The following is a 55648-nucleotide window of genomic DNA, read 5'->3' as shown; positions in this document are numbered from 1 at the left end:
CCCGCCACACCCCGCTGGTGGACGCGGGCCTGCTGGCCGCGCTGGCGGCCGCCTGCCGCGACCAGCTGCGGGTGAGCTTCGGCTACATCGACGGCCGCGGCCAGGCCAGCACGCGCGAGGTCGAGCCGCAGGGGCTGGCGCACACGGGCTGGCGCTGGTATCTGGTGGCCTGGGATCCGGCGCGCGATGACTGGCGCACGTTCCGCCTCGACCGCATCGCCGGCCAGGTGACGCCGGGCGCGCATTTCCGCCCGCGGCCGCCGCCCGATGGCGGCGACCTGCGCGGCTACGTGGCGCGATCGGTGGGCCAGGCGCCCAACGCCGAGGACGCCCGCGTCATCCTGCACGCGCCGCGGGCGGCGATGGCGGCGCGCATTCCGCCGTGGGCCGGCGAACTCGATGCGCTCGATGACGGCCGTTGCCTGCTGCGTTGCGCCGGCCAGTCGCCGGACATGCTGGCCTACTGGCTGATGACGCTGGACGTGGAGTTCGACGTGCTGGCGCCCGCGGCGCTGGCGCAGCGCCTGCGGCAGGCGGGCGAACGCGTCGACCGCATGCTGCAACGCCGCGCCGCGCGCGACGAGGGCCTCTGACCCCTGCGTCTGAACCCTATTCCCCGGCCCCTCGGGCCGATGCCGAGGAATGGCACCCGAACCGGTTGTTTATCCGCTGATTGCCCCGATGCGCGCGGGCCGCAGTTCGAGTATCTTGTGACTCCCTCGCACATTCCGGAGCCCCTGCCGCCATGAGTCTCGAACCGACCTCCTCCCCGTCCCAGCCCGCCCCCGCCGTCGCCACGCCGTCCGCCGACGTCTTCCTGCAATTCCTGGTGAACCTGGTGAACAACGGCGGCCAGCTCAAGAGCATCGGCGTGACGCTGCAGATGGGCGGCATGCTGGTGTCCGGCGAGATCGTGTCGGGCGCCGAGTACTTCGACCGCTTCGCCGAAACCTTCGCCGACTCGCTGTCGGACGCGGACGGCCAGGCGCGGCAATCGGTGCGCACCTCGCTGGCGGAACTGGGCGACGTGTTCCGGCTGCCGCAACCGGCCGAACCCCTGCCCAACTACATCCACCTGGCCGACGCCCTGTTCTTCACCGCCGACGGCACCCCGATCGCCGGCCAGCCGACGCTGTGGCGCGGCCGCAGCAGCGCCGTGGACGGCTTCATCCTGGGCCGCCTGCAGGCCGCCTGAGCCGGGCGACCGCGCCAGGGCCTGCCGAACACGACAGGACGCCTCGCACGCGTACCCCTCCGTGCGGGGAGCGCTTCCTAGGGCGAGACGCAGGCGTTGAAACTGCGCCAGGCGGCGCCATCGGCCGCCAGCCAGACCGCCAGGCATTGTGCGCTGAGCGGCGCGGACAGCGTGGCGCCGCGAAACAGCAACCCGGGATGCGAACGCAGCCAGACGAAATCGTGGATGTCCGCGATGTCGTCAGCCACCACTTGCAGGTGGGTGTCGGCGAGACATGCCATCAAGGCGTTGAAGCGGCGTTGCAGCCCACGGTCGGCGCCGAGTCCGCGCGGGATTTTCAACACCAGGCCGGTCGCGCAAAGCTCGCCACAGGCCACCGGCTGGCCGCCGCAAGTAGCAGGCAGCAGCTGCGCGCGCAGGCCGGGACGGAATTCGGCGTAGCTGGCCACGGCCTGCGCCTGCGGCATCAGGCGCAGGATCAACGGCAACTGGAAGGTGAGACGCCGGGCCGCCAGGTGCGTCCTGTCACGGCGGGCGGCGGCGCCGAAGCAAAGCTGTTCGCGCGACAGGCCCAGGTCGAGATCGGTGCACAGGCGCTGCGCCAGGTCGGCGTCGCCCGGGGCGGTCAGCGCATGATCGAAAGACAGGTCGATGGGCGCGTCAGGCCGGGAAGCGAAAGCCGCCGCGGCCCGCAAGCGGGCACGCTGGGGCGCCAGATCGACGGCGCGCCAGGGCATGAAACTGTCGGCGACCGCGTACTCGTGCACCCGGCCTTGCGCGGTGAAGACCGGCTGGAACCGCAGGAACAGGGATTCTTCGGGCGGGAAGCAGGCGTGAGTGGCGTCACGCATGGCGGGACCGGACCACGGGCGCCGGCCAGAGGCGGCGCGTGGGGGAGAACATCATGGAACCTCATCGGGGCGCGGCCAGGCCGCAATGCCGGCCGTGTCGGACGGAAGACCAGCAGGGATGTGGACGATGGTGCCAAAGGCGGGGCAGCGATTGAACAGGAATATTCTCAATCGGCCGCGTGATCGCGCCTGGATGGATCCGAGCGGGCGCTGGCTGCCCAGGTGCGGCCGGCGCGCCCGTCCTGCTTGCATTTTTGAGATTCCTCCCACCGCCTGCGGCCGTCATGAACCCTAAAATTCTGTCCCCTCGTCCGGCTTCGGCGCCGCCGGCTCCGCCCGCGGCCGCCGATGCGGAATAATTCGTCGGTCCCTCCCGCCAACCCGACCGCGCCCCGCATGCAAAGACTCCGCATCGTCATCGCCGACGATCACCCCCTGGTCCTGATGGCCATGACCGAACTGCTGAAGCAGTACCTGGGCTTCGAGGTCGTCGCCGCGCTGGACTCGCCGACGGCGCTGGTCGAGCAGCTCGAGCGCGAGCTGCCGCAGGTGGTCATCACCGACTACGCCATGCCCGGCGACGACCTCTACGGCGACGGCATCCGCCTGGTCAAGTACCTGATCCGCCACTATCCCGGGGTCCGCGTGGTGGTGCTGACCATGGTGTCCAATCCCATGATCGTGTCGGCGCTGTACGACGCCGGCGTCGATGCGGTGGTCTTCAAGCACGACAGCCCGAACGAGATCGTCAGCGCCCTGCAGGCGCTGCAACGCGGCCGCAAATACTATCCGCCCGGCCTGACGCGGCGGCCGTCGCCAGCGGGGCGCGGCGCGCTCATCGGCGACCGCATCAACAGCCTTTCGCCCAAGGAGTTCGAGGTGCTGCGGCATTTCGTGCGCGGCGAGTCGATGATGCAGGTGGCCGGCAGCCTCAAGCGCAGCGTCAAGACCGTCAGCGGCCAGAAGATCTCGGCCATGCGCAAGCTGGACGTACGCACCGACCAGGAACTGGTGGCGTTCTGCGTCGAGCACGGCATGTTCCAATGAGGGTTCGATGAACCCGATAGAGAAGATGGGCATGACGCGGCAATCCCCGGAAACCGTCATCGGCCAGGCGCTGGACCGCCAGGCGATGCAGGCGCTGATTGAACGGGCCGACGGCCAGCCGCTGGCCTTCGACGACTGCGACTTCCAGGAAGCCGACTTCTCGCGCCTGGATCTGCGCGGCGCCCGCTTCACCGCCTGCGCCATCGCCGGCGCCTCGTTCCAGGGCGCGACGCTGGCCGACAGCGTCTGGCGGCGCTGCCGTGGCGGACAGGCCGTGTTCGCCTCGGCCGACGCCAGCGAGGCGCTATTCGAGCATTGCGACCTGAACAATGCCAACTGGCGCCGCGCGCGCCTGGCGAGCGCCCGCTTCCAGGGCTGCAAGCTGACCGGCGCCGACTTCGACGGCATCGCCTGCCTGGGCTGGACGCTGGAAGACTGCCTGCTGGTGGGCGCGCTGGTGCGCGGCATCTCGTTCCGCAAGTGTGCATTGCAGCAACTGGACTTCTCCGACGCCGACCTGACCGGCTGCGATCTGCGCGACACGGTGTTCCATGGCGGCAGCCTGCGCAACGCCACGCTCAAGAACGTGCGGTTCGAGGGCGCCGACCTGCGCGAGGCCGACCTGGGCGGCATCGACCTGTCCGCCGCCGCGCGGCTGGCCGGCGCGGCCATCTCCAAGACCCAGGCGGCGGCGCTGCTGGCCGAACTGCGCATCACCGTCATCTGACGGCGGCCGCGCCGTCCGCGCGGACGCCCGCAAGGCGCCCGGTCCCGCTACACTCCTGGCGACAGGCCGGTCATCGGCACCGGTCCGCGACCAGGGAACCGCCATGCTCGAAACAGACAGCATTCAAGCGCGCAGGTCCAACGGACAGAAGGCCCGGGAACGCGTCAAGCGTTCGGCCCACGCCGCCCTCGGCAATGTCGACCGGGACCCGATCCGGTTGCTGCGGATCAACAGCGCCGGGCGGGTGCAGGCCCTGATCCCGCTGCGCTACGGCCGCATGGCGGCCTCGCCCTTCACCTTCTTTCGCGGCGCCGCCATCCTGCAGGCGCACGACCTGGCCGGCACCCCGCATACCGGCATCTCCATCCCCATCTGCGGCGACGCCCACCTGCTCAACTTCGGCGGCTTCGCCACGCCCGAACGGCAGCTGCTGTTCGACCTGAACGACTTCGACGAAACCGCCACCGGCCCGTGGGAATGGGACGTCAAGCGGCTGACGGCGAGTCTGGCGGTGGCGGCGGCGCACATGGGCTATGGCCGCGGCGACAGCGCCGACATCGTCATGGCGGCCGCCAGCGAATACCAGCTGCGCATGAACGAGTACGCGCAGAACAGCACGCTCGACGTCTGGTACCAAGGCATCACCTTCGAGCGCATGCTGCAGGACGCCGAGACGCCCGAGGGCCGCCGGTTGATCGGCCGCGCCATGGAGAAGGCCGCCGGCCGCACCAACGAGAGCATGCTGCACAAGATGGCGTACCTGGACGGCGGCCACTGGCGCATCCGCGACGCGCCGCCGGCCATGTTCCACCCCGGCGGCCCGGTGACGCTGCTGGGCAAGGCCGAGCACTGGCCGGACACGCCGACCTGGAAGAAAAAGATGGCCAAGTGCTACGCCGGTTATCTCGACAGCCTGGCGCCGGACCGGCGCGAACTGCTCAAGCACTTCGCGGTGCAGGACGTGGTCTTCAAGGTGGTGGGCGTGGGCAGCGTGGGCACGGTCTGCCTGGTGATGCTGATGGTCGACAGCTGGGGCAATCCGCTGTTCCTGCAGGTCAAGGAAGCGCGCCAATCCGTGATCGCCCGCTATGCCCGCGACAAGGCGCCCGCGCATGACGGCTATCGCGTGGTGGCGGGCCAGCGGCTGCTGCAGGCGGCCAGCGACATCTTCCTGGGGTGGTCGACGGGGCCGCGCGGCAGGCACTATTACTTCCGCCAGTTGCGCGACATGAAAGTGTCGGCCGACGTCGAGAGCTTCAACCAGAAGATCCTGACCGGTTACGCCCGCATGTGCGGCCGCGCGCTGGCGCGGGCCCATGCCAAGGCCAGCGGGCACTCGGTGGAGCTGGCCGCGTACATGGGACGCGCGGGCCAATTCCCCGAGGCGCTGCTGGCGTATGCGCAGGGCTACGCGCGGCAGAACGAGAAGGACTACCGCCGCTTCCTCGAGGCCTGCCGCGCGGGCAAGCTGCCCATGCGCACCGACGAGGACATGGCGGCGGACTTCCGCGTCTGACCGCGCCCGGCCGTCAGGCGCCGGCCACGCCCATGGCCGGATCGCTCACCGTGTGCGCGCCGGTCTCGACGCGGCCGGCGAAGCGGCGGTAGAACGCCGGATCGCTGGAGCAGGTGACGGCGAAGTCATACCACTGCCCGCTGGCCGCCAGCCCCCAGTTGCGAGTGGCCTTGCCGCCGCCCGCCACGTCCAGCGTCACCGCCGCGTCCTGGCGGTACGCCTGCGGCGCGACCGTAAAGGTGCAGGCCTTGGCGCCGGTGTTGAGCAGCTCGGCGTAGACCTCGCCGTTGGCGATGTCGTAGCAGACCCGGATCTCGGGCAGCGCGCCGCTGTCGGCGATGCGGTTGGTGTCGCCCTTGAAATGGCGGTGGTAGCCGTTGGGGCCGAGCACCCACAGGTCGTACATGCCGAGGTTGTCCTGCAGCGCGTTCCAGGTGTCGGACAGGGTCTTGCCGGCCTCGACCGCATAGCGGCGCGGCAACCGGTCCAGGTGATAGCGGTCGTAGACATGGAACACCGCGCCCTGCGTGCCGGTGTTGGCGAACACCAGCTCCACCGTGCCGGCCGCGGCGCAGCGCGCGCTGGTGTGCAGTTCGTAGGGCAGCGCGCGCGACGGCCGCGTGCCGCTGGCCTGCAGCGGCAGCTGCATATCGGTGGGCAGCGGCATCTGCGGCAGGGCCTCCTGCGCGGTGCGCAACTGGTCGGCCGCGGCGCGCGTGGCGCGTCCGGCCAGCGTCGGCAGCGACTCGGTGTTGGGCGTCTTGAAGTTGAAGGTGCTGGTCAGGTCGCCGCAGACCGCGCGGCGGAACGGGCTGATGTTGGGCTCGGCCACGCCGAATCGCGCTTCTAGGAAACGCAGCACCGAGGTGTGGTCGAACACCTGCGAGTTAACCCAGCCGCCGCGGCTCCAGGGCGAGATCACGTACATCGGCACGCGCGGGCCGGGGCCGTAGACGCGGCCGTCCTTGGTCGCCGGCTGGGTCGTGCTGCCGGCGGGCGAGGCGTGCGTGAAGTACTCGGGCGTCAGGTCGGCATCGGCCAGCGTGGTCTTGCCGGCCGGGCTGCCGCCGGCGTCGCGCGACGGCGCGGACGGCGACGGCACGTGGTCGAAATAGCCATCGTTCTCGTCGAAATTCACCAGCAGCACCGTCTTGCTCCAGACCTCGGGCACGGCGGTCAGCGCGTCCAGCACTTCCTGCAGGAACCAGGCGCCCTGCACCGGGCTCGACGGGCCGGGGTGTTCGCAGTAGATCGACGGCGCGTTCATCCAGGACACCTGCGGCAGCTTGCCGTCGCGGATGTCGCGCTTGAAGGCGTCCAGGTAGTTCTCGGGCGCGGCGCCCGGCAGCGTGTTGGCCACGCCCTTGTAGAGCGGATTGGCGGCATTGTCGGTGGCCGGGTCGTAGGCCTTGTACGGCAGCGCCTGGCCGGTGTTGGCGTAGGGCACGCCCGGCTCGCCGCCGCTGGACACCGGAAAGCCGGAGTTCACGTTGGCCTGGCGGAACGCGCGGAACGCGCCCAGCATGTTGTCGCCCCATTCATCGGGCATGTTCTGGTACGAGATCCAGCTGACGCCGGCCTGCTCCAGCCGCTCGGCGTAGGTGGTCCAGGTGTAGCCCTTGTTGACGTTGGCCGGCAGGCCGTCGATCCAGTCCCACTCGTTGTTGACGAAAGCGGTGTTGGTGGGCACGGCGCCGTTGGTGCCGGTCAGGTGGAACGAGCGGTTGGCGTCGGTGCCGGTATGCATCGAACAGTGATAGGCGTCGCACAGCGTGAACGCGTTGGCGAGCGCGAACTGGAACGGGATCTCGCGTTCCTTGAAGTAGCCCATCGAGATGTCGTTCTTGTGCGTCGGCCATTGCGCCATGCGGCCGCCGTCCCAGGCTTTCTGGCTGTCGTCCCAGCTGTGCGGGGTGCCGGAGACGCGCTGCGCGTTGTTGGTGGTGCCGTCGATGTGGAACGGCGTCAGCACGGCGCCGTTGGCGCGTTGCTGCTGCCAGACCTTGCGGCCGTTGGCGAGCGGAATCGGGAAGCGGTCGCCGAAGCCGCGCACGCCCTTGAGCGTGCCGAAGTAATGGTCGAACGAGCGGTTCTCCTGCATCAGGATGATGACGTGCTCGACGTCCTTGATGGTGCCGGTGGCGTTGTTGGCGGGGATGGCGAGCGCGCGGCGGATGCTGGGCGGAAAGGCGGCGAGCGCGGCGGCGGCGAAGCCCGCGCCCGTGGCGGTCTGGAGGAAATTGCGGCGGGAGGTCATCAGCTCTACTCGGGATCGTGGAGGTCGGCGCTACCGCCGCTTACGGGGCGCAACGCAGCTGCGGCGCGGTCGGTTGGGTGACCGGCGGCTGCGCGGGATCGTCGGAGGAATCGTCACCGCCACAGGCGGCGAGCGTGGCGGCCGCGAGCAGGACCGCGGCAAGGGTTCTTGCAAGACTCGTGGAGGGCATGGGGAGGTTCTTTGGAAAGAGGAGGACCGACCTTGCCGCGACCAGCCGGCAAGACCCCAGCGAGTCTAGGAATGCGACGTGACAGCGCCGTGAAAGGTGGCGTGCAGAAACGGGCCGCGGCGCGTGCGCGCGGCCTCAGTGTGTGTCCAGATGCGTCAGCGCGCGGGCCGGCTGAAGCGCTGCTCCACCACCACGCCGCCCCATTGCGTGCCCTCGGCTTCCTCGGTCAGCACGAAGCCTTCGGACTCGTACAGATGGCGCGCGGCGTCCAATCCCTTGAAGGTCCACAGATACGTTTCGTCAATATCGAGCGTGTCGACGAAGCGCATCGCGCGCGTCAGCAGCGCGCGGCCGACGCCGAGTCCGCGCAGCGATTCATCGACGATGAACCAGCGCAGATGCGCGGTGCGTTTTTCCAGGTCGCTGTCGATGGCGATGGAGGCCAGCGTGCGGTTGCCGTCGGCATAGCGCCACAGGTTCTTGCCCGGCGCCGGCAGCGACTCGGCGAAGGCCGCCAGGCCCGTCGCCACCAGGCGCTCGAACACCACGCCAAAGCCGGCGGCCTGCGCGTAGTAACGCGCATGCAATGCGGCCACGTCGCCGATACAGCCCGGCGCATAGCCTTCCTGGATCTGCAGCTCGATGGCGTCGCTGGCCTGGGCGGCGCGGGTGTTCGGATTCTCGCGCGCCAAGGCGTCGGCATAGAGCGACAGGTAGCGCACCAGGATCTCCTGGTCGGGCGGCGCCAGTTGCCGCAGGGCGCGCGAGACCTGCTCGGTGGCGAACTGGTCGATGCGGTTGCGCAGGTCCAGGCCCGCCGGCGTCAGCGACAGGCGCGAGGCGCGCGCGTCGCCGCTGTCGGTCTCGCGCGCCACCAGGCCGGCCGCTTCCAGCTTGGCCACCTGGCGGCTGGTGTTGGATTTGTCCAGCCGCAACACCAGCGCCAGGTCGCGCGCCTGGATGCCGGGCTGCAGGCCGATCTCGATGATGGCGTGCACCGCCGACGGCGCCAGCTCGCTGCCGGCCAGCGAAGGCCGCATGAAGCCGAGCTCGCGCACCAGCTTGCGCGAGAATTCCCGCAGGTCGCGGATGGTCTGTTCGCGGGATCGGGTGGGAAAGTCGATAAGATCCATGGTGGCGCGTCCTGAAGTTGCGGGTCGCAACCAATTTACTTGCGAATCGCAACCAACACAAGCCCCCCTGCTGCCTCATGAAAATCCAATTGCTGTCCGATCTGCACCTGGAATCCGACCCCACTTTCGTCGCGGACCCGACGCCGGGCGCGGACCTGCTGGTGCTGGCGGGCGACATCGGCTCGTACCAGCCGCGCTCGCGGCTGGCCACGGACGACTTCGGCCTGGGCCGCTATGCCCCGCGCCACGGCTGGCCGACGCCGGTGGTCTACGTGCCGGGCAACCATGAATACGACAACCTCGACTTCGACGAGACCCACGAGCGGCTGCGGACGTTGTGCGAGGCGCTGGGGATCCAGTGGCTCGAGCGCGAGACCCTGGTGATCGACGGCGTGCGGCTGGTGGGCACCACGCTGTGGACCGACTTCGACGCGCTGGCCGCGCCGGGCGACACGCTGACGCAGGCGCTGGCCAAGCGCGGCAAGGCGTTCCGGGCCGCCGATTTCTACCTGGAAAAGGCGCAGATGCGGCGCCACGGCGCGCCCTTCATGGCCGAGCAGATGCGCGAGCAGGGCCAGGCCTGTCAGGCCTGGCTGGAAGCGGCGCTGCGCGCGCCGTTCGACGGCCCCACGGTCGCCATCACCCACTTCGCGCCGAGCCTGGCCAGCGCCGATCCGCGCTACGGCGTGACGCCGGGCACCGCCGGTTTCTGCAACGCGCTGGACCACCTGCTGCCGCTGGCCGACATGTGGCTGCACGGCCACCTGCACTGCCCGCTGGACTACGTGAAGGACGGCTGCCGCGTGGTCGCCAATCCGCTGGGCTACGCCCGCAAGGGCGAGCAGGAGGGCTACCTGCCCGACGCGTTGTGGGACGTGCCGCGCGCGTAGGCCGGCATCGCGGCGGCGTTCAGCGCGCCGCGGTATCGAGTTCGGCCAGCACCTGCCGGGCGACCTCGTCGAGCGAACGCCGGCAGTCCATGGCCACCCGCTGCAATTGGTCGTGCGCGGCCTGCTCGCTCAGGCCGTGGCGGCTGACCAGCAGCCACTTGGCGCGCTCGACCCGCCGCCGTTCCTCCAGCGCGCCGCGCGCCAGCGCCAGCGCGTCGTCCGACTGGCGCAGGCGCTGCGCCTGATCGCGCATCAGGTCGAGGATGGACCGCTCCATGGCCTCGCCCACGCCGTCCTGCGGCGGCACGTCGAGAATGCGGCCCTGCAGCTGGAACAGCATCGCCGGCGCGTCGTCGCCGGCGCGGTCGGCGAAACGGCTCAGCAGCAGCCGGTGGTTGTCGAGCTCGGCGCGGGTCTCGACGATGCGGCGATGGCATTGCAGCGTCAGGGCCTCGGCCAGCAGGCTTTCGACCGCGCGCATGGCATCGATGCGCTCGGTGCACAGGCCGAACCACAGCTCGGCCAGACCGGCGTCGACGCGTTCGGCCTCGGAGGTCCGCAGCGCCATGTCGCGCAGCCGCAGCACCGGGCCGGCGCTCTGCTCCAGCCGCTCCCACGCGGCCAGCGCATCCGCGCCGGCGTACTGCGCGAAGCTGTCGAAGCAGCGCTTCTGCAGATCCGCCAGCTCCAGCACGCGGGCCTTCTGCGCTTCGGTGAAATAGCCGGCGGTGTAGCCCATGACGCCATAGGCGCGTTCCTGTCCGCACAGCTCCTTGCCCTGCATGAAATTGAGCAGCGCCACCAGCAGCCGCGTGACGCCCGCGTCGAGCGACGAGTCGGCGGCTTCGAACACCAGCGCGAACAGGCTGGCGATGAGCCGCGTGAAGACCGCGCCGGCCTCTTCCGCCGCCACGCGGCGGTCACGGATGGCGCGGCGCGTGCGCGGCAGCTCGTCCAGGCGGTACAGCGCGTAGGCGATGCAGTTGAGCAGCCGCGCCTTGCCGGCGCTGCGGGTGGCATCCGGTTCCAGCCGGTCGAGGAAGCGGCGCACTTCCTCCTCGACCGCGCAGGCGTCGGAGCTCAGGCCGGCCAGGGTCTGGCGCAGCGCGTCCTGGCCGCCGCACAGATACAGGTTGGACGAACCGCGCTCCTTCTGCAGCACGTGCACCAGCTTGCTGACCAGGGTGGCCAGCTCACAGGTGCTGGCCAACGCTTCGAGTCCGTGCAGCTCGCTGCGGCGGGCCGCCAGGAGGAAACGCAGGGTCGAGGGCATGGCGTGCTGCGACATGGCGACGATCCTCAGGCCGCGGCGGGCGGCTGGACTTCCACCGCGTCGCCGTTGAAGCGCACCGGCCAGGCCCGCAGCGATTGCTCGGGATACTCGACACAGACGCCATCGCGCAGCCGGAAGTGCTGCTTGTACAGCGGCGAGGCCACCACCAGCTCGCCGGCCAGGTGGCCGACGATGCCGCGGCCGATCACGTTGGCGCCCGACTTCGGGTCGCGGTTGTCGATGGCGTAGAGCGTTTCGCCGGCCACCGCCGGCAAGTAGAACAGGGCCACCTGGCGGCCATCGACCAGCGCCACCACGCCGGAATCGGCGACCAGGTCGCGGCGGGTGCAGACAGGCTGCCACGCCTCGGCGCCGGGCCGGGCATTGAATGGCGCCTCCTGGCGCAGGGCGATCACGACATTCGAGCGCATCAGGCAAGCTCCTCGGCGATGGGAATCACGCGCGCGGCGGGCGCGGGCCGCGGCTGGCCGCGCTCCTGCACGAAGCGGATGTCCGGATCCGCGGCGGCGCTGTTGACGAAGGTGCGGAAACGCTTGAGCTTTTCCGGGTCGGACAGGGCGTTGGCCCATTCGCATTCATAGCGGTCCACCACCAGCTGCATCTGCGCCTCCAGTTCGGCGCCCAGCCCCAGGCTGTCGTCGATGACCACGGCCTTCAGGTAGTCCAGGCCGCCTTCCAGCGATTCGCGCCAGACCGAGGTGCGTTGCAGCTTGTCGGCGGTGCGGATGTAGAACATCAGCAGGCGGTCGATGTAGCGGATCAGCGTGGCATCGTCCAGGTCCTGGGCGAACAGTTCGGCGTGGCGCGGGCGCATGCCGCCGTTGCCGCACACGTACAGGTTCCAGCCGTTCTCGGTGGCGATGACGCCGATGTCCTTGCTCTGCGCCTCGGCGCATTCGCGGGTGCAGCCCGAGACCGCGAACTTGAGCTTGTGCGGCGCGCGCAGGCCCTTGTAGCGGTCTTCGATGCGCAGCGCCATGGCGACGCTGTCCTGCACGCCGTAGCGGCACCAGGTGCTGCCGACGCAGGACTTCACGGTGCGGGTGGACTTGCCGTAGGCGTGGCCGGTCTCGAAGCCGGCGGCGATCAGCTCGGCCCAGATGTCGGGCAACTCGTGCAGTTGCGCGCCGAACAGGTCGATGCGCTGGCCGCCGGTGATCTTGGTGTAGAGCTGGTACTTCTTGGCCACGGCGCCGATCGCGATCAGGCCGTCGGGCGTGACCTCGCCGCCCGGGATGCGCGGCACCACCGAATAGGTGCCGTTCTTCTGCATGTTGGCCATGAAGGTGTCGTTGGTGTCCTGCAGCGGCACCCGATTCGGATCCTGGATCGGGCGGTTCCAGCACGACGCCAGGATCGACGCCACCGTCGGCTTGCAGAGATCGCAGCCGACATGGCCGCGGCCGTGGCGCGCCAGCAGTTCTTCGAACGATTCGATGCCCTGCACCCGGACGATCGAATAGAGCTCCTGGCGGGTGTAGGGAAAGTGCTCGCACAGGCTCTTGTCCACCGCGACGCCGCGGCTCGCCAGTTCGTGTTCCACCACCTGCTTGAGCAGGGCCGCGCAGCCGCCGCAGCCGGTGGCGGCCTTGGTGCAGGCCTTGACGCCGCCGACGTCGGTGCAGCCGCCGTCGAGCGCGTCGCAGATGGCGGCCTTGCTGACGTTGTGGCACGAACAGATGGTGGCGGTGGCCGGCAGCGCGCCGGCGCCCAGCGCGGGCGCGGCCTGGCCGGCGGGCAGGATCAGGCTGGCCGGGTCGGCCGGCGGCGCGATGCCGTTCTGCGCGTATTGCAGCAGCGTGTCGTAGTAGCTGTTGTCGCCCACCAGCACCGCGCCCAGGACGCGCTTGCCGTCGGCCGACACCACCAGGCGGCGGTACGAGGCGCCCGCCTCGTCGATGTAGCGGTAGCTGCGCGCGCCGGGCGTGGCGCCATGGGCATCGCCGATCGAACCGACGTCCACGCCCAGCAGCTTGAGCTTGGTCGACATGTCGGCGCCGGCGAACGGCGCGCTGTCGTCGCCACAGAGCTCGGCGGCGGCCACGCGCGCCATCTGGTAGCCGGGCGCCACCAGGCCGAAGATGGCGCCGTCGAACGCGGCGCATTCGCCGATCGCGTAGATCGACGCATCGCTGCTGCGGCAATGGCCGTCGACGGCCACGCCGCCGCGCTCGGCCACCGTCAGTCCGGCCTGGCGCGCCAGGCCGTCGCGCGGCCGGATGCCGGCCGAGAACACGATCAGGTCGGTTTCCAGCGGCGCGCCCTCGGCAAAACGCATGCGGTAGCGGTACTGCGTGCCATCCTTGATTTCCTGCGTGGCGCGCGACAGGTGCACGCCCACGCCCAGCGCCTCGATGCGCGCCCTGAGCGCGCCGCCGCCGGCCTCGTCCAGCTGCACCGGCATCAGGCGCGGCGCGAACTCGACCACGTGCGCCTCCAGCCCGAGCGACTTGAGCGCATTGGCCGCCTCCAGGCCCAGCAGGCCGCCGCCCACCACCACGCCGCGCCGGGCGCCGTCGGCCGCCGCGCGGATCTGGTCCAGGTCATCGAGCGTGCGGTACACCAGGCGCGAGGCCCCTTCGGCGCCGGCGATCGGCGGCACGAAGGGATAGGAGCCGGTGGCCAGCACCAGCTTGTCGTAGCCATGGCTGCCGGCGGCCGTCACCACCTGTCGCGCGTGGCGGTCGATGCGCAGCACCGGCTCGCCCAGCCGCAGCGACAGGCCTGGCCGCTCATAGAACGCGGCGTCGCTCATGGCCATCGATTCGGCATCGCGGCCGCCGATGTATTCGGACAGGTGCACGCGATCGTAGGCGCGCCGGGTCTCTTCGCCGAACACCAGGATGCGGTAGCGCGCCAGCGCGCCGCGCTCGATCAGTTGCTCGACGCAGTGATGGCCGACCATGCCGTTGCCGATGACGATCAGGGTCTGCATGGGAGTCGTGGAGGTCGCTGTGCTCATGGGGCTATCCAGGCTGGGCCGTTCGGTTTTCAAAAGACAAACGGCGCCCGGGACTGGTGGGTCCGGGCGCCGTTGCCTGCAAAGCTTGCGTTGTCTGGCCGGACACGGGCCCGGTATGGCTATCAAAGCAATAAGCGTGCCATCGCGATGCCGCCCGCGCGGCGGCCCGCCACCCATGCCGCCGCGCACCCAAACGGGTCGGCGGCGCACCACGGCGGTGCAGCCACGCACCACCGCGCGCGCCGCCGGTCCGCGTGCGGCGCGGTCCACCGGCGGCGGCCGATTGGCATGGAACTTGCATCGACAGGGTATCGACCCGGCCACGCCGGGAACCAACCAGGGCAATGGCGCCCTGCCCGCCCGGCCGCTGGCCGCGCAGGCAGGGCGCTTTCTTTTTTGGGAACCGAGCATGAGCGGCAGCCAGCGCACCGTGGACACCGTCTGCCCCTACTGCGGCGTGGGCTGCGGCATGACCCTGCACGTGGAACGGGAGCAGGTGGTGAAGATCACCGGCAACCGCGAGCATCCCAGCAACTTCGGCCGTCTCTGCACCAAGGGGTCGTCGGCCCACCTTGCCCTGCGCCAGTCGGGTCGGCTGGAGCACGCCTACGTGCGCGACCGGCGCGGCCAGGACCTGGCGCCGCGGCCGATGGCGAACACCCTGCGCGACACCGCCGGGCGGCTGCGCGCCATCATCGACGCGCACGGCCCCGACGCGGTATCGCTGTACGTGTCGGGACAGATGTCGATCGAGGCCCAGTACCTGGCCAACAAGCTGGCCAAGGGCTTCATCGGCACCAACAACATCGAATCGAATTCGCGCCTGTGCATGGCCAGCGCCGGCAGCGGCTACAAGCTGTCGCTGGGCGCCGACGGCCCGCCCGGCTCGTACCAGGACATCGACCGCGCCGACCTGTTCCTGGTGATCGGCGCCAACATGGCCGACTGCCATCCGATCCTGTACCTGCGCATGATGGACCGGGTCAAGGCCGGCGCCCGCCTGATCGTGGTCGATCCGCGCCGCACCACCACCGCCGAGAAGGCGCATCTGCACCTGGCGATCAAGCCGGGCACCGACCTGGCGCTGCTCAACGGCCTGCTGCATCTGCTGCATGGGGCCGGCAAGACCGACGCGGCCTTCATCGCCGCGCACACCGACGGCTGGGAGGCCATGCCGGACTTGCTGCGCGACTACGCGCCCGAGCGGGTCGAGGCGCTGACCGGCATTGCCGCCGCGCAACTGCGCCAGGCCGCCGACTGGATCGGCGCGGCGCCGGAATGGATGAGCTGCTGGACCATGGGGCTGAACCAGAGCACCCACGGCACCTGGAACACCAACGCGCTGTGCAACCTGCACCTGGCCACCGGCCGCATCTGCCGGCCGGGCAGCGGGCCGTTCTCGCTGACCGGCCAGCCCAACGCGATGGGCGGACGCGAGATGGGCTACATGGGCCCCGGCCTGCCGGGCCAGCGCAGCGTGCTGTCGGCCGCCGACCGCGCCTTTGTCGAAGCGCGCTGGGGCGTGCCCGCCGGCACGCTGCATACGCGGCTGGGGCAAGGCACCATCGACCTGTTCCAGCGCATGGCGGCGGGCGAGGTCAAGGCCTGCTGGATCATCTGCACCAACCCGGTGGCCAGCGTCGCCAACCGCGCCAATGTGGTGGCCGGGCTGCGCGCGGCGGAACTGGTGATCGCGCAGGACGCCTACCTGGACACCGAGACCAACCGCTACGCCGACATCCTGCTGCCCGGCGCGCTATGGGCCGAGGCCGACGGCGTGATGATCAATTCCGAACGCACCCTGACGCTGATGCCGCGGGCCGTGCCGCCGCCCGGCGACGCGCTGCCCGACTGGCGCATCATCGCCGGCGTGGCCTGCGAGATGGGCTACGGCCACGCGTTCCAGTACGCCAGCGCGGCCGAGGTGTTCGAGGAGATCGCCGGTTTTTCCAACCCCGCCACCGGCTACGACCTGCGCGGCGCCAGCCATGCGCGATTGCGCGAGACGCCGCTGCAATGGCCCTGTGCGCGCGCCGACGGCCCCGAGCGCAATCCGATCCGCTATCTCAACGACGGCGTCAGCCAGCCGTGGCGCGAAGAGGACGATGGCGCGCGGCCGCGCCTGGCATTCGCCACCGCCAACGGCCGCGCGCAGTTCCACGCGCGGCCGCACGCCGATCCGGCCGAGCTGCCCGACGCCGACTATCCCATGGTGCTCAACACCGGGCGGCTGCAGCACCAATGGCACACGCTGACCAAGACCGGCAAGGTGCCGATGCTGAACAAACTCAACCCCGCGCCGTTCGTGGAGATCCACCCCGATGACGCGACAGCGCTCGGCATCGCTGCCGGCGACAACGTTGAGATCCGTTCGCGCCGCGGCCGCGCGGTGCTGCCCGCCGTCGTCACCGACCGGGTGCGGCCCGGCAACTGCTTCGCCCCCATGCACTGGAACGACGTGTATGGCGACGATCTGTGCATCAACGCCGTCACCAGCGACGCCATCGATCCGGTGTCGCAGCAGCCCGAGCTGAAGTTCTGCGCGGTGGCGCTGTGCCGCGTCGCGGCGCCTGCCGGCAGGGCGACGCGCGCCGTAGCGCCGGCCACGTTGGCCATGACGGAAATGGCGGCCGACAATGTTGCCGGCCTGGCCGCGGCACACGCGGCCCCGGCGTTGACAGCGGTCGGGAACCTGGAGACCGGCCCGGCCCTGCAGCCCGTCGCCGTGTCGGCCAGCGGCGCCGCCCCCGCCGAGGCCATGGCCGCGCTACTCGGCCTGACGAGCGGCGCGGAACCGCCCGCGCTGGATGCGCGCCAGCGCCACTACCTGTCGGGTTTTCTCAACGGCTTGCGGCAGGCCGGCGGCGCTCCCGGCATTCCGGAGCTGCCCGTCCACGCGCCTTTCGACGAAGCCACCCGCCTGTGGCTCAACGGCCTGCTGCATGGCCTGTACAGCCGCGCGCCGCGGCCGTTGGCGCCAGCGACCACGCCTGCCACCGACGCGGCGGAGGCCACCGTCCGCATCATCGGCCCGCGCCCGCGCGTGACGCTGCTGTGGGCCTCGCAGACCGGTAATGCCGAATCGCTGGTGGAACGCAGCGCCACCGCGCTGGCCGCGGCCGGTTTCGAGCTGCGCACCGCCTGCATGGCGGACTGCACGCTCGACGCCCTGGCGCGCGCCCAGTACCTGTTGCTGATCACCAGCACCTTCGGCGACGGCGACGCGCCGGACAACGGCCAGGACCTGTGGCGCGCGCTGTCGGCCGCCGACGCGCCGCGGCTGGCGTCGCTGCGCTATGCGGTGCTGGCGCTGGGCGACAGCAACTATGACGCCTTCTGCGGCCACGGCCGCCGGCTCGACCAGCGGCTGGCGCAGCTGGGCGCGCGGCCCTTGCTGGCGCGGGTCGATTGCGACACCGACTACGAGGCGCCGGCCGACGCCTGGCTGGAAAGCGCCATCGCCGGCATCCATGCGGCCAACGCCGAACAGCATGGCCATCCGGCCGGCGGCCTGATGCCTGACGACATCGCGGCGGCGCTGACTGCCGACGCCCCGTCCGGCAGGGCGGCCCCCGCCGCGCCGCCCGAACCTGCCGCCCCGCCCATCGGCGCGCGCCCGGCGCCGCCCTCCCGGACGCGCCCGGCGCCCGCGCGCCTGATCGGCAACCAGCGGCTGAACGCCAGCGGCGACAAGGACACGCGCGCGCTGGCGCTGGACATCGCCGGCACCGGGTTGGACTACCAGGCCGGCGACGCGCTGGGCGTCTGGCCGGTGAACTGCCCCGAGCTGGTGGAGGAACTGCTGGCGCAGGCCGGCCTGTCAGGCGACGCGGTGGCCAGCGTGCCGGGCGTCGGCGACATGCCGCTGGCCCGGGCGCTGTCCACGCATTACGAAATCGCGCGCCCCGCGCCGGCCACGCTGGCGCTGATCGCGGAACACACCCGCGATCCCGGCCTGCGGCAATTGCTGGCCGAGGAACGCCGCGCGGACCTGCGGCAATGGCTGTGGGGCAAGCAGCTGGCCGACGTGCTGCACGCGTTTCCGGCGGTGCTGCCGGCGCAGGCGTGGCTGGGCGCGCTCAAGCGCCTGCAACCGCGTCTGTACTCCATCGCCTCCAGCCCCAAGGCGCATCCCGGCCAGGTCCACCTGACGGTGTCCGCGGTGCGCTACGACAATGGCCGGCGCCAGCGCAAGGGCGTCTCGTCGACCTTCCTGGCCGACCGCGCGAGCGACGCCGACGTGCCGGTCTTCGTGCAGGAGGCCAGCCACTTCCGGCCGCCACGGCAGGGCGACACGCCGATGATCATGGTCGGCCCCGGCACCGGCGTGGCGCCGTTCCGCGCCTTCCTGCAAGAGCGGCGGGCGCGCGGCGATGGCGGCCGCAACTGGCTGTTCTTCGGCGAGCGGCACGCGGCCAGCGATTTCTACTATCGCGACGAACTGCAGGCGCTGCGCGACGACGGCCTGCTGACGCGGCTGGACCTGGCGTTCTCGCGCGACCAGGCCGCCAAGATCTACGTGCAGGACCGCATGCGCGAGCACGGCGCGCGGCTCTGGGCGTGGCTGCAGGAGGGCGCCCATTTCTATGTCTGCGGCGATGCAGGACAGATGGCCCGCGACGTAGACGCCATGCTCAGGCAGGTGGTGCGGGAACACGGCGGCATGGATGCCGACGCGGCGGCGGCCTACGTGGCGCGCATGACCGCGGACAAGCGCTATGTGCGCGATGTGTATTGAAGCGAAGCGGCGCGGCGCGCGGCCGCAATGATCGGCCGGCGCGTCGGCCGGCTCGCGCAGGCATCACCCGCGCCGGCATGACCGACGGTTGCGTGCTAGCGGGCGCCGCCGTGGGGATCGTGCGGATCGTCGGCCGCCAGCCCGGCGCCCACGCCCATCATGCCCATGCCCGCGGCGGCGCCGCCGCCCCCTGCACCCCCACCCCCGCCCTTGCCGCCGCCGCCCGCCTCGCCACGGGCATTGCCGCCCTTCGCGCCGCCAGCCGCGGGCCGGGTCGGGCCCTGGCGCGGAATCGCCAGGCCGACCGGCACGGGTTCCAGGTTCAGCACGCGGCGGATGAAGTCGCGCAGCGACACCACCAGCTCGGCGGTCTCGATGCGGCGTCCGGCCACCAGGTCGGCGGCCGCCTGGGCCGCGAGCCGCACCTGGTCCTCGGTGCCCAGCAGGATGATGTCGGACAGCGCCGCCTCGACCGCGTCGCGCACGCGCCGGCGGCGCTCGCCGCCGGGGCCGTCCAGCGCCGCCGGCCGCAGCGGGTCGGCGGCATCGGGGTCGATCTCATCGTCGTGCGCGCCGCTGGCGACGGCCGCTTGCGGCGCGCCATGGCGCAGGTCGCGCAGATGGCTGGGGTCCACCACCAGGTTGCCGGTGAAGGACCCGCCCAGCGTCTTGTAGGCCGCGATCAGGGTGCGCAGGCGCTCGTTGATCTGGCGGTTCTCGCGTTCGCGCCGCTGCTGGATGGTCTGCATCACCAGCAGGCGGATCCCCACCCCGATCAGGGTGATGACCGCCAGGCCCAGCAGCGTGGACAGTACGGTTTGCCAGGAGCTGAAATCGAGATTGCGCATATAGGGTCCTCGTCGCTCCCGGCAAGCGGGATCAAGGCGCCGGATTCGGGTGGCGCACGTGGATCTGGTCGATGGCCTGCAGCACGTCGGACGACAGTTCGACGTCGACGCTATCGATATTTTCCTTCAATTGCTGCAGGTTGGTGGCGCCGATCAGGTTGCTGGTGACGAACGGGCGCTGGTTGACCCAGGCCAGCGCCAGGTGCGTCGGCGAGATGCCGTGCTGGCGCGCCAGTTCGACGTACTCGCGGGTGGCGGCCTCGGCCTGCGGGTTGCTGTAGCGGGTGAAGCGCGTATACAGCGTCAGGCGGGCATTGGCGGGACGGGCGCCGTCCAGGTACTTGCCGCAAAGCATGCCCATGGCCAGCGGCGAATAGGCCAGCAGGCCCACGCCTTCGTGGTGGCTGAATTCCGACAGGCCGATCTCGTAGACGCGATTGAGCAGGCTGTAGGCGTTCTGGATCGTAGCGATGCGCGCCAGGCCGAGATTGTCGGAGGCCTTCAGGAACTGCGACACGCCCCACGGCGTTTCGTTGGAGACGCCGACGTGGCGCACCTTGCCGGCGCGCACGAAGTCCTGCAGCACCGACAGGGTTTCCTCGATCGGCACGGTGTGGTCGTCCTTGACCCACGGATACGACAGCTGGCCGAAGGTGGCGGTGGTGCGGTCGGGCCAGTGCAGCTGGTACAGGTCCAGGTAATCCGTCTGCAGGCGCTTGAGGCTGGCGTCCAGCGCCTCGGTCAGGTTCTTGCGATCGAGGAAGGTCTTGCCGTCGCGGATGTGGCCGGGACGCTTGGGATCGCGCACCGGGCCGGCCACCTTGCTGGCCAGCACGATGTCCTGGCGCCGCTTGCTGCGCGCCAGCCAGGTGCCGATGTAGGTTTCGGTCAGGCCCTGGGTTTCCGGCTTGGGCGGCACCGGGTACATTTCGGCCACGTCGACCAGGTTGACGCCGCGCTCGAGCGCGTAGTCCAGCTGCTGGTGGGCCTCGGCCTCGGTATTCTGCTCGCCCCAGGTCATGGTGCCCAGGCCGATCAGGCTGACGTCCAGGTCGGTACGGCCGAGTTTGCGGTATTTCAAGTTCTGCTCCGTGCGGAATCTCTGAAGGGAACGGTTACCTTACCGCAACTCTGTTGGCGTTTTGCTGACGGCGCCCCGCCGTTGGCCCACCCCGTGGACGCCGGCGCGGCCCCGACCCGGCGCCGCGCCGTCCCGCGTCAGGCGATGGCCTGGCGCACCCAGCCCAGCACGTCATCGTGCCGCGGCGCCCAGCCCAGTTCGCGGCGCGCCTTGCCCGCCCGCACCCGGCTGTTGGAGCCGAGCGCGTAGGCGCCCAGGTCCTTGCCCCAATAAGCCACCGCCTGCGCCGGATCCCAGGCCTGGGCCGGTCCCAGCCCCAGGGCCTGGCCGATGGCGCCGACCAGGTCGACGAAGGCGGTCTCGCCGTTCTCGACGAAATAGAAGCTGCCGGCCGGCGCCTTCTCCAGCGCCAGGTGATACAGCGCCGCGACATCGGCGATGTGCACGTTGGACCAGCGGTTCAGGCCCCGGCCGACGTGGCGCGCGATGCCGCTTTCGCGGGCCTGCGCCACCAGCGGCGGGATCTGCACGCTTGCGGCGCGCGGCCCCTCGGTCGAACCGTAGATCAGGGTGTGGCACAGCACCACGCTGCGCACGCCCGGCGCGCTGGCGTGGATCAGGTCATTGATGGCGATGCGCGCCACCTTGCCCGGCACCGGCGCCACCGGCGTGGTTTCGTCGAACACCGCGTCGGACGGCTCGCCCAGCGCGTCGTCGGCGACCAGGCTGCTGCCGCTGGTATGGATGAACGCCTTGCCGCTGCCCGCCAGCGCGCCCAGCAGGGCCTCGACGGCGCCGCGATGGTCGCTGTCGGCGGCGTTGATGACCGCGTCGGCGGCGCGCGCCTCGGCCGCCAGCTGCGCCGCGTCATCCAGCGTGCCCAGCACCGGTTCGATGCCGAAGCCGCGCAGTTCGGCGGCGCGGTCGGGATTGCGGATCAGGCCGCGGACCTGGTGGCCGGCCCTGGCCATCGAGGCGGCGACGGCGCCGCCGATGAACCCGCTGGCGCCGGTGATGAATAGCTTCATGGAATGGCTCCTTGTGAAATCTGGTTGGCGCGCGCGGCGCCGATGGCGTGCCTCAGTCCCAGGCGGCGGCCAGGCCTTCCGGGCTGACTTCGCGGCCGTTGCGTTCCAGCGCGGCGATCTGCGCCATGTCGGCGTCGGTCAGGCGCAGGTCGCGGGCCAGCAGGTTGCTCGCCAGGTTCTCGCGCCTGGTCGACGACGGGATCACGGCGAAGCCGCGTTGCAGCGCCCAGGCCAGAGCGACCTGCGCCGGCGTGGCGTTGTGGCGCTGCGCGATCTGGCCGATCACCGGATCCTTCAGCACCTTGCCGTAGGCCAGCGTCATGTACGACGTGACGGGGATGCCCTGCTGGTTCAGGAAGTCCACCAGCGCCGCATTCTGCAGGTAGGGGCTGAGCTCGATCTGGTTGGTGGCGATGGCGTCCTTGCCGACGGCGGCGATGGCCTCGCGGGTCTCGGCAATGGGGAAGTTGGAGATGCCGATCTGGCGCGTCAGGCCCTGCTCGCGGGCATCCATCAGGCCGGCCATCATCTCGGCGATGGCGACGCCGTTGCCGGGCGCGGGCCAGTGGATCAGGGTCAGGTCGACGTAGTCGGTGCGCAGCTTGGCCAGGCTGTCCTTCAGGCTGGGCACGAGCTTGGCGCGGCCATAGTTCGGCACCCAGATCTTGGTGGTCAGGAACAGGTCGGCGCGGGCGATGCCGCTGGCCTCGACAGCCTGGCCGACCTCGGCCTCGTTCTCATAGATCTGGGCGGTATCGACGGCGCGGTAGCCGACGTCCAGCGCGTTGCGCACGGAATCGATGACGACCTGGCCCTGCAGGCGGAAAGTGCCGACGCCAAAAGACGGGATGCTCATGTAAAACTCCTGGGTAGGTGTTGGAATGCACCCAGTGTGCCCGCACGATCCTTGCGGAATAAGCCCTGTATCGGCGAAAGACTTTTGATATAACGTCAAATATGAAAACGACACTCGACGAAATGCAGGTCTTTATCGCCATCGTCGACAGCGGCTCGATCACCGCCGCCGCCGATGCGCTGCAGCAGACCATTTCCGCCACCAGCCGCACCATGACGCGGCTGGAGGAAAAGCTGCAGACCACGCTGATGCGCCGCACCACCCGGCGGCTGGAACTGACCGAGGAAGGCCGCGCCTACCTGGAGCAGGCCCGCAAGATCATCGCCGCGGTCGAAGAGACCGAGGAGCAGATGCACGCGCGCCGCAACCAGCCGGCCGGGCGGCTGCGGGTCGACGCCGCCTCGCCCTTCATGCTGCACGTGATCGTGCCGCTGGTGCCTGGCTACCGCAAGCGCTATCCCAAGGTCGAGCTGGAACTGAACAGCAACGAGGGCAACATCGACCTGCTGGAACGCCGCACCGACCTGGCGCTGCGCATCGGCAGCCTGAAGGATTCGTCGCTGCATGCCGTGCCGATCGGCCGCAGCCGCGTGCGGGTGCTGGCCAGCCCCGGCTACCTGGCGGCGCACGGCACGCCCAAGCGCGTGGCCGACCTGGCGGACCACAGCCTGCTGGGCTTCTCGCAACTGGAATCGCTCAACGAGTGGCCGCTGGAGGATGCCGACGGCCAGCCGCTGCACATCCAGCCGGCGATCCGCTCGTTCAGCGGCGAGACGCTGCGGCAACTGGCGCTGAACGACGCCGGCATCGTCTGCCTGTCGGACTTCATGACGCGCGCCGACCGCCAGTCCGGCGCGCTGCGCCAGCTGTTTCCGCGCCAGACGCTGGACGTGCGCCAGCCGGTCAACGCGGTCTATTACCGCAACACCGCGATCTCCTCGCGCATCAAGTCGTTCATCGATTACCTGGTCGAGTCGCTGGGGCCGCGCGGCTTCGACGAATGAGCGCCGCCCGCGCCGGGCCCGCGGCGGCGGCTCCGGCATAATGGCTGCCTGAACCGCAATCTCACGCATCACCCATGAAAAGCAGCTCCCCAGGCGGACTCGTCTATTCCACCGACGGCGGCCGGATGTGCCCGCAATGCCGCCGCCCGCTCGCCGATTGCCAGTGCAAGGCGGCGGCCCGGCCCGTGCCGGCCCCCGGCGGCGTGCGCGTTTCGCGCGAAACCAAGGGCCGCGGCGGCAAGGCCGTAACCGTGGTCAAGGGCCTGCCGCTGGACGACGACGCCCTGGCCGCGCTGGGCAAGCAACTGCGCACCGCCTGCGGCTCGGGCGGCACCGTCAAGGACGGCGTCATCGAGGTGCAGGGCGACCATTGCGACCGCATCCTGGCCGCGCTCGACAAACTCGGCCATCGCGCCAAGCGCGCCGGAGGTTGACCCTCATGATCCTGGACCCCGCCATCGTCGACAGCTGGCACGCCCACGTCTATTTCAATGCCGACAGCCGCGACGCGGCCTGGGCGCTGCGCGAACAGGCCATCGCCGCGTTCGGCGACAGCATCCAGATGGGCCGCTTCCACGAGCGCCCGGTCGGCCCGCATCCGCAATGGAGCTACCAGCTCGCCTTCGCGCCGGCCACGCTGCCGCGCGTGCTCACCTGGCTGGCGCTCAACCATGGCGCGCTGGATGTGTTCCTGCATCCCAACACCGGCGAATCGCTGCGCGACCACCGCGACTGCGCGGTGTGGATCGGCCACAGCCACACGCTGAACCTGGCCGCGCTCGGCGGCTGATCCCCGCGCGCTTGCCGTGCTCGGCGCGCATCCGCGACCCGCCGGACGCGCCCCCTTCCGCCTGACGACGCCCGACATGAACCTGCACTACCGCCCAGCCCATCCCGACGACGCCGCCGCCTGCATCGACCTGCGCGGCCGCACCCGCGAGAACGCCTTCTCGGCCGAAGACCTGCGCGCGCTCGGCATCACGCCTGAAAGCTGGCGCGACGGCATCCGCGACGGCTCGCTGCCCGGCGTGGTGGCACTGGCGGACGGCGCGCTGGCCGGCTACTGCTTCGGCGATCGCGACAGCGGCGAGATCCTGGTGCTGGCCCTGCTGCCGGCCTGCGAGGGCCGCGGCATCGGCCGCGCATTGCTCGACCAGGTCATGCAGACGCTGCGCGGGCTGGGCCACGAACGCCTGTTCCTGAGCTGCGCGGCCGATCCGGGCGTGCGCTCGCACGGCTTCTACCGGCGGCTGGGGTGGACGCCCACCGGCGAGATCGACGCAGCCGGCGACGAAGTGCTGGCCTATCGATTCCGCTAGGGCCTACGCGAAGCGCGCCATCAGGAAATCAATGAACGCCCGCGTGCGCGCCGACAGGTCGCGCTTGCTGGGGTAGTACACGAACAGGTCGGCCGAGGGCAGGATGAACTCGGGCAGCACCACCCGCAGCCGCCCGCTCTCCAGGTACTTGGCCAGGTCCCACTCCGAACGCACCAGGATGCCGTGGCCATCGAGCGCCCAGTTCAGCACGATGTCGCCATCGTTGCTGGAGAGCGCGCCATGCACCTTCACGGTCTCGGCGCGGCCGTCGCGGGTGAAGCGCCAGACGCCATAGGCGTCCTCGTTCTGCCGGTGGATGATGCATTGGTGGCTGGCCAGATCGCGCAGGCTGGCGGGCGTGCCGTGCCGCGCCAGGTAGCGCGGCGCCGCGCACAGGAAGCGCCGGTTCGACAGCACGCGCCGGGCGACCAGGCGCTGATCGGGCAAGGCGCCGAAGCGGATGCCCAGGTCCACGCCGCTTTCCACCAGGTCGATGGGCCGGTCGGTGACGTCCAGCTGCACCTCGACCTGCGGATGCTGCGCGGCGAACTCGGACACGATGGGCGCGATCGCGGTGCGGCCGAAGCCGAGCGTCGCGTTGATGCGCAGCAGGCCCTTGGGCACCGAACCGCTGGACGACACCACCTCTTCCATTTCGCGCACGTCGGCCAGGATGCGCGTGGCGTAGTGCAGGTAGGTTTCGCCTTCGGGCGTGAGGCTGATGCTGCGGGTGGTGCGGTTCACCAGCCGCACGCCCAGCCGCGCCTCCAGCTGCGCCAGGCGCTTGGTGGCCGCCGGCGGCGTCAGGTCGAGCAGGCGCGCCACCGTCGACAGGTTGCGGTGGCGCGCCAGCAGCACGAAGAACTCCAGGGAAGATGCCAGATCGTGGTTCACGGCGGGAAACGCCTCATGCGGACGAGGCCGGCGACGGCAGGCGAGCGCCGGAATCTTTAACTTCAAGTTAATAAAGTAGTGCCTGATAGCGAATCATAATGCCGCATCAAGCCAATAATCTACGGTTTTCCCATCCCCGCCCCCGGCCAGGAGACACCATGAAAATCGTCGAAATCCGCGAGAAGACCGTCCCGATCAGTTCCCCCATCCGCAACGCCTACATCGACTTCAGCAAGATGACGCTGAGCCTGGTGGCCGTGGTGACCGACGTGGTGCGCGACGGCCGGCGCGTGATCGGCTACGGCTTCAACTCCAACGGCCGCTATGGCCAGGGCACGCTGATGCGCGAACGCTTCATCCCGCGCGTGCTGGAGGCCGACCCCGCCAGCCTGCTCGACGACAGCGGCGACAACCTCGATCCGCACCGGGTCTGGGACGCCATGTACATCAACGAAAAGCCGGGCGGCCATGGCGAACGCTCGGTCGCCATTGGCACCATCGACATGGCGGTGTGGGACGCGGTCGCCAAGATCGCCGGCAAGCCGCTGTTCCAGCTGCTGGCCGAGCGCTACGGCAATGGCCGCCCCGACCGCCGCGTGTTCGTCTATGCGGCGGGCGGCTACTACTATCCGGGCCAGGACCTGGGCAAGCTTAAGGACGAGATGCGCGGCTACGTCGACCGCGGCTACACCGTGGTCAAGAAGAAGATCGGCGGCGCCTCGCTGGACGAAGACCTGCGCCGCATCGACGCCATCCTGGGCGTGCTGGGCGATGGCAAGAAACTGGCGGTGGACGCCAACGGCCGCTTCGACCTGGACACCGCGATCCGCTACGCCAAGGCGCTGTCGCAGTACGACCTGTTCTGGTACGAGGAAGCCGGCGACCCGCTCGACTTCGAACTGCAGGCCACGCTGCGCAACTACTACGACAAGCCGATGGCCACCGGCGAGAACCTGTTCTCGATGCAGGACGCGCGCAACCTGATCCGCTACGGCGGCATGCGGCCGGACCGCGACTGGCTGCAATTCGACTGCGCCCTGAGCTACGGCCTGGTGGAATACCTGCGCACGCTCGACATGCTGCGCCAGCACGGCTGGTCGGCCAGCCGCTGCATTCCGCACGGCGGCCACCAGATGTCGCTGAACATCGCCGCCGGCCTGGGCCTGGGCGGCAATGAATCCTATCCGGACCTGTTCCAGCCCTATGGCGGCTTCCCCGACGGCGTGCGGGTCGACAACGGCTACGTCACGCTGCCCGAACTGCCCGGCATCGGCTTCGAGGGCAAGGCGGACCTGATCGCCGAGATGCGCAAGCTGGCGGAGTAAGGCGGCCGCCAGACGCCGGGACGCCGCGCGTCCCGGCGCGCGGATCAGGCGACGCCCGCGACGCCCGCGTCGCCCTCGTCCAGCGGCGTGCGCAGATAGCGCCCCGGCGTCATGCCGAAGGCGCGCTTGAACATGGCGATGAAATTGCCGGGCGTGGCGTAGCCCAGCGCGTCGGCCACCTGCGCCACCGGCTGGCCCGCGCTCAGGCGTTCCAGCGCATGGATCAGGCGCAGTTGCTGGCGCCACTGCGCGAACCCCAGGCCGGTCTCGTCGCGGAACAGGCGCTGCGCGGTGCGCGGCGCCAGGCCGGCGTGCGCGGCCAGCACGTCCAGCGGCCGGCTGTCGGCCGGGTCGTCGGCCAACGCCTGCGCCAGCCGGGCCAGGCGCCGGTCGCGCGGCCACGGCAGGTGCAGGCGTTCGCGCGGCGCCGCCTCGATCTCGTCCAGCAACACCGCCGCGAAGCGCGCGCGCGCCGGATCCAGCGCCAGCTTGTCCGGCCAATCGGCCGCGCGCAGGACCATGGCGCGCAACACCCCGTCCACCCCCAGCACGCAGGGCGCCGCCGGCAACGCCGCGGCGGCCCGCGGATGCACCAGCGCGACCCAGCCGCTGGCGGCGCCCGCCACGCTGACCCGGTGCCGCAGCCCCGGCGGGATCCAGCCCGCGCGCTGCGGCGGCAACAGCCATGCGCCCGCCTCGGTGCGCACCCGCATCGCGCCGCTGTCCACCCCGAACAACTGCCCGCGGGCATGGGCGTGCCAATCGTATTCGCGCGAGCCCAGCCGGAACTCGCTGCCCGGCGCGTCGGCGCCATGGAACACGTACACGGCCGAGCCGTCGAGCAATTCGCTGTAGTCGGGCGCGGGGGCAGCGGTCTGGCGGGTTCGCATGATTTGTTGGCGCGCCGGCATTACCGGCGCGGACGCGCTTGCGCGCAAGCTGTGGGGGTGCCGGCGACGCCGGCTTGCTTCGAGGACATTATGCAGAATCTCCACGTTTCCATCATCGGCGCCGGCCTGGGCGGACTGTGCCTGGCGCAGGGGCTGGCGCGCGCCGGCATCGAGGTCGACGTCTACGAGCGCGACGCGCGCACCGACAGCCGGGTGCAGGGCTACCGCCTGCGCATCGACGCCACCGGCCAGGCGGCGCTGGCGCACTGCCTGCCGCCCGACCTGTACGCCCTGTTCCAACACAGCTGCTCGACCCACGACCAGCCCGGCGGCATGTTCGACGCGCAACTGCGGCCGCTGCCGCAGCGCGCCTCGGCCACTTGGCGTCTGGACGGCGCCGACACCCCGCCCGACCGCTCCGCCCACCGTCAGACGCTGCGCGAGATCCTGCTGTCGGGCCTGGGGCCGCGGGTGCATTTCGGCCATGGCTGCGCCGGCCTGGACGCGGCGGGGCTGCGCCTGGATGGCCTGCCCGCGCGGCCCGGCACGCTGGTCGTGGCCGCCGACGGCGTGCATTCCGCGCTGCGGCGCCAGCATCTGCCGCAGGCCGCGCCGCAGGACACGGGCACCGTCACGATCTTCGGCGTGGCGCCGCTGGGCAGCCTGGCAGGCGATGCGCTGCCCGCGGATCTGCGGGCCGGCGCGGGCGTGGTGTTCGGACCCGGCTATGCGCTGGTGCTGGACGCCATGCGGCTGCCGGCGCTGCCGCCGCTTGCGCAGCGGATCGCCCCCGCCAGCCGTCTCAGCGATATCCCCAACTACCAGTACTGGGCCGTGATCGGCGAACGCGCCGCGGTGCTGGGCGAGGACTCGCCCCTGCCCGACGCCGACGCGGCCCCGCGGGATGCGGATGCCGGCCGTCGCTGGCAGCGCGCCGCCGAGCGGCTGCTCGCCCCGGTGCATCCCGCGCTGGCCGCCATGGCGGCCGCCAGCGATCCGGCCGGCATCGCCCTGAAGACCGTCTACAGCGCGCCCGCCCTGCCCCGCTGGACGCAAGCGGGCCTGACCTTCCTGGGCGATGCCGTCCACGCAATGAGCCCGGCGGGCGGATTGGGCGCGAACACCGCCCTGGCCGATGCGCAATCGCTGGCGGCGTTGCTGGCGCAGACGCGACAAGGCCTGCCGCTGGAGCAGGCCTTGCAACGCTATGAGGAGAGTCTGCGGCAACGCGGAGCGCTGGCCGTCGGCCAATCGACGCAGGCCGCCGCGCGCATCATGGGGCGGGACGGCTGACGCCCAGGGCGCGGATGCGTGGGCGATAATCAGCGGCTTGAAGCCGCCTCCCGACTCTCGACCCGACATCCCTCAGCCACCATGCGCATGCGTTCAACGTCCGGCCGTCGCCTCATTGCTGCTCTTGTCCTGAGCGCATCGCCCCTGGCGCATGCGCAGGACTGCCAGGCGGACGACTATTCGCCGATATGCACGGACATGCGGGCGCAGGCCGCCTACGAGCAGGCCGACAGCGACCTCAACGGCGTGTATCAACGGCTTCTGAAAACCCTGTCGCAACCCCGGAACGAGGTGCTTGACTATCCCGCGCTGAAAACCCGGTTCGTCGAGGCCCAGCGGCGGTGGGTGCGCTTTCGCGACAGCGAGTGTGCCGCGTGGTACCTGATCAATCAGGCCGGGACCGGGCGCAATGCGGACCAGATGGCATGCCTTCTGCGCAGGACGCAACAGCGGACCCAGCAATTGCAGGAGTGGCAGGCCAATCTGCCCTAGCGCGCGCATGACGCTCGCGCCGGGCATCCGACCCGGCCCTGTCGGCGCCGCGGGCGGCGTCGACAGGGCCAGGCGTTCAACGCACGATCACGGCTCGGCGGGTTGCTGCTCCAGCGCCGGCGCTTTGCGCGCCTTGCGCAGGAACGACACCAGCTGCCACACGACGGCCGCGCCGATCAGCGCCAGCAGCGTGCCGCTGATCGGCCGCGTCAGGAACACGCCGAACTCGCCGCGGCTGAGCAGCATGGCGCGGCGGAAGTTCTCTTCCAGCATCGGGCCGAGGATGAAGCCCAGCATCAGCGGCGCCGCTTCCATGCCCAGGCGCAGGAACAGGTAGCCGATCAGGCCGAAGATCGCCGTGATGTAGATGTCGTCCAGGTTGTTGTTGATGCTGAACGTGCCGATGCAGCAGAAGAACAGGATCGCCGGGAACAGCACCGTGTACGGGATCTTGAACACCGACAGCCAGTAGCGCACCAGCGGCACGTTCAGGATCAGCAGGAAGCAGTTGCCCACCCACATGCTGGCCACCAGGCCCCAGAACAGGTCGGGGTGGGTGCCGATCATGTTGGGACCGGGCTGGATGCCCTTGACGATGAACGCGGCCAGCATCAGCGCCATGACGGCGTTTTCGGGGATGCCGATGGCCATCAGCGGGATGAAGCTGGTGCGCGCGGCCGCCTCGTCGGCCGCCGCCTGGCCCGCCACGCCTTCGATGGCGCCGTTGCCGATCTCGTGGCGGTACTTGCTGAAGCGCTTGTCGGCCGCATAGGCGGCGAACTGCGCGATCGTCGGGCCGCCGCCCGGCAGGATGCCCAGCACCGAACCCACCACGCTGCCGCGCAGCGCGCTGGGGATGATGCGCTTGAACTCGGGCCACGTCGGGATCAGCTTGATCTTGCCGTTGAACGGCGTCAGCGTGTTGCGGTTGTCCAGGTTCTTGACGATCTCGGCGATGCCGAAGCAGCCCAGCGCGATGCTGATGAGGCCCACGCCGTCCTGCAGGAAGGCCAGGTCCATCGTATAGCGCGCCACGCCGCTGTTGACGTCGGTGCCGATCACGCCCAGCAGGATGCCGATCATGGCCATCGCCAGGCCATTGAGCAGGCTGCCGCTGCTGACGAAGCTGACGCAGAAGAAGCCCAGCAGCATCAGCGCGCAGTAGTCGGCCGGGCCGAACAGCAGGCCGACTTCGCCCAGCGCCGGCGCCATCGTCGACAGCACCACGATCGCCACGGTGCCGCCGATGAAGCTCGACACGCCCGCGGTGAACAAGGCCAGGCCGGTCTTGCCCTTCAGGTTCATCTGATACCCGTCGATGCAGGCGACGATACTGCTCGCATGCGGGATCTTCATCGTGATCGCGCTGACGCTATCGCCGTACTGCGCGCCGTAGTAGATGCCGGCGAGCATGATCAGCGCGCCCCCGGTGGGAATGGAATACGTCAGCGGCAACAGCAGGCTGATGGTCGACAGCGGGCCCAGGCCCGGCAGCAGGCCGACCAGCGTGCCGACCACGCAACCGATCGCGCAGTACATCAGGTTCTGCAGGGTCAGCGCGTGCTCGAAACCGAACGCGAGATTGTTCAACATTTCCATCATGATGGCTCTCCCCTCAGAACAGCGGCAGGTTCAGGCCGAGCAGGTTGCGGAAGGCGAATGCCACCGCGATCAGGCCCAGCGAGATCTTGATATTGCGCACCACCGAGTACGAGGTGCCCGCCAGCGTCGAGCAGAACACCAGGAAGACGATGCCCACGATCATGTTGATGAAGCCCGACACCACCGCGAAGCCGCACAGGCTCAGCATGATGATGGCGATGTTCTTGATGCTGTAGCTCAGCGGCACCGGCGGCACAAAGCGCGAACGCACCACCGAGATCACCCCGATCACGCCCAGCAGCGAACTGACCATCAGCGGGAACAGGCCCGGCCCCGAGCGGCTGAACGACCCCAGTTGATACTTCAACGCCGCCAGCCCGAACAGCAGGGCGAAGGCGATCATGAAGAGCCCCGCGACAAAGTTTCTATTGCCAAAGTACATAAGACGCGCCCTCCCAGGCATTGCGTTTTTTCGCTTGTTATTGCCACCCGGCTTCTCAAACCGGTCTGGTTTCCCCGCCTGTCTTCCCGCTGAAAATTTCGGTGCTGCGGACGAGGTCGGCAGATAGTAGAGAGCGACACTTCCAATCTGCTTTCGCTTTTTGCGCCGGAACGCGTGAATGCGTTATCGCTTTCCCGTAGGTCCGGCGACATGAAGCTGACTGCATACTGAATTGATGTCAAAATGACAACGGCCCGCGGCCTCACCCCCCATTCAGCGAGACGAAAGCCGCGTGCGCGGGCCGTTCCGGCAAGACGGATCGGGTCGGTGGAAAGACAGGAAAAACGTCCGCGAACGGGACCGGGAAAGATCGGCGCGATGCAACCGCATCGCGCCACGACAAGCGCCATCTCCGGCGACATCCATGCATCACCCGCGTCGCATTGCGCGACGCTGGCGCGGCCGTCACCACACGGGATGACGGACCGCCATGCGCGTCGGCGCGCGGCGCGTCATGCGCCTCACGCGCCGCCGCGCCAACCGCGCCGGATCAGGCCGGCAGCGCCGCCATGCGGGGCGCGGCGCCGTGCGCATCGCCGCGCAGCTTGAACAGGGCCACGGTGCCGGCCAGCGCGCCGGCCTGGTCGCTCAGCATCGCCGAGGCCGCCGCCGACTGTTCCACCAGCGCCGCGTTCTGTTGCGTGGCCTGGTCCATCTCCGACACGCTGCGGTCGATCTGACTGATGCCCACGCTCTGTTCGGCCATGGCGCCGTGGATCTCGCTGACAAGACGCTGAACACGCGACACGCCTTCAACGATCTCGTGCATGGTCGAGCCGGCCGCCTGGACCCGCTCGGTGCCGCTGCGCACGTTCTGCACCGATGCCTGGATCAGCGTGCGGATCTCCTGCGCCGAGGCCGCGCTGCGCTGCGCCAGCGTGCGCACCTCGCCCGCCACCACGGCGAAGCCGCGGCCCTGTTCGCCGGCCCGCGCGGCCTCGACCGCCGCGTTCAGCGCCAGGATGTTGGTCTGGAAGGCGATGCCGTCGATGACGCTGATGATCTCGGTGATGCGCTCGGACGACTGCGCGATCGCGCCCATGGTGCTGACCGCGTCGGTCACCACCTGGCCGCCGCGCTCGGCCGCCTGGCTGGCTTCGGTCGCCAGGCGCGTGGCGTGCTCGGCGGCCTCCTCGGTCTGGCGCACGCTGGAGGTCAGCTCGGTCAGCGCCGACGAGGTCTCCTGCAGCGAGCCGGCCGACACTTCGGTGCGTTGCGACAGGTCGCGGTTGCCCATCTCGATCTCGCGCGTGGCCGAGGTCATCGAGTGCACGCCGTTGCGCACGTCCAGCATGACGTGGCTGATCTTGTCGACGAAGGCGTTGAACGACGACGAGATCTGCGCCACTTCGTCATGCCCCACCACCGCCAGCCGGTGCGTCATGTCGCCGTCGCCCGAGCCGATGGTGTCCATGGCGTCGCGCACCGCCGACAGGCGCTTGAAGGCGCGCGAGGTCACCACGCTGGCCAGCAGCACGGCCACCAGCGTCAGCACCACCATCGAGATCAGCGTGGCGTTGAACACCTGCGACAGGCCGGCGGTGGCCTCGGCCTCGTCCAGCGCGATCACCAGGAACCAGTCGGTGCCGGCGATCGGACGCGCCTTGAGCAGCTTGGGCGCGCCGCCCAGGCTCAGCACCAGCGGCGCGGCGCCGTCGTGCGCCATGCCGGCCAGCACCGCCGGCGTCAAGCCGGCGGCCACGTCGGTGGACGGCTTGAGCGCCAGCTTGTCGTCGACGTGCGAGATCACCTGGCCGTCGGTGGCCAGCACGAACGCGGTGCTGGAAGGCGTGGGCCGGATCGCCTTGATGACGTCCTTGATGCCGTCCAGCGCCACCGCGCCGCTGACGGCGCCGGTGGTCTGGCCGGCGCGCACGATCGGCGCGGTGAAGGCCACGTAGGGCTTGCCGGTGCCGGAATCGCCATACGGCTTGGTCACGGTCAGCTTGCCGGCGGACACCGCGCTCTTGTACCAGGGACGCGCGGTGGGATCGTAGTCGGCCGGCGTCTGGGCGGTCGAGAAGTAGCTCTTGTCGGACCAGCCGATGCTGGTGATGGGAAAGCCGTTGGTCTCGCCCATGAGCTTGGTCAGGCCGCGCGGATCGCCCTTTTCCACCACCGCGGCGGTGGCCGATACCGCCAGGGCCTTGTCGGCCGACCAGCGTTCGATGGCGCTGGCGTTGCCGGCGGCGATGGCGTCCAGGTCCGCGGAGATGGTTGCCATCATGTTGTCGCGCACGATGTGATAAATCGCAATGCCCGAGAGCACTAGCGCGCCGATGACGGTGAAGCAGGTGATCAACAGGATCCTGTTGCGCAACGAGGTGATTTTCATGCTTGTCTTCTTACTGCAACTGCCCATGCCGGGGGGCACGGGTATCCAGGTACGCGACGACGCAAGCGTCCGCGCCATCCTGGCTTACGGCAATGCAACATAGGACTTTAGGAAGGCAGGGCAGGCATAATGTCGACAAGGCCGCTCCCTGGGCCGAGGACCCGGGGCCGGCGTCGATGCGTCAGTGTTTTTTTGGGAGCTTTCGTTGGACCCGATACTCGCCGAACTGTCGGCGTCACTGCAGGCGGCCAAATCGGTCGAACAGTTGACGCGCCCCCTTCTGGATATGCTCGGAGCCGTCACCGGCCTGGAATCCACCTATCTCACCTCGATCGATCCGGACGAGGACCAGCAGCACGTGCGCTACGCGCGCAACGTCGGCGCGCTGCAGATTCCGGAAGGCCTGTCGGTGCCGTGGTCGGACACGCTGTGCAAGCGCGCGCTGGAAGAAGGCCGCATGTCCACCAGCGACGTCGGCGCCTGCTGGCCCGATTCCGACGCGGCGCGCCAGCTCGGCATCCAGACCTACGTCAGCACCCCGATCCGCACCGACGACGGCCTGCTGCTGGGCACGCTGTGCGGCGCCAGCGCCCGCCGCCAGGACATCGCGCCGCAGGCCGAGGCCATCATGCGCCTGTTCTCCAGCGTGATCGCCAGCTTCCTGGAACGCGAACAGCTGGTGGCCGAACTGCGCACCGCCAACACCAAGCTGATGGCCTACGCGCTGACCGATCCGCTGACCGGCCTGCCCAACCGCCGCGCGCTGTACGAGGAACTGGACCGCCTGCGCGGCCGCGCGCTGCGCGAAGGCGGCAGCGTGCTGGTGGGCGTGGTCGACCTGGACGGCTTCAAGGGCATCAACGACACCTACGGCCACCAGCTGGGCGACGCCTTCCTGCAGGAAGTCTCGCGGCGCCTGGCGATGGCGCTGCGCGCCTCCGACATGGTCGGGCGGCTGGGCGGCGATGAATTCGTGCTGATCGGCCCCGGCCCCGCGCTGGCGCGCGGCGACGCGGCGCCAGGCCACGAGGCCGAGCGCGGCGATGCCGAGGAAGCGGCGCGCTCGCTCGAAGACCGCGCCGCCGCCGCCACCGTCGGCCGCTACCAGCTCGGCGAGACCGCCCTGCCCTACGAGGGCGCCAGCGTCGGCGTGGTGGCGCTCGATCCGCGCGGCCTGGCGGCCGAGGAAGCGGTGCGCCTGGCCGATGCCCGCATGTACGAGATCAAGCGCGCCCGCAAGGCGGCCCGCGTCATCCACTGAGTCCCCCGCCCGCGCAGGGCGGCGGCCCGGCCCCTGATCCGGGCCGGGCCGGGCTTGCACAACACATAAGCAACTGCTAATGTGTTGCCATGATCGAAAACGACATCTTCAAGGCCCTGGCCGACCCGACCCGCCGCGCGCTGTTCGACAAGCTCGCGGCGGGCGCCATGAACGCCAGCGCGCTGCGCGAGGGCCTGGACATCAGCCAGCCCGCGGTCTCGCAGCACCTGGCGGTGCTGCGCCAGGCGCGGCTGGTGCGCGAGGAACGCCAGGGTCGTTTCGTCAATTACGAAGTCGACCCGGACGGCCTGGCGCTGCTCGCCGGCTGGCTGTCGAAGTACCGCGCCTGGTGGCCGGCGCGGGTCGACGCCCTGAAGACGCTGCTCAAGGACATGGACCAATGACCCACACGGACGCCGCCTCGCGGGACACGACCCTGGTGCTCGACTACGAACTGGATGCGCCGCCCGAGAAGGTCTGGCGCGCCCTCAGCATCCCCGCCCTGCGCGAGCAGTGGCTGCCGGACGGCGCGCTGGCCGATCCCGAGCCGCTGGCCGCGACGCCCGGCGTCGAAATCCGCTACCGCATGCGCGACACGCTGCCGCCCTGCCTGGAAAGCGTGGTCACGTTCCAGCTCAATCCCACCGCCGACGGCGGCACCCGCCTGACCATCATCCACGCCCCCGACGACGCGCGGCTGGCGCGGCCCGCGCCGCAAGCCGCGAACGATGCCTGGCCGGCCTTCAAGCTCGCCGCCTGACGCCGCCTTTCCCTTTGATGCAAGACAGGAGTTCGCGCATGAGCGAAACGATGCAGCTCGTCCCGATGGTGGTGGAACAGTCCGGCCGCGGGGAACGTTCGTTCGATATCTATTCGCGCCTGCTGCGCGAACGCATCATCTTCCTGAGCGGCGAGGTCAATGACGCCATGTCGGCCCTGGTGTGCGCGCAGCTGCTGTTCCTGGAAGCCGAGAATCCCGGCAAGCCGATCCATCTGTACATCAATTCGCCCGGCGGCGTCATCACCAGCGGGCTGGCCATGTACGACACCATGCAGTTCATCAAGTCGCCGGTGCACACCCTGTGCATGGGCACCGCGCGCTCGATGGGATCGTTCCTGCTGATGGCCGGCGAGCCCGGCCATCGCGCCGCGCTGGCCAACGCCAGCCTGCACGTGCACCAGCCGCTGGGCGGCTTCCAGGGGCAGGCCTCGGACATGCTGATCCACGCCGAGGAAATGCAGCGCACCAAGCAGCGCATCATCCGCCTCTATGCCGAGCACTGCGGACGCAGCTACGAAGACGTCGAGCGCAGCCTCGATCGCGACCGCTACATGAGCGCCGAAGAGGCGGTGGACTGGGGCCTGATCGACCACGTCATGGATGCGCGCTCGGCCGGCTTCTGACGCGCCCCCCCGGCGCGCGTCGTCACCCGGCCGACGCGGCGCGCCCGCTACGCCTCGGCCAGCCTGCGCTGGTGGCGCGCCCGCAGCACGCCGTTGGCGGCGGCGCCCAGCGCCAGCAGCACCGCGGTTCCCAGGAACACCGCCGGCATGCCGAAATGGCCGCCGATGAAGCCGCCCAGCAACGGGCCGGCCACCTGGCCGACGTACTGCGCCGAGATCGACATGCCCAGCACATTGCCGCCGATGCCATCGGGCACGTTGTGGCGGATGACGCTGGTGACGCACGGCAACAGCCCGCCCAGCGCCAGGCCCATCAGGAAACGCAGCGCCACCAGTTGCCAGCCGGCGGTGACGAAGGCCTGCGGGATCAACAACAGCGCGGCCACGGCCAGCGCGCCGACGATCACGGTCCAGTGGCCGACGCGGTCGGCCAGCCGGCCCAGCCGCGAGGCCGACAGGATCGCGCCCAGCGCCGCCGCCGACATGACCACGCCCGACACCAGCGTGACGCGCGCCGGATCCTCCACCAGCTGGCCCACGTAGACCGTGATGATCGGCTCGATCGACATGGTGGCGAACATCAGCAGCATGCCGGTCGCCAGCATCGCGGCCACCGGCCGCTTGTCGGGGATCTGCGCCCAGCCGCCGCGGCGCTTGCCGTCCTGCGTAGCCGACTTGGGCGGGCGCGGCATTTCCTTGATGAGGAACACGGTGGCCAGGAACGCCAGGAAGATCACGCCGCCCGCCAGCAGGAAGGTGGCGCGGATGCCGATCAGCGGCGGCAGCGCGCCGCCGATCAGCGGGCCCACCAGGTTGCCCGCCATGATGCCGGCCGACAGCACGCCCAGCGCCCAGCCGGAACGCGCCTTGGGCGCCTGCATCGCCACCAGGATGGTCGAGCCCGACGCGTAGCCGCCGGCCAGGCCCACCAGCAGCCGCAGCAGCACCAGCTGCCACACGCTCTGCACCATGCCGGTCAGCGACATACAGATCGCCATGCCGAACGAGGCGCGCACCAGCATCAGCTTGCGGCCGTAGCGGTCGCCCAGCCGGCCCCACAGCGGCGCGACCAGCGCCGCGGCGAAGAAGGTGGCGCCGTAGGCCACGCCCGACCACTGCACGATGGCCGCATGGCCCTGCACGCCCAGCTCTTCCACGTACAGCGGCAGGAACGGCAGCAGCAGCGTCATCGCCACGATGGTGCTGAACGAGCCGGCGAAACAGACGGCCAGGTTGCGGCGCCAATGGATGTTCTCGGCCGGCGCGGCGCTGTCGGCGCGTTCCGGGGAAGTGGACGAAGTCATGGGGGAAGGCCTTGGCGCTGTCGGGCGTGGAGTCGTGGAACCGGGATTGTTGCCAGCCTCGTCCCCCGCAGCAAGGCCAGCCGCGATACCGGTATTGCCGCTACCCCCCATACGCGCGGCTACTGCGCGGCGCCGCGCAGCCAGGCCGTGGGCGTGGCGCCGCGATGCGCCTTGAAGGCCTTGATGAAATGGCTGAGGCTGGAAAAGCCGATGCGGTAGGCGGTCTCGGTGACCGAGCAGCCGCGGCGCAACAGGCGCGCGGCGGCGTCCATCCGGGTCTGCAGCAGGCAGCCATGCACCGATTGCCCGTAGAGCGACATGAAGCCGGCCTGCAGCCGCTTTTCGCTCAGGCCCACGGCCTGCGCCAGTTGCCGCACGCCGCCGCAATCGGCGTAGTCGCGCTGGATGCGGCGGTGCGCTTCGGCCAGCCGCCTGCGGTCGGCCGGCGGCGGCAGGTCGGCGGCGCCGCGGCCGGCCAGGTGCGACAGCGTCAGCGCCAGGGCCTCCTGGGCCTTGCCCTGCAGATACAGCGCGGCGATCTCGCCGCGATCCTGGTTCCAGGCCAGGATCTCGCTGGCCACGCGCGCCAGGCCCGGCCACAGCGGCAGCAGCGCCAGCTGCGCATCGCGCGCCGGCACGCTGCCATCGGCCGCGAAGGCGCTGGACGGCACCTGCTGCAGGGTGCGCCGCCACAAGGCGCGCACGGCCTCGCTGGAAAACCGGATGTCGACCGCGCGGATGTTGCGCCGGCCCTTGAAATCGTCCCAGCCAGGCACCGGTTCGGCGGTGCCGTGCACGATGACGCTGCCCGGCTGGATGCTCAGGGCCGCGCCGCCGTCGAAGCCCAGGCCGAACTGCCCTTCGAGCACGATCGCCACGCCGACGCAGGACTCGGCCGCGCCGCTGGCCGCCCAGTCGGACTCGGGCCGGCCGTCGAGGCAGCCGATCGAGATGCCGCCCGGCAGCTCGTGCTGGGTGCGGATCTCGAGCCAGTCCGGCGGCAGCAGGCGCAGCAGGTCCTGCGCGGTGAGCGGCGCGCCGCGGTCCGGGGCAAGGCGGGGCTGAGAGGCCATTTTGTTCCTATTCCGCAATTTCCGGCGCGGATTCGCTAGCGCGACCGCCGCCAGGCCTGGATGATAACAATTTTCATCCGCATCAAGCCCTACATGCCCGCCTCTTCAGACCCGCTCCGCGCGCGCAGCGAAACCACCGCGCTGTTCGTCTTCAACACCCTGTGCCTGACGGCAATCATGGCTTTCATGCCGGTGATCGGCCCGGTCGTGCGCGGCCTGCGCCTGGCCGAATGGCATGGCGGCCTGGTGGTCACCGTGGCCGGCGTGCTGTGGATGCTGATGGCGCGCTACTGGGGCCGCCGCAGCGACCGCATCGGCCGCCGCCGCGTGCTGCTGCGCGCCGCCGCCGGCTATATCGTCAGCTATCTGTTGCTGGCCGTGGGCCTGGACCTGATGCTGCGCGAGCCGCCGCCGGTGTGGCTGGCGCTGCTGGCGCTGATGGCGCTGCGCGCGCTGATCGGCGCCTTCTACGCCGCCATGCCCACCGTCAGCGCCGCCCGCATCGCCGACGTCACCGCGCCGGCACAGCGCGGCGCGATGATGGCCAAGCTGGGCGCGGCCAACGGCCTGGGCATGGTGCTGGGGCCCGCCATCGGCGGTCTGCTGGTCAAGGACAGCCTGACCCTGCCGCTCTACCTCGCCGCCGCGCTGCCGCTGCTGGGCACGCTGTGGCTGGCCGCGAAGCTGCCGTCCGACGCCGCGCACGAGCCGCGCGCCACGCCGCCGCTGAAGCTGAGCGACCCGCGGCTGCGCCTGCCGCTGGTCGCCATGCTGCTGGCCATGGGCGCCGTCATCACGGCGCAGATGATCGTCGGCTTCTACGCCATGGATGCGCTGCGCCAGGCGCCCGGCCCCGCGGCGCGGACGGCGGCGTGGGCCATGACCACCGTCGGCGTCATGCTGATCCTGGTGCAGGTGGGGCTGGCCAAGGCCCGCCGCATGAACGCGGCGCGCTGCCTGGCGGGCGGCGCGCTCTTGTCCGGCATCGGCTTCCTGCTGGTGCCGGTGCTGGGCGGCGCCGCCGGCCTGGTGGCGTGCTACGCCATCATGGCCGCGGGCATGGGGCTGGTGTTCCCGTCGATCCAGACCCTGGCCGCCAACGCCGTCAGCGCCGACGAGCAAGGCATCGCCGCCGGCTCGGTGATCGCGGTGCAGGGCATGGCGATGGTGGTGGCGCCGCTGGTGTGCACGCTACTGTACGGCGTGCGTCCGTGGATGCCTTATGTGGTGGCCGCCGGCCTGTTGCTGCTGGTGGCGCTGGCCGCGACGCTCAAGCCGCGCCGGCCCCTGGCAGCCCCGTCGGCGCCGTGAGCGGCGCGGACTGCGCGGCCGCGCGGGTCCAGCGATCGACGACGTTCTCGCCCGCCACCCGCAACAGGCGCAAGCCGGCGGGCCGTAACGCGACGCGATAGCCGGCGGCGGCGCCAGCGCCGCTCACCAGCCCGGTTTTCTCCAGCGGCCGCAGGCGCCGCAGCAGCGCCGAACGCGACGCGCCCAGGGCGGCGGCCAGCGTCGCCAGCGACACCGGTTCGCCGCGCGCATCGGCCAGCCGATGCAGCAGCGCGAAGTCGTCCAGGTCGATGCCGTGATGCGTGGCCAGCACGTCATCGAGCTGGAACCGCAGGCCGACATAGCCGCCATGCCACGCCAGGCAGGCGTCGATGGCGTCCGGCGTCATGGCGTGGCTCCCGCCGGTTCGTAACCCGCCTCGCCCTGGCAGGGGATGTCCTGGCGCCACAACGCCACCAGGTCCTCCAGCTCGCGCGCGGCGTCGAAGGCCGGGTCGGCGCGCGGCTTGACCCGGTCCAGCACGTCGAAGGTGAAGCTGGCCTCGCCATGCTCGCGCCAATCGCGGCGCAGCAGCGCGTTGCGATGCGTGCCCTGGCGCAATTCGAAGCGGTGCCGGTTGAGCGCGCCGTCGGCATTGGCGCTGCCGGCCACCAGCGCGCGGCCGCTGATCCGGTTGCGGATCGCGTAGACGCCGGCCAGGGTCTTGGTCTCGAGGTACTGCCGTTTGAGGGTCTGTCGGTCTGTCATGTCCAGGGCTCGTCCACAAGGAACGCGCGCCGGGATTCCGACGCGTCAATGCGGATTATTTTATCCGGGTAAATATTGCCAGTCAATAATACCCGGATAAAACAAACGCCCTGTCGCGCTATTCCGTGATGCGGATGTTGGCCTGGTCGATGATGACCTGGTAGCGCTTCATCTCGGCGTCGATGAACTTGGCGAAGGCCGCCGAATTCTTGACCGACGGTTCGAAGCCCAGGCCATTGAGCTGCTCGACGATCTTGGGATTGGCCATCACCTTGGCCGAGGCCGCTTCCAGCTTGCGCAGCACCGGCTCGGGCAGCTTGGCCGGGCCCCACACGCCATACCAGGAATAGAACTCGAAGTTCTTCTGGCCCTGCTCCTTCATGGTCGCCAGGTCGGGCAGCAGCGGACTGCGCGCGGCGCCGGTCACGGCCAGCGCCTTGAGCTTGCCGGCGCGCACCATCGGCAGCGACGACAGCATCGGGTCGATCAGGCCCTGAACCTGGCCGCCGACCAGGTCGGACAGCGCCGGGCCGCCGCCGCGATAGAGCACGATGGGGATCTGGTCCAGGCCGTTGTCATGCAGGAACGAGGCCGCGGCCAGATGCCCGGCCGAGCCGAAGCCCGAAGTGGCGAAGGAGTACTTCTGCGGCTCGGCCTTGAGCAGCTTGACCAGGTCGCCCACATTGTCGGCCGGCACCTTGGGATAGACGCTGAAGATCAGCGCGCCCTGCGCCAGCTCGCTGATCGGCGTGAAGTCCTTGACCGAGTCGAACTTGATGGTCTTCTTGTACAGCAGCGGATTGATGGCGTGGATCGACGCGTTCAGGTACAGCGTGTAGCCGTCCGGCGCGGCCCGCGCGACGTAGGCCGCGCCGATCATGCCCGACGCGCCGGCGCGATTTTCCACCACGATCGACTGGCCCAGCTCCTTGCCCAGCTGTTCGGCATACAGGCGCGCCACGCCGTCGACCGAGCCGCCCGGCGGGTGCGGCACCACCAGCGTGATCGGACGCTGCGGATAGGCCGCGTCGGCGGCCAGCGCGGCGGCGCCGCAGGTAATGCCCATGGCCGCCAGCGCGGCGGAGAACAGCCGGGTGAACGGCGCGGGACGGGACGGCGAACGGAACATGATGAATCTCTCTTGGCGATGGCGCGTCCATTTCGGACGCGCAGGGGCCGACCACGCCACCGGCCGCGACGCTCGCGGCCGCCATGTCGTGGATCGTCAACATGCATCCGGCGGCTATTGCCGCCGGAACAGGGGAATCAGGCCGCCTTGAGCTGGGCGGAGCTGAAGCCGTACTTGGCGTCCAGCCCCAGCTCGCGCACGATGCGCAGGCCCTTGGCCAGGGCATCGCCCTCCAGGCCGCGCAGCGGCCGGCGCAGATCGCCGACCGGCAGGCCCACCGCCTTCATCAGCGACTTGATGGCGACCGGGTTGATGGCCGAGTACGAGTAATGCAGCATCGGCAGCAGGCCCAGGTAGCCTTCGCGGAAGCTGACCGACACGTCCGGCGTGTCCCACGGACGCGAGATGTCGGCCATCTCTGCGGGCGCGATGTTGCCGGTCATGTTGGCGGTGCCGTGGCCGCCCAGGCTCATGGTGGGCACCACCAGGCCGAGGTTGGGCGAGTCGCAGCACATCACCGACACATCGGGACGGCCGCGCAGCACCTGCGCCACCTGGCCGACGCGGGTGGTCGATTCCTTGTGCACCACGTAGTTGGGGTGCTTGAAGATGCGCAGCAGCTGGTCCCAGTGCAGGTCGCTCTTGACCCGCGGCGGGTTGTTGTAGATGCCCAGGGGCAGGTCGGTGGCGTCGGCCACTTCGAGGAAATAGGCTTCGGTGTCGGCCTCGGACGCGCAGATGTAGGCGGGCGCGGCCAGGATCGCGCCGTCGGCGCCGTTGGCGCGCGCGAACTTCAGGTAGTCGATGGTGCTGTCGGTGTTGTTGCCGGTGCAGCCGTAGAACAGCTTCATCTTGCCGGTCTTCATCTTGGCCGTCTCGACGATCACCTGGCGGCGCTCTTCGGGCGACAGCAGCGAGACCTCACCCGTGGATCCCATGATCAGCACCGCGGCGGTGCCGTTGTCTTCCTGGAACTTCAACAGACTGCGGAAGGCGCTGAAATCGACGCTGCCGTCACGATTGAACGGCGTGACGATGGCGACGAAGGACCCCTGGATTTTCATTTTGCTCATGACCTGCTCCACATGCGGAAGGACTGCTCAATCAAAAAAAGCCAGGCTGGCGCGCGGTCGTTGGCGCCTGCACCTGACCATTCCCCTTGCTGCTTTCGCAGTATAGGAAGAGCGGCCCCGAAAATTTTTCTATTTTCCACACTTTCGCAGGGCCTGAAAGACAAAGAATTTCTAAGGCAATGCCGTTAAGTTATGAAGATTTCCACAACAATACGCTTTTCACGGCGCCACCCGCATGTCCGAAGCGATCTCCCGTTATCCGTCCCTGTCTCACTGGGGCGCGTACACCGCGCTGGTGCGTGACGGCCGCGTCATCGGCTGCGAGCCGTTCGCTCACGACCAGGCTCCGTCCCCGCTTATCCACACGATGCCCGACATGGTGCATTCGCCGCTGCGCATCGCCCGCCCCAGCGTGCGCGCCAGCTGGCTCAGGCACCGCGGCGCGCCCGAACTGCGCGGCGTCGACGGTTATGTCGAGGTCGACTGGGACACCGCGCTGGCGCTGGTGCACGATGAGCTGCAACGGGTGCGCGCGCAGCATGGCCCGAGCGCCATCTTCGGCGGTTCATATGGCTGGTCGTCCGCCGGACGGCTGCACCACGCGCGCACGCTGACGCACCGTTTCCTGTATGCCGGCGGCGGCTGCGTCGACCAGTCGGGCAACTACAGCTGGGGCGCGGCGCAATTCCTGCTGCCGCACATCATCGGCACCTATGCCCCCGTGACCGGCCGCATCACCGACTGGAACAGCGTGGTCGGGCACACCCGGCTGCTGATCGCGTTCGGCGGCATCCCGCTGCGCAACACCCAGATCGCCTCGGGCGGCGCGGGCGACCACAGCGCCCCCGGCTGGCTGGCGCGGGCGCGTCAGGCCGGCATGCGCGCGGTGGTGGTCAGCCCCACGCGCGCCGACGCGCCGGCGGCGCTGGCCGCCGAATGGATCCCCATCCGTCCCAACACCGATGCCGCGATGATGCTGGGCATGGCGCACACGCTGCTGGCCGAGGACCGCCACGACCGCGACTTCCTGGCCCGCTGCTGCAACGGCTTCGAGCAGTACGCCGACTACCTGCTGGGCCGCGCCGACGGCCAGCCCAAGGACGCGGCCTGGGCCGAGCGCATCTGCGGCGTGCCGGCCGATACCATCCGCGCGCTGGCGCGGGACGCGGCCGGCGCCCGCACGCTGCTGTCGTGCTCGTGGTCGCTGCAGCGCGGCCATCGCGGCGAGCAGCCCTACTGGGGCAGCGTCGCGCTGGCCGCCCTGCTCGGCCAGATCGGCCTGCCCGGCGGCGGCTTCGCCTTCGGCCATGGCTCGATGAACGGCGCCGGCAATCCGCGCCCCGACCTGCCCGCGCCGGAGATGCGCGCCGGCCGCAATCCGGCCGGCGCCTCGATCCCCGTGGCGCGCCTGACCGACATGCTGTTGCAGCCGGGCGAGCCGTACGAATTCAACGGCAGGACCGGCATCTATCCGGACATCCGCCTGGTCTACTGGGCCGGCGGCAATCCGTTCCATCACCACCAGGACCTGAACCGGCTGATGCGGGCCTGGGCGCGGCCCGAGACCATCATCGTGCACGAGCCGTGGTGGACGCCGACCGCGCGCCGCGCCGACATCGTGCTGCCCGCCACCACCACGCTGGAACGCAACGACATCGGCGGCTCATCGCGCGACCGCTACCTGCTGGCGATGCGGCAGGCGGTGGCGCCGGTGGGCCGCAGCCGCAACGACTTCGACATCTACCGCGAACTGGCCGCGCGCGGCGGCTTCGAGCTGGCCTACACCGAAGGCCGCGACGAGATGACCTGGATCCGCCACATCTACGAACAGATGCGGCCGGCCTGGGAAGCGGCGCAACTGACGCTGCCGGCCTTCGACGAATTCTGGGAACGCGGCCACGTCGCGCTGCCGCCGCCGGCGCGCGACTTCGTGCTGTTCGAGCAGTTCCGTGAAGACCCCGCCGGGCATCCGCTCAAGACCCGTTCCGGCCGGCTCGAACTGCACAGCGCCGCCATCGCCGAATTCGGCTACGACGACTGTCCGCCGCATCCGGCCTGGCTGCCGCCGGTGGAATGGCTGGGCGCCGAGCGCGCCGCGCGCTGGCCGCTGCACCTGGTCACCTGCCAGCCCGCCGACCGGCTGCACTCGCAGCTGGACCCGGCGCCGGCCACCCGCGCCAACCAGGTCGCCGGGCGCGAGGCGGTGCTGCTGCATCCCGACGACGCCGCCGAACGCGGCATCGCGCAGGGGGATGTGGTGCGCCTTTTCAATGATCGCGGCGCCTGCCTCGGCGGCGCGCAACTCAGCGCCGACCTGCTGCGCGGCGTGGTGGTGATGCCCACCGGCGCCTGGTTCGATCCGCAGGACGACGCGCTGGAACGCCATGGCAATCCCAACGTGCTGACGGTGGACGTGGGCACGTCGCGGCTGGCGCAGGGCCCGAGCGCGCTGTCGGCGCTGGTGCAGGTGGAACGCTGGCAAGGCGACGCGCCGGCGGTGCGCGCCTTCGAGCCGCCGGCGCTGCAACCCGAGGCCTCGGGCGCGCCACGCTGACGGCGCAATCGCGCCCCCGGTGCTGCGCGACCTCGCCTGGCGCCCGATTGCCGGCCCGTGCGAGGCGCCTGTGAACAGACCCTAGGCCGCCCGCAGGAACGCCAGCACCGCGTCGTTCTGCCCGCGGATGAAATGGCGCTCGCGCGGCAACAGCGTCACCTGCGCGCGCGGCGCCAGGCGGCGCAGCCGCTCTCGGGTATCTTGCGAATCGAGCATCACATCGCGCCCGCCCACCGCCACGAACAGCGGCTGCGCCAGCTGGCGCAGCGCCTCGTCGCCGAAGACCGGAATGGCGCCGAAGCGCGACCGGAAGCCGCGGTCGATAGCCTGCATCAACGCGAACTGGGCGCGGTCGGCGGGCGCCGGATCGGCCGGCAGCGGCCCGATGATGCGGCGACGCACCAGCGCGCGGCCCGCGGGCCCCAGCAGCAGCAGCGGCAGGACCCACGGCAGGATGTTCTTCTGCCGGCCGATGCCGGACGGACACAACAGCGCCAGCCGCTCGACCCGCGCCGGCCGCCGCACGGCGAAGTCCAGCGCCAGCCACGCGCCCAGCGAAATGCCGAAGCACGCCGCGCGCGCCACGCCCAGGCCGTCGAGCACCGCCTCCAGCCAGGCCGCGTGCGCATCGCTCGCCAGCGGCAGCCGCGCCGGCGCGCTCGGGCCGGCCTCGCCGATCAGGTCGATCGCGTAAATGCGGAAATGCGGCGCCCAGGCCGCCGCCTGCCGCTGCCAGCTGGCCGCCGTGCTCTGCGCGCCATGCAGCAGCACCAGCGGCGGCGCGTTCTCGCGGCCACACACCAGCACATGGGTGTCGCCAGCCGGCGTCGGCACCGTCACCCGCCGCACATCGGCCGGCCAATGGACCAGCGCGGCGGCATAGGCCTGGCGCACGGCTTCGGCGTGGCGCTCGGACTTGAAGACCGGGCTCATGCCGGCGCGTCGCCGCGATGACGCAGATGGATCAGCGGATAGGCCCGTCCCTGGCCATCCCGCTCGGAACGCCCGGTGCGCTCGAAGCCCAGCCGTTCATAGAAGCCGATCGCCTGCGCGTTCTGCTCGTTGACGTCGGTGCTCAGGCCGGGATGGCGCCGCAGCGCGTCCTCGACCAGCGCGCGCCCGACGCCCGTGCCGCGCGCGGCGGGATCGACGAACAGCGCTTCCATGTGGCTGCCGTCGAGCAGCATGAACGCCAGCGCGCGGTCGTCCGCATCCACGGCCAGATCGAGCGTGGCGGCGGGCAGGAAGCCCACCACCTCGGCCTCGATGTCATGGCGGTCCTGCGGCGACAGGAAGTCGTGGGTCGCATCCACGGCGCGGCGCCAGATGTCGACGACGCGTTCGCCGTCCGCGGGGGTGGAGGTTCTCAGAGTGATCATGGTGCTACGGAAAAAAAAGAAGAAGGGTTGGCGGCGGCCGTCAGCCGGCGTCGGTGCGCCGCTCGATGGCGCGGATTACCGCCACCATGTCGGACGCGCCCAGGCCCTGGGCCTCGGTCTCGCCGTACAGCGCGTGGCTGGCATCCAGCAGCGGCGAGGCGATGCCGGCGCTGCGCGCGGCCTCGGCCACCAGGCGGCTGTTCTTGAGGACGTCGGTGATCGCCGCCTGCACGGAAAAGTCCTGCGTCACCAGCTTGCCCAGTTTGACGCGCGACACATCGCTGGCCATCGGCCCGGCGTTCAGCACCTCGGCGAACAGCGCCAGGTCGATGCCCTGCCGCTCAGCGAAATGCACCGACTCGGTCAGGCCCGTAACCATGGTGATGAGGAACAGGTTGACCGACAGCTTCATGGCCAGCGCCGACGGCACCGCGCCACAGACGAAACTGTCGCGGCACAGCGGCCGCACCAGTTCGCGCACGGCGGCGACGTCGTCGTCATGGCCGGCCAGCATCACCACCAGTTGCCCGGCTTCGGCCGGCTTGCGCGATCCCGACACCGGCGCCTCGACGTAGCGGCCGCCGGCCGCCTCGATGTCGGCGCCCAGCTGGCGCGAATAGTCGGCCGAGGTGGTGCCCATGTTGACGATCACGTGGTCGCGCACGCGCGTCTCGAAGTCGTCCGTGCCGCGCGCCAGCACCGTGTCGATGGCCGCGTCGTTGGCCAGCATCAGGATGACGGTGCGGCATTGCGCGTAGACCTGGCCGGCCTCGTCGGCCACGCGCGCGCCCGCGGCGCGCAGCGCGTCATAGCCGCCGGGGGACCGGCTCCAGACCACCAGCGGCGTGCCGGCGCGGGCCAGGTTGAGCGCCATCGGCGTGCCCATGACGCCCAGGCCGATGAATCCGATATCCATGTGTGTCTCCTGCTTGGTTGTGATCAGTGGCGCCGCGCCTCGACCCGCAGGCCGGCGGCCTTCCAGGCGGGGAAGCCGTCGCCCAGGCGCTGCGCCTGGAAGCCGCGGGCGCGCAGCAGCGCCACCGCGCGCATCGACAGCACGCAGTAGCGGCCGCCGCAATAGGCCACGATGTTCTGGTCGCGCGGCAGCTGCGCCAGGTGCGGCTCCAGCTCCTCGGTCGGGATGTTGACCGCGCCTGGAATATGGCCGGCGGCGTAGTCCTCGCGCGAGCGCACGTCCAGCAGTAGCGCGCCTTCGTCGAGCTTGGCGACCAGTTGTTCGATCGAGACCGCTTCGAGCTGCTCGGGGCGGTTGACGCTGTCGGCGGCCACGCGCCGCATTTCCTGGCGCTGGTGCGACAGGTAGTCCTGCAACGCCGACAGCACTTCCGACACCGGTCCTGCGCCGCCGCGGTACAGCACGTGCTTGCCGTCGCGGCGCGACTGGATGAAGCCGGCGCGCTTGAGCTGCTGCAGATGCTGCGAGGCATTGGTGATCGACAGCCCCGACCCCAGGGCCAGCTGCTCGACCGTGCTTTCGCGCTGCAGTACGGCCTGCAATAGAGCCAGGCGATGCGGATGGCCTAGCGTCTTGGCGGCATCGGCCAGGTCATCGAGGGAATCGGCGGCGGCATCGGTCATTGGCGGGGACGGCGGCAGGGTCTTCATTGACGCGACCTTATCATCTTCCTATCATTCCATCATTTGTTGGATTGATAATTTACAAAGAGGAGACCCCATGTCATCGAGCCCCCCGCCGTCCGGCGCCGCCACCGCCTCCTGGGCCGACCTGCTGCGCGGCAGGAACGGGCTGCGCTCCATTGCGCTGGCCGGCGGCGTCGCGCTGCACGCCATCAACATCTACATCGTCACCACCATCCTGCCCACCATCATCCGCGAGATCGGCGGGCTGGCCTATTACGCCTGGAACACCACGCTGTTCGTGGCCGCCTCGATCGTCGGCTCGGCGCTGTCGGCCAAGCTCATCGACCGTCTCGGCCCGCGCCTGGCGTACCTGCTGGCGCTGGCGGTGTTCTCGGCCGGCGCGATCGGCTGCGCGCTGGCGCCGTCGATGCCGGCCCTGCTGCTGGGCCGCACGGTGCAGGGTCTGGGCGGCGGCGTGCTGTTCGCGCTGAGCTATGCCTTGATCCGCGTGGTGTTCGATGCGCGGCTGTGGCCCCGGGCGATGGCGCTGGTCTCCGGCATGTGGGGCGTGGCGACCCTGGGCGGCCCGGCCATCGGCGGCGTGTTCGCGCAGAGCGGCCACTGGCGGCCGGCGTTCTGGGTGCTGGTGCCGGTGGCCTTGCTGCTGGCGCTGATCGTGGCCAGCCAGTTCCGCGGCAGGACCGCGGGCGAGGCGGCGTCAGGCCCGGTGCCCTGGCTGACCATCACGCTGCTGGTGCTGTCGGTGCTGGCGATCTCGGCCGCCGGCCTGTCGCAGAGCCTGGCCTGGAACGCCGCCGGCATCGTCGCGGGCATCGCCATCGCCGCCGCCATCGCGCGCATCGACACCCGCGCCCGCGCCAAGCTGCTGCCGACCGGCGCCTATACGCTCGGCACGCAGCTGGGCCTGCTGTACGCCGTCATGAGCCTGCTGGTGGCGGCCCTGACCACCGAGATCTTCGTGCCCTACTTCCTGCAGGTGGCGCACGCGATGACGCCGCTGGCCGCGGGCTACATGACCGCGCTGATGGCGGGCGGCTGGACGCTGGCCTCGATCTACAGCGCCGGCCGCGAGCCGGCCCGGGCCTGGCGCCTGATCCGGGCCAGTCCCATCGTGGTGCTGGCCGCGCTGGCGGCGCTGGCGGCCACCATGCCGGTCATCGCCTGGCAGCCGGCCGCGCTGGGCACGGTGCTGCACGGCATCGCGCTGACGGCGGTGGGCTTCGGCATCGGCCTGGGCTGGCCGCACCTGCTGACGCGGGTGTTCTCGGCCGCCGCGCCGGGCGAGGAAACGCTGGCGTCGTCGTCGATCACCACGGTGCAGTTGTACGCCACCGCCCTGACCGCGGCGCTGGCCGGCGTGGTCGCCAATGCCGGCGGCCTGACCCAGCCGGGCGGCATTGACGGCGCCAGGAGCGCGGCGCTGGTGCTGTTCGGCGTGTTCGCCATCGCGCCGGCCGCGGCCATCGTGCTGACGGGCCGCCTGCGGCGCGCGTGATGCCGGGCGCGGCCGGCCGCCGAGGGCGCGCGTGATGTCAGGAGCGACGGTCCGCCGAAGGCGCTCGGCGAACCGGCCGCGGCGCCCGCGAAACGCCTGTCAGGCCAGGACCGCGGGATTGATCACGTGGATCGGCTTGCCGGCGGCGTAGGCGACGATCTGATCGAAGACGTCGGAGAACTGGGTCTCGTATTCGTCTTCGGTGACGTAGCCGATGTGCGGCGTGCAGATCGCGTTGGGCAGTTGCAGCAGCGGATGTTGCGGATCGGTCATCGGTTCCGACTCGAACACGTCCACCGCCGCCGCGCCCGGCCGGCCGGCGGCCAGCGCCTGCGCCAGCGCGCCGGGCTCGATCAGGCCGGCGCGGCTGGTGTTCACCAGCAATGCCGACGGCTTCATGCGCGCCAGGTCCTGCGCCGTGACGATGCCGCGCGTGTCCGGCACCAGCCGCATGTGCAGCGACAGCACGTCGCAGGTCTCGAAGAACGCCTGCTTGTCCGGCGCCACGTCCCAGCCGTCGTCGCGGGCCCTCTGGCGCGAGGCCTCGCGCGCCCACACCAGCACCTTCATGCCAAAGGCGGCGCCGTAGCGCGCCACTTCGGCGCCGATGCGGCCATAGCCGTAGATGCCGAGCGTGCGGCCGCGCAGCGTGCGGCCCATGCCGGTCTGCCAGGTGCCCTGCTTGAGCAGTTGCACCGCCTGCGGAATGCGCCGCATGCCGGCCAGCACCAGGCCCCAGGTCAGCTCCGCCGCCGCGTACGACGGCGTGCCGGCGTGCTGGTTCGACGACAGGATGACGCCGTGCGCGGTGCAGGCGTCGACGTCGATGTGCGGATAGACGCTGCGCTGGCTGATCAGCCGCAGCTTGGGCAGGCGCGCGATCAGCGGCGCGCGGATCTGGGTGCGTTCGCGGATCAGCACCAGCGCCTCGGTGTCGCGCAGGCGTTCGGCCAGCGCGTCCACGTCCTGCACGTGGTCGTTCCAGACCGTGACGGCATGGCCGTCGAGTTTGCGGAAACAGGGCAAGCCCCGCAGCGTGTCGAAATAGTCGTCGAGAATGGTGATGTTCATGGTTTGTCTCCTGCCAGGATGCGGGCATTGTGAGCGCCGCCCCGCCGACCGTAAAATGATATTAATTAGTCAATTGATGCGTTTTTCTCATGAAAATCGACGTGCTCGGCGTGCAGGCCTTCGTGGCGATCGCGGATCACAAGAGCTTTCGCCGCGCCGCCGGCGAGCTCAGCATCACCCAGACCGCGTTGAGCCGGCGGCTGCAGAACCTGGAATCGTTCCTGGGCGTGCGGCTGGTGGAACGCACCACCCGCTCGGTCGCGCTGACGCCGCCGGGCGACAGCTTCCTGCCGCAGGCGCGGCGGCTGCTGGCCGACCTGGCCGCGGCGCTCACCGAGATCCGGGAAACCGGCAAGGCCCAGCGCGGCGACGTGACGCTGGCCTGTGTGCCGACCATCGGCGTGCACTACCTGCCGCACATCCTGCAGCGCTACAGCGCCGAGCATCCGCAGAACCGCGTCAAGGTGCTGGACCATTCTTCCGGCGCGGTGGCCCAGGCGGTGCTCACGCGCGAGGCCGAGTTCGGCATCAACATCGCCGAGACCCACGCCCCCACGCTGCAGAGCATCCCGCTGCTGCAGGACGACTTCGTGCTGATCTGCCGCGAGGACCATCCGCTGGCGCGCCGCCGCACGCTGCCCTGGGAAAAGCTGGAGGGTCACCGGCTGATCTTTCCCGGCGCCAGCAGCAACAACCGGCCGCTGCTCGATCACGCGCTGGCCGAACTGGCGCCGCGGCTGACGGCCTTCTATGAAGTGCAGCGCAGCTCGACCGCCGTCGGGCTGGTGGCCGCCGGCGCCGGCATCGCCGTGGTGCCGCGGCTGGCGTGGCAGGCCGGCTCGTATCCGGGGCTGCGGGTGGTGTCGCTGCACACGCCGGTGGTGGGCCGCACCTTTTCGCTCATCAGCCGCAAGGGCGCGCACCTGTCGCCCGCGGCCCAGGCCCTGCACGACCTGATCCTGCGGCACCGCGACCAGGGGCCACGCTGACCCGCGCCAAGGGCGGGAGATTTTTGCACCGCTTCATACAATTGGTGACGCGTGGCGGGAAAAATCGGGCCACAATGCGCCGGCGCTTTTCCCGATCCACGAGGAACCACGATGAATAAAGCCCTTGCGCTGCTGCTCTGCGCCGTCCTGCCCGCCGCCGCCAGCGCGGCGCAGCCCGATGTCGAGACCTTGACGCTCAACCCGCAGAACCAGCTGTACTGCAACGCGCAGACGGACTGGTGCGTGGGGATCAAGGTGGACGGCGGCTTCGAAGACAACGGCCCGTTCGCCACCAGCCGCACCCTGCGCGCCGACTACCGCTTCTGGGACCTGCCCGACATCCCGAACTTCACGCGCTTCACGGTCTGGCCGCACCTCATTCGCCTGAGCGAGGAACGCGCGCTGGTGGGCGTGATCGGCCCCAACGAGCCGGACTACAAGGAAGAGATCCAGTTCCCCGGCGGCAGCTTCTCGCGCCGCGACCTGTACCTGTTCATGGTCGACCTGGGCGACAAGTCCGCGGCCCTGGTGCACCTGCTGCCCTACACTGCCAAGGCAGGCATCCGCGCCTGCGCCAACGAGGCCGACGAGAAACGCCGCGAAGGCAACTGCATGGACTATTACCGCTATGACGCCACGGTGAAGGCCCTGCCCAGCAAGCAGCCGTACCCGGACCTGCAGGTCACCACCCAGGCCACGCGCAGCCCGGCCGACGCCAGCCGCTACGCCGATCCGGGCAAGCGGCCCGCGCCGACGGCCGCGCAACTGCAACCGCAGGCCGACAAGCAGTGCAGCTACACGGTGACCTACAAATGGAAGGAAGACGGCTCGGTCTACCAGCCGGCCACGCCGGTGCCGGACTGCGGCGAGTTCCTGGAACCGCAGCCCGGGAAGAAGTAAGGCGCGGGCCTGGCCACCCTGGCCGCGCCCGCCCCGCCGCACTGGCGGGACGCGCCCGGCCGCTGGGGTCGTCAGTCGGCGTAGCCCGGATTGCGCCGGTCCAACCGGCGCAGCAGGCCCGGCCAGGCCAGCGAAGCCTTGTGCGCCCGGTCGGCTGGGGATTCCACCGCCGCGCGCGCCAGCACCTCGGGCGGAATGAACGTCAGTTCGCCGCCCGCCTGCGCCCGCACCTGCACCATGCAGGCCGCTTCCAGCCGGTGCATGGCCTGGAACGCCTCGGCCATGCTCTGCCCCACCGTCAACAGGCCGTGATTGCGCAGGATCAGGTAGTTGTTGCTGCCCAGGTCGCGCACCAGCCGCGGCTGCTCTTCGGGATTGAGCGCCAGGCCCTCGTAGTCGTGATAGCTGAGCGAACGCAGCACGATGAACGCGAACTGCGACAGCGGCAGCAGGCCTTCCTTCTGCGCCGACACCGCCACGCCGTTGATGGAGTGCGTGTGCAGCACGCACATGGCGTCCTTGCGGGCCGCGTGGATACAGCTGTGGATGGTGAAGCCGGCCGGATTGATGTCGTATTCCGAGTCCATCACCTTGCGGCCGTGCAGGTCGATCTTGACCAGGCTGGAGGCCGTGATCTCGTCGAACATCATGCCGTAGGGGTTGATGAGGAAATGCTCGGTGCCCGGCACCTTGGCGGTGATGTGCGTGAAGATCAGGTCGTCCCAACCAAACAACGCCACCAGCCGGTAGAGCGCCGCCAGGTCCTTGCGCACCTGCCATTCCGTCTCGCCGACCCGTTCGCGCACGCTGGCGCCCGTCTGACCTGCCGTATCCATGCTGTCTCCCTTTGTGGTGTTCTCCCGCCGCAAGGACGCGGCGAGGTCTGTTGCGCACTGTATTCCGTTTGCGCCCCGCCGGCGGCCTGGCAACGGCAAGCGTCCGCAGCGTGCAACGCGCCCGCTCAGCGCGCGCCCGCCGTCGCGCCGCGCAGGATTGCCGCCAGGCACAGCGCCAGCGCGTCGGCGCGCGCCGGCGTGGCCTGGCCGATGCCGAACACCAGCCCCGGCTCCGGCGCGGCCAGGCAGAACTCCGAATAGGTCCGGGCGCCGTAGCCGGCCCGCGCCAGCGCCCGCACCACCTCGCGGTCGTCGATGGCCGGGTTGCGGAACCGCACCGCCAGTTTCAAGCCGCCCGCCCCGTCCGCCACCCGCAGCCAGCGCCCGCAATGCCGCGTCAGCGCGCCCACCAGGTTGTCCATGCGCTCGGCGTAGACGCCGCGCATGCGGCGGATGTGGCCGCGGAAATGGCCGTCGTCCAGGAAGTCGGCCAGGCCAGCCTGGATGTGGATCGAGACCTCGCCCTGCCGCAGCGCCATCTCGGCCAGGCACGGCGCCACCAGCGCCGGCGGCAGGATGGCGTAGGCCACCCGCAGCCCTGGCGCCAGGGTCTTGGAGAACGTGCCGAGGTAGGCCACGCGCTGGCCGCTGTCGATGCCCTGCAGCGCGGCGATCGGCCGCGTCGCGTAGCGGAATTCGCTGTCGTAATCGTCCTCGATGATGAAGGCGTCGTGGCGTTGCGCCGCTTCCAGCAGCGCCAGGCGCCGCGGCAGCGTCATGGTGGCGCCGGTGGGGCACTGGTGCGACGGGGTCACGTAGATCAGGCGCGGCGGCCCGTCGGCGGCGCGCGCCGGGTCGATGCCGGCGTCGTCGCAAGGCACCGGCGCCAGCCGCGCCCCGGCCCGCTGCAGCAGGGCCCGCGCCTTCGGGTAGCCGGGGTCCTCGATCCACGCGACCGGCGCCTCGGGCGTCAGCACCACGCGGGCCAGCAGTTCGATCGCGGCCGCCGTCGACGGCAGGATCACCACCTGCTCGACCTGCGCCACCACGCCGCGCGCGGCGCCGACGTGCGCCAGGATCGCGGCGCGCAGGGCCGGCAGGCCGGCCACCGGCCCGTAGCCCAGGTCATGCACGCGCAGCGACTTGATGCGGCCGGCCACGCAGCGCGACCAGGCCGCCGCGGGAAAGCTCTTGAGGTCGGGAATGCCGGGCTGGAATGGCAGACTGCGCGCGGCCGGCGCCGGCGGTGAC

51 protein-coding genes (1 of these 51 cut by a window edge) are annotated in these 55648 nt (G+C 70.3%); 23 read left to right on the top strand and 28 right to left on the bottom strand.

Features of this window, described 5'->3' with window-relative positions; translation table 11 throughout:
- A protein-coding gene (locus tag H0523_RS14155; protein ID WP_054428724.1) for a helix-turn-helix transcriptional regulator crosses the window boundary here: on the top strand, positions 1–593 show its 3' portion. The gene continues 391 nt to the left of window position 1, outside the view; only the last 593 of its 984 coding nucleotides appear in the window; its start codon lies beyond the left edge, outside the window; its stop codon occupies positions 591–593.
- A gap of 152 nt (positions 594–745) precedes the next feature.
- Positions 746–1195 (top strand): gas vesicle accessory protein GvpU, encoded by a 450-nt coding sequence (gvpU, locus tag H0523_RS14150; RefSeq protein WP_180180079.1) that lies wholly within the window; start codon positions 746–748, stop codon positions 1193–1195.
- 77 nt (positions 1196–1272) lie between these two features.
- Here the strand turns inward: gvpU and H0523_RS14145 are convergent, their stop codons facing one another.
- Positions 1273–2046, bottom strand: coding sequence for a hypothetical protein (locus H0523_RS14145; RefSeq protein ID WP_054428725.1), 774 nt, complete (start codon positions 2044–2046; stop codon positions 1273–1275).
- A gap of 396 nt (positions 2047–2442) precedes the next feature.
- Between H0523_RS14145 and H0523_RS14140 the strand changes: the two genes are divergently transcribed.
- The 3 genes from H0523_RS14140 (at position 2443) to H0523_RS14130 (ending at position 5336) form a co-directional block, all read left to right on the top strand.
- Positions 2443–3093: a response regulator gene (locus H0523_RS14140; RefSeq protein ID WP_054428726.1), complete on the top strand. Its 651-nt coding sequence runs from the start codon at positions 2443–2445 to the stop codon at positions 3091–3093.
- A 31-nt stretch (positions 3094–3124) separates the two neighbouring features.
- Positions 3125–3820 carry a pentapeptide repeat-containing protein gene (locus H0523_RS14135; protein WP_054429241.1) on the top strand — a complete coding sequence of 232 codons (696 nt, stop codon included), beginning with the start codon at positions 3125–3127 and terminating at the stop codon, positions 3818–3820.
- A gap of 103 nt (positions 3821–3923) precedes the next feature.
- Positions 3924–5336, top strand: coding sequence for a DUF2252 domain-containing protein (locus H0523_RS14130; protein ID WP_054428727.1), 1413 nt, complete (start codon positions 3924–3926; stop codon positions 5334–5336).
- A gap of 13 nt (positions 5337–5349) precedes the next feature.
- Here H0523_RS14130 and H0523_RS14125 read toward each other — a convergent pair whose 3' ends face one another.
- Positions 5350–7593, bottom strand: a complete 2244-nt coding sequence (locus H0523_RS14125; protein WP_054428728.1) for a phosphocholine-specific phospholipase C — start codon at positions 7591–7593, stop codon at positions 5350–5352.
- Positions 7594–7938: 345 nt separating this feature from the next.
- Positions 7939–8916 carry a helix-turn-helix domain-containing GNAT family N-acetyltransferase gene (locus tag H0523_RS14120; protein ID WP_054428729.1) on the bottom strand — a complete coding sequence of 326 codons (978 nt, stop codon included), beginning with the start codon at positions 8914–8916 and terminating at the stop codon, positions 7939–7941.
- A 77-nt stretch (positions 8917–8993) separates the two neighbouring features.
- Here H0523_RS14120 and H0523_RS14115 point away from each other — a divergent pair, with 77 nt between their 5' ends.
- Positions 8994–9806: a metallophosphoesterase gene (locus H0523_RS14115; RefSeq protein ID WP_054428730.1), complete on the top strand. Its 813-nt coding sequence runs from the start codon at positions 8994–8996 to the stop codon at positions 9804–9806.
- Between the two features lie 19 nt (positions 9807–9825).
- Here H0523_RS14115 and H0523_RS14110 read toward each other — a convergent pair whose 3' ends face one another.
- From H0523_RS14110 to nirB, 3 genes are read right to left on the bottom strand one after another with little or no spacing between them, the layout of a single operon-like run.
- Positions 9826–11094: a nitrate- and nitrite sensing domain-containing protein gene (locus tag H0523_RS14110; protein WP_054428731.1), complete on the bottom strand. Its 1269-nt coding sequence runs from the start codon at positions 11092–11094 to the stop codon at positions 9826–9828.
- A gap of 11 nt (positions 11095–11105) precedes the next feature.
- Positions 11106–11510: a nitrite reductase small subunit NirD gene (gene nirD, locus H0523_RS14105; RefSeq protein ID WP_054428732.1), complete on the bottom strand. Its 405-nt coding sequence runs from the start codon at positions 11508–11510 to the stop codon at positions 11106–11108.
- Entirely contained in the window at positions 11510–14062 is a 2553-nt protein-coding gene (nirB, locus tag H0523_RS14100) for a nitrite reductase large subunit NirB (protein ID WP_054428733.1), read from the bottom strand. Before nirB ends, nirD begins: the two co-directional genes overlap by 1 nt.
- Before the next feature lie 409 nt (positions 14063–14471).
- Between nirB and H0523_RS14095 the strand changes: the two genes are divergently transcribed.
- Complete coding sequence (locus tag H0523_RS14095; RefSeq protein WP_054428734.1) at positions 14472–18800, top strand: bifunctional nitrate reductase/sulfite reductase flavoprotein subunit alpha; 4329 nt, start codon at positions 14472–14474, stop codon at positions 18798–18800.
- A gap of 95 nt (positions 18801–18895) precedes the next feature.
- On the opposite strand, the gene H0523_RS14090 is transcribed toward H0523_RS14095, so the two are convergent.
- The 4 genes from H0523_RS14090 to dkgB all read right to left on the bottom strand — a co-directional run bounded on the left by H0523_RS14090 (position 18896) and on the right by dkgB (position 22613).
- The gene (locus H0523_RS14090; RefSeq protein ID WP_054428735.1) at positions 18896–19648 is read right to left on the bottom strand and encodes a hypothetical protein; all 753 of its coding nucleotides are present in this window, start codon (positions 19646–19648) and stop codon (positions 18896–18898) included.
- 31 nt (positions 19649–19679) lie between these two features.
- The gene (locus tag H0523_RS14085) at positions 19680–20729 is read right to left on the bottom strand and encodes an NADP(H)-dependent aldo-keto reductase (RefSeq protein WP_054428736.1); all 1050 of its coding nucleotides are present in this window, start codon (positions 20727–20729) and stop codon (positions 19680–19682) included.
- A 137-nt stretch (positions 20730–20866) separates the two neighbouring features.
- Positions 20867–21757, bottom strand: coding sequence for an NAD-dependent epimerase/dehydratase family protein (locus H0523_RS14080; protein ID WP_054428737.1), 891 nt, complete (start codon positions 21755–21757; stop codon positions 20867–20869).
- Between the two features lie 52 nt (positions 21758–21809).
- Positions 21810–22613 (bottom strand): 2,5-didehydrogluconate reductase DkgB, encoded by an 804-nt coding sequence (gene dkgB / locus H0523_RS14075; protein WP_054428738.1) that lies wholly within the window; start codon positions 22611–22613, stop codon positions 21810–21812.
- 101 nt (positions 22614–22714) lie between these two features.
- Between dkgB and H0523_RS14070 the strand changes: the two genes are divergently transcribed.
- The 4 genes from H0523_RS14070 (at position 22715) to H0523_RS14055 (ending at position 24936) form a co-directional block, all read left to right on the top strand.
- Positions 22715–23617: a LysR family transcriptional regulator gene (locus H0523_RS14070; RefSeq protein ID WP_054428739.1), complete on the top strand. Its 903-nt coding sequence runs from the start codon at positions 22715–22717 to the stop codon at positions 23615–23617.
- Between the two features lie 74 nt (positions 23618–23691).
- Positions 23692–24051 carry a translation initiation factor Sui1 gene (locus tag H0523_RS14065; RefSeq protein WP_054428740.1) on the top strand — a complete coding sequence of 120 codons (360 nt, stop codon included), beginning with the start codon at positions 23692–23694 and terminating at the stop codon, positions 24049–24051.
- 5 nt (positions 24052–24056) lie between these two features.
- On the top strand, positions 24057–24407 hold the full coding sequence (locus tag H0523_RS14060; RefSeq protein ID WP_054428741.1) for a DOPA 4,5-dioxygenase family protein: 351 nt from the start codon (positions 24057–24059) through the stop codon (positions 24405–24407).
- A 76-nt stretch (positions 24408–24483) separates the two neighbouring features.
- A complete protein-coding gene (locus tag H0523_RS14055) occupies positions 24484–24936 on the top strand; it encodes a GNAT family N-acetyltransferase (protein WP_054428742.1) in 453 nt (150 codons plus the stop codon).
- A 3-nt stretch (positions 24937–24939) separates the two neighbouring features.
- Here the strand turns inward: H0523_RS14055 and H0523_RS14050 are convergent, their stop codons facing one another.
- Complete coding sequence (locus H0523_RS14050) at positions 24940–25830, bottom strand: LysR family transcriptional regulator (RefSeq protein WP_054428743.1); 891 nt, start codon at positions 25828–25830, stop codon at positions 24940–24942.
- 158 nt (positions 25831–25988) lie between these two features.
- Between H0523_RS14050 and H0523_RS14045 the strand changes: the two genes are divergently transcribed.
- A complete protein-coding gene (locus H0523_RS14045; RefSeq protein ID WP_054428744.1) occupies positions 25989–27155 on the top strand; it encodes a mandelate racemase/muconate lactonizing enzyme family protein in 1167 nt (388 codons plus the stop codon).
- Positions 27156–27199: 44 nt separating this feature from the next.
- Here H0523_RS14045 and H0523_RS14040 read toward each other — a convergent pair whose 3' ends face one another.
- Complete coding sequence (locus tag H0523_RS14040; RefSeq protein WP_054429242.1) at positions 27200–28045, bottom strand: AraC family transcriptional regulator; 846 nt, start codon at positions 28043–28045, stop codon at positions 27200–27202.
- Positions 28046–28135: 90 nt separating this feature from the next.
- On the opposite strand from H0523_RS14040, the gene H0523_RS14030 reads away from it, so the two are divergent.
- Positions 28136–29338: an FAD-dependent oxidoreductase gene (locus tag H0523_RS14030; protein WP_054428745.1), complete on the top strand. Its 1203-nt coding sequence runs from the start codon at positions 28136–28138 to the stop codon at positions 29336–29338.
- 87 nt (positions 29339–29425) lie between these two features.
- Complete coding sequence (locus H0523_RS14025; protein WP_180180078.1) at positions 29426–29830, top strand: lysozyme inhibitor LprI family protein; 405 nt, start codon at positions 29426–29428, stop codon at positions 29828–29830.
- A gap of 87 nt (positions 29831–29917) precedes the next feature.
- Here the strand turns inward: H0523_RS14025 and H0523_RS14020 are convergent, their stop codons facing one another.
- The 3 genes from H0523_RS14020 to H0523_RS14010 form a co-directional block, all read right to left on the bottom strand.
- Entirely contained in the window at positions 29918–31429 is a 1512-nt protein-coding gene (locus H0523_RS14020; protein WP_054429243.1) for a tripartite tricarboxylate transporter permease, read from the bottom strand.
- Positions 31430–31445: 16 nt separating this feature from the next.
- Positions 31446–31874, bottom strand: coding sequence for a tripartite tricarboxylate transporter TctB family protein (locus H0523_RS14015; protein ID WP_054428747.1), 429 nt, complete (start codon positions 31872–31874; stop codon positions 31446–31448).
- A gap of 550 nt (positions 31875–32424) precedes the next feature.
- Positions 32425–34269 (bottom strand): methyl-accepting chemotaxis protein, encoded by a 1845-nt coding sequence (locus H0523_RS14010; protein ID WP_054428748.1) that lies wholly within the window; start codon positions 34267–34269, stop codon positions 32425–32427.
- Positions 34270–34474: 205 nt separating this feature from the next.
- Between H0523_RS14010 and H0523_RS14005 the strand changes: the two genes are divergently transcribed.
- The 4 genes from H0523_RS14005 (at position 34475) to H0523_RS13990 (ending at position 36934) form a co-directional block, all read left to right on the top strand.
- The gene (locus H0523_RS14005; protein WP_082380472.1) at positions 34475–35530 is read left to right on the top strand and encodes a sensor domain-containing diguanylate cyclase; all 1056 of its coding nucleotides are present in this window, start codon (positions 34475–34477) and stop codon (positions 35528–35530) included.
- Between the two features lie 89 nt (positions 35531–35619).
- Positions 35620–35934, top strand: coding sequence for an ArsR/SmtB family transcription factor (locus H0523_RS14000; protein WP_054428750.1), 315 nt, complete (start codon positions 35620–35622; stop codon positions 35932–35934).
- Entirely contained in the window at positions 35931–36290 is a 360-nt protein-coding gene (locus tag H0523_RS13995; protein ID WP_054428751.1) for an SRPBCC family protein, read from the top strand. Before H0523_RS14000 ends, H0523_RS13995 begins: the two co-directional genes overlap by 4 nt.
- A 38-nt stretch (positions 36291–36328) precedes the next feature.
- Positions 36329–36934 carry an ATP-dependent Clp protease proteolytic subunit gene (locus tag H0523_RS13990; protein ID WP_054428752.1) on the top strand — a complete coding sequence of 202 codons (606 nt, stop codon included), beginning with the start codon at positions 36329–36331 and terminating at the stop codon, positions 36932–36934.
- A 47-nt stretch (positions 36935–36981) separates the two neighbouring features.
- Here H0523_RS13990 and H0523_RS13985 read toward each other — a convergent pair whose 3' ends face one another.
- The gene (locus tag H0523_RS13985; protein ID WP_054428753.1) at positions 36982–38238 is read right to left on the bottom strand and encodes an MFS transporter; all 1257 of its coding nucleotides are present in this window, start codon (positions 38236–38238) and stop codon (positions 36982–36984) included.
- A gap of 119 nt (positions 38239–38357) precedes the next feature.
- A complete protein-coding gene (locus H0523_RS13980) occupies positions 38358–39311 on the bottom strand; it encodes a helix-turn-helix transcriptional regulator (protein WP_054428754.1) in 954 nt (317 codons plus the stop codon).
- Positions 39312–39404: 93 nt separating this feature from the next.
- Here H0523_RS13980 and H0523_RS13975 point away from each other — a divergent pair, with 93 nt between their 5' ends.
- On the top strand, positions 39405–40622 hold the full coding sequence (locus H0523_RS13975) for an MFS transporter (RefSeq protein ID WP_054429244.1): 1218 nt from the start codon (positions 39405–39407) through the stop codon (positions 40620–40622).
- Here H0523_RS13975 and H0523_RS13970 read toward each other — a convergent pair.
- The 4 genes from H0523_RS13970 to H0523_RS13955 form a co-directional block, all read right to left on the bottom strand.
- A complete protein-coding gene (locus tag H0523_RS13970; RefSeq protein ID WP_054428755.1) occupies positions 40582–40989 on the bottom strand; it encodes a helix-turn-helix domain-containing protein in 408 nt (135 codons plus the stop codon). The genes H0523_RS13975 and H0523_RS13970 overlap by 41 nt on opposite strands.
- Positions 40986–41348, bottom strand: a complete 363-nt coding sequence (locus H0523_RS13965; protein ID WP_054428756.1) for a GIY-YIG nuclease family protein — start codon at positions 41346–41348, stop codon at positions 40986–40988. The genes H0523_RS13970 and H0523_RS13965 overlap by 4 nt, the downstream gene beginning before the upstream one ends.
- Before the next feature lie 118 nt (positions 41349–41466).
- Positions 41467–42477 carry a Bug family tripartite tricarboxylate transporter substrate binding protein gene (locus H0523_RS13960; protein WP_054428757.1) on the bottom strand — a complete coding sequence of 337 codons (1011 nt, stop codon included), beginning with the start codon at positions 42475–42477 and terminating at the stop codon, positions 41467–41469.
- Between the two features lie 137 nt (positions 42478–42614).
- Positions 42615–43550 carry a 4-hydroxy-tetrahydrodipicolinate synthase family protein gene (locus H0523_RS13955; RefSeq protein ID WP_054428758.1) on the bottom strand — a complete coding sequence of 312 codons (936 nt, stop codon included), beginning with the start codon at positions 43548–43550 and terminating at the stop codon, positions 42615–42617.
- 235 nt (positions 43551–43785) lie between these two features.
- On the opposite strand from H0523_RS13955, the gene H0523_RS13950 reads away from it, so the two are divergent.
- Positions 43786–46104 (top strand): molybdopterin-dependent oxidoreductase, encoded by a 2319-nt coding sequence (locus tag H0523_RS13950; protein WP_054428759.1) that lies wholly within the window; start codon positions 43786–43788, stop codon positions 46102–46104.
- Positions 46105–46185: 81 nt separating this feature from the next.
- Here H0523_RS13950 and H0523_RS13945 read toward each other — a convergent pair whose 3' ends face one another.
- Genes H0523_RS13945 through H0523_RS13930 form a run of 4 tightly spaced genes read right to left on the bottom strand, consistent with a single transcriptional unit; the run spans position 46186 to position 49082 of the window.
- On the bottom strand, positions 46186–47037 hold the full coding sequence (locus tag H0523_RS13945; RefSeq protein ID WP_054428760.1) for an alpha/beta fold hydrolase: 852 nt from the start codon (positions 47035–47037) through the stop codon (positions 46186–46188).
- Positions 47034–47483 carry an acetyltransferase gene (locus tag H0523_RS13940; protein WP_054428761.1) on the bottom strand — a complete coding sequence of 150 codons (450 nt, stop codon included), beginning with the start codon at positions 47481–47483 and terminating at the stop codon, positions 47034–47036. The genes H0523_RS13945 and H0523_RS13940 overlap by 4 nt, the downstream gene beginning before the upstream one ends.
- A gap of 40 nt (positions 47484–47523) precedes the next feature.
- Positions 47524–48399, bottom strand: coding sequence for an NAD(P)-dependent oxidoreductase (locus H0523_RS13935; protein ID WP_054428762.1), 876 nt, complete (start codon positions 48397–48399; stop codon positions 47524–47526).
- A 23-nt stretch (positions 48400–48422) separates the two neighbouring features.
- On the bottom strand, positions 48423–49082 hold the full coding sequence (locus tag H0523_RS13930) for an ArsR/SmtB family transcription factor (RefSeq protein WP_054429245.1): 660 nt from the start codon (positions 49080–49082) through the stop codon (positions 48423–48425).
- Positions 49083–49179: 97 nt separating this feature from the next.
- Here H0523_RS13930 and H0523_RS13925 point away from each other — a divergent pair, with 97 nt between their 5' ends.
- On the top strand, positions 49180–50601 hold the full coding sequence (locus H0523_RS13925; protein WP_054428763.1) for an MFS transporter: 1422 nt from the start codon (positions 49180–49182) through the stop codon (positions 50599–50601).
- A 99-nt stretch (positions 50602–50700) separates the two neighbouring features.
- On the opposite strand, the gene H0523_RS13920 is transcribed toward H0523_RS13925, so the two are convergent.
- On the bottom strand, positions 50701–51672 hold the full coding sequence (locus tag H0523_RS13920) for a D-2-hydroxyacid dehydrogenase family protein (protein ID WP_054428764.1): 972 nt from the start codon (positions 51670–51672) through the stop codon (positions 50701–50703).
- Between the two features lie 89 nt (positions 51673–51761).
- Here H0523_RS13920 and H0523_RS13915 point away from each other — a divergent pair, with 89 nt between their 5' ends.
- Together H0523_RS13915 and H0523_RS13910 are read left to right on the top strand one after the other, a co-directional pair.
- Positions 51762–52661, top strand: coding sequence for a LysR family transcriptional regulator (locus tag H0523_RS13915; protein WP_054428765.1), 900 nt, complete (start codon positions 51762–51764; stop codon positions 52659–52661).
- Positions 52662–52772: 111 nt separating this feature from the next.
- Complete coding sequence (locus H0523_RS13910; protein ID WP_054428766.1) at positions 52773–53561, top strand: hypothetical protein; 789 nt, start codon at positions 52773–52775, stop codon at positions 53559–53561.
- Positions 53562–53632: 71 nt separating this feature from the next.
- On the opposite strand, the gene H0523_RS13905 is transcribed toward H0523_RS13910, so the two are convergent.
- Both H0523_RS13905 and H0523_RS13900 read right to left on the bottom strand, forming a co-directional pair.
- On the bottom strand, positions 53633–54397 hold the full coding sequence (locus H0523_RS13905) for a class II aldolase/adducin family protein (protein ID WP_054428767.1): 765 nt from the start codon (positions 54395–54397) through the stop codon (positions 53633–53635).
- 125 nt (positions 54398–54522) lie between these two features.
- On the bottom strand, positions 54523–55648 hold a 1126-nt coding region (locus H0523_RS13900; protein WP_180180077.1), incomplete at its 5' end, for an aminotransferase-like domain-containing protein.

It is taken from the genome of Achromobacter insuavis, from assembly GCF_902859645.1.
Taxonomy (GTDB): domain Bacteria; phylum Pseudomonadota; class Gammaproteobacteria; order Burkholderiales; family Burkholderiaceae_B; genus Achromobacter; species Achromobacter insuavis.
Note: the sequence above shows the minus strand (reverse complement) of the source record. Positions and strands in the feature narration are given on the sequence as shown.

Excerpts from the sequence above, each read along its gene's own strand:
- H0523_RS14030 (WP_054428745.1), top strand. The coding sequence starts at position 28,136 with ATGCAGAATCTCCACGTTTCCATCATCGGCGCCGGCCTGGGCGGACTG.
- H0523_RS13930 (WP_054429245.1), bottom strand. The coding sequence starts at position 49,082 with ATGACCGATGCCGCCGCCGATTCCCTCGATGACCTGGCCGATGCCGCC.
- H0523_RS13935 (WP_054428762.1), bottom strand. The coding sequence starts at position 48,399 with ATGGATATCGGATTCATCGGCCTGGGCGTCATGGGCACGCCGATGGCG.
- H0523_RS14110 (WP_054428731.1), bottom strand. The coding sequence starts at position 11,094 with ATGTCGCAGCACGCCATGCCCTCGACCCTGCGTTTCCTCCTGGCGGCC.
- H0523_RS14145 (WP_054428725.1), bottom strand. The coding sequence starts at position 2,046 with ATGCGTGACGCCACTCACGCCTGCTTCCCGCCCGAAGAATCCCTGTTC.
- H0523_RS14010 (WP_054428748.1), bottom strand. The coding sequence starts at position 34,269 with ATGAAAATCACCTCGTTGCGCAACAGGATCCTGTTGATCACCTGCTTC.
- H0523_RS13975 (WP_054429244.1), top strand. The coding sequence starts at position 39,405 with ATGCCCGCCTCTTCAGACCCGCTCCGCGCGCGCAGCGAAACCACCGCG.
- H0523_RS13985 (WP_054428753.1), bottom strand. The coding sequence starts at position 38,238 with ATGACTTCGTCCACTTCCCCGGAACGCGCCGACAGCGCCGCGCCGGCC.
- H0523_RS13945 (WP_054428760.1), bottom strand. The coding sequence starts at position 47,037 with ATGAGCCCGGTCTTCAAGTCCGAGCGCCACGCCGAAGCCGTGCGCCAG.
- H0523_RS14115 (WP_054428730.1), top strand. The coding sequence starts at position 8,994 with ATGAAAATCCAATTGCTGTCCGATCTGCACCTGGAATCCGACCCCACT.
- dkgB (WP_054428738.1), bottom strand. The coding sequence starts at position 22,613 with ATGAGCATCCCGTCTTTTGGCGTCGGCACTTTCCGCCTGCAGGGCCAG.
- H0523_RS14090 (WP_054428735.1), bottom strand. The coding sequence starts at position 19,648 with ATGCGCAATCTCGATTTCAGCTCCTGGCAAACCGTACTGTCCACGCTG.
- H0523_RS14070 (WP_054428739.1), top strand. The coding sequence starts at position 22,715 with ATGAAAACGACACTCGACGAAATGCAGGTCTTTATCGCCATCGTCGAC.
- H0523_RS13990 (WP_054428752.1), top strand. The coding sequence starts at position 36,329 with ATGAGCGAAACGATGCAGCTCGTCCCGATGGTGGTGGAACAGTCCGGC.
- H0523_RS14135 (WP_054429241.1), top strand. The coding sequence starts at position 3,125 with ATGACGCGGCAATCCCCGGAAACCGTCATCGGCCAGGCGCTGGACCGC.
- H0523_RS14025 (WP_180180078.1), top strand. The coding sequence starts at position 29,426 with ATGCGTTCAACGTCCGGCCGTCGCCTCATTGCTGCTCTTGTCCTGAGC.
- H0523_RS13910 (WP_054428766.1), top strand. The coding sequence starts at position 52,773 with ATGAATAAAGCCCTTGCGCTGCTGCTCTGCGCCGTCCTGCCCGCCGCC.
- H0523_RS13970 (WP_054428755.1), bottom strand. The coding sequence starts at position 40,989 with ATGACGCCGGACGCCATCGACGCCTGCCTGGCGTGGCATGGCGGCTAT.
- H0523_RS14125 (WP_054428728.1), bottom strand. The coding sequence starts at position 7,593 with ATGACCTCCCGCCGCAATTTCCTCCAGACCGCCACGGGCGCGGGCTTC.
- H0523_RS14040 (WP_054429242.1), bottom strand. The coding sequence starts at position 28,045 with ATGCGAACCCGCCAGACCGCTGCCCCCGCGCCCGACTACAGCGAATTG.
- H0523_RS14095 (WP_054428734.1), top strand. The coding sequence starts at position 14,472 with ATGAGCGGCAGCCAGCGCACCGTGGACACCGTCTGCCCCTACTGCGGC.
- H0523_RS14120 (WP_054428729.1), bottom strand. The coding sequence starts at position 8,916 with ATGGATCTTATCGACTTTCCCACCCGATCCCGCGAACAGACCATCCGC.
- H0523_RS13915 (WP_054428765.1), top strand. The coding sequence starts at position 51,762 with ATGAAAATCGACGTGCTCGGCGTGCAGGCCTTCGTGGCGATCGCGGAT.
- H0523_RS13995 (WP_054428751.1), top strand. The coding sequence starts at position 35,931 with ATGACCCACACGGACGCCGCCTCGCGGGACACGACCCTGGTGCTCGAC.
- H0523_RS13905 (WP_054428767.1), bottom strand. The coding sequence starts at position 54,397 with ATGGATACGGCAGGTCAGACGGGCGCCAGCGTGCGCGAACGGGTCGGC.
- H0523_RS13980 (WP_054428754.1), bottom strand. The coding sequence starts at position 39,311 with ATGGCCTCTCAGCCCCGCCTTGCCCCGGACCGCGGCGCGCCGCTCACC.
- H0523_RS13925 (WP_054428763.1), top strand. The coding sequence starts at position 49,180 with ATGTCATCGAGCCCCCCGCCGTCCGGCGCCGCCACCGCCTCCTGGGCC.
- H0523_RS14140 (WP_054428726.1), top strand. The coding sequence starts at position 2,443 with ATGCAAAGACTCCGCATCGTCATCGCCGACGATCACCCCCTGGTCCTG.
- H0523_RS14055 (WP_054428742.1), top strand. The coding sequence starts at position 24,484 with ATGAACCTGCACTACCGCCCAGCCCATCCCGACGACGCCGCCGCCTGC.
- H0523_RS13955 (WP_054428758.1), bottom strand. The coding sequence starts at position 43,550 with ATGAGCAAAATGAAAATCCAGGGGTCCTTCGTCGCCATCGTCACGCCG.
- nirB (WP_054428733.1), bottom strand. The coding sequence starts at position 14,062 with ATGAGCACAGCGACCTCCACGACTCCCATGCAGACCCTGATCGTCATC.
- H0523_RS14130 (WP_054428727.1), top strand. The coding sequence starts at position 3,924 with ATGCTCGAAACAGACAGCATTCAAGCGCGCAGGTCCAACGGACAGAAG.
- H0523_RS13950 (WP_054428759.1), top strand. The coding sequence starts at position 43,786 with ATGTCCGAAGCGATCTCCCGTTATCCGTCCCTGTCTCACTGGGGCGCG.
- H0523_RS14080 (WP_054428737.1), bottom strand. The coding sequence starts at position 21,757 with ATGAAGCTATTCATCACCGGCGCCAGCGGGTTCATCGGCGGCGCCGTC.
- H0523_RS14065 (WP_054428740.1), top strand. The coding sequence starts at position 23,692 with ATGAAAAGCAGCTCCCCAGGCGGACTCGTCTATTCCACCGACGGCGGC.
- H0523_RS14015 (WP_054428747.1), bottom strand. The coding sequence starts at position 31,874 with ATGTACTTTGGCAATAGAAACTTTGTCGCGGGGCTCTTCATGATCGCC.
- H0523_RS14000 (WP_054428750.1), top strand. The coding sequence starts at position 35,620 with ATGATCGAAAACGACATCTTCAAGGCCCTGGCCGACCCGACCCGCCGC.
- H0523_RS13940 (WP_054428761.1), bottom strand. The coding sequence starts at position 47,483 with ATGATCACTCTGAGAACCTCCACCCCCGCGGACGGCGAACGCGTCGTC.
- nirD (WP_054428732.1), bottom strand. The coding sequence starts at position 11,510 with ATGCGCTCGAATGTCGTGATCGCCCTGCGCCAGGAGGCGCCATTCAAT.
- H0523_RS13965 (WP_054428756.1), bottom strand. The coding sequence starts at position 41,348 with ATGACAGACCGACAGACCCTCAAACGGCAGTACCTCGAGACCAAGACC.
- H0523_RS13960 (WP_054428757.1), bottom strand. The coding sequence starts at position 42,477 with ATGTTCCGTTCGCCGTCCCGTCCCGCGCCGTTCACCCGGCTGTTCTCC.
- H0523_RS14020 (WP_054429243.1), bottom strand. The coding sequence starts at position 31,429 with ATGGAAATGTTGAACAATCTCGCGTTCGGTTTCGAGCACGCGCTGACC.
- H0523_RS13920 (WP_054428764.1), bottom strand. The coding sequence starts at position 51,672 with ATGAACATCACCATTCTCGACGACTATTTCGACACGCTGCGGGGCTTG.
- gvpU (WP_180180079.1), top strand. The coding sequence starts at position 746 with ATGAGTCTCGAACCGACCTCCTCCCCGTCCCAGCCCGCCCCCGCCGTC.
- H0523_RS14060 (WP_054428741.1), top strand. The coding sequence starts at position 24,057 with ATGATCCTGGACCCCGCCATCGTCGACAGCTGGCACGCCCACGTCTAT.
- H0523_RS14045 (WP_054428744.1), top strand. The coding sequence starts at position 25,989 with ATGAAAATCGTCGAAATCCGCGAGAAGACCGTCCCGATCAGTTCCCCC.